The sequence below is a fragment of the Clostridium amazonense genome (assembly GCF_056431285.1).
In genome coordinates this window covers 76,144-133,814 of record NZ_JBWKMH010000023.1, presented here as the reverse complement: position 1 = coordinate 133,814, position 57,671 = coordinate 76,144, and the positions used below count along the sequence as shown (strand labels likewise).

At 24.6% G+C, this 57,671-nt stretch carries 47 protein-coding genes (1 of these 47 running past the window's edge); 18 read left to right on the top strand and 29 right to left on the bottom strand.

Annotated features, from left to right (window positions below; all coding sequences use genetic code 11):
* Positions 1–794: the 5' portion of an MATE family efflux transporter gene (locus AC07E4_RS08820; RefSeq protein ID WP_040327266.1), read on the bottom strand. It extends 565 nt beyond the left edge of the window; the window shows 794 of its 1,359 coding nt (coding positions 1–794); its start codon is at positions 792–794; its stop codon lies off the left edge, out of view.
* A 306-nt stretch (positions 795–1,100) separates the two neighbouring features.
* Here AC07E4_RS08820 and AC07E4_RS08815 point away from each other — a divergent pair, with 306 nt between their 5' ends.
* Positions 1,101–2,171, top strand: coding sequence for a DnaD domain protein (locus AC07E4_RS08815; RefSeq protein ID WP_040327265.1), 1,071 nt, complete (start codon positions 1,101–1,103; stop codon positions 2,169–2,171).
* Positions 2,172–2,217: 46 nt separating this feature from the next.
* On the opposite strand, the gene AC07E4_RS08810 is transcribed toward AC07E4_RS08815, so the two are convergent.
* The 3 genes from AC07E4_RS08810 to AC07E4_RS08800 all read right to left on the bottom strand — a co-directional run bounded on the left by AC07E4_RS08810 (position 2,218) and on the right by AC07E4_RS08800 (position 7,675).
* Positions 2,218–4,260 carry a methyl-accepting chemotaxis protein gene (locus AC07E4_RS08810; RefSeq protein ID WP_478216153.1) on the bottom strand — a complete coding sequence of 681 codons (2,043 nt, stop codon included), beginning with the start codon at positions 4,258–4,260 and terminating at the stop codon, positions 2,218–2,220.
* A 433-nt stretch (positions 4,261–4,693) separates the two neighbouring features.
* Positions 4,694–5,569, bottom strand: coding sequence for a DUF2268 domain-containing putative Zn-dependent protease (locus AC07E4_RS08805; protein ID WP_478216152.1), 876 nt, complete (start codon positions 5,567–5,569; stop codon positions 4,694–4,696).
* Positions 5,570–5,764: 195 nt separating this feature from the next.
* Positions 5,765–7,675, bottom strand: coding sequence for an FUSC family protein (locus tag AC07E4_RS08800; protein ID WP_478216151.1), 1,911 nt, complete (start codon positions 7,673–7,675; stop codon positions 5,765–5,767).
* A gap of 683 nt (positions 7,676–8,358) precedes the next feature.
* Here AC07E4_RS08800 and AC07E4_RS08795 point away from each other — a divergent pair.
* On the top strand, positions 8,359–8,931 hold the full coding sequence (locus AC07E4_RS08795; RefSeq protein ID WP_430828731.1) for a sigma-70 family RNA polymerase sigma factor: 573 nt from the start codon (positions 8,359–8,361) through the stop codon (positions 8,929–8,931).
* Positions 8,924–9,886 (top strand): DUF4179 domain-containing protein, encoded by a 963-nt coding sequence (locus AC07E4_RS08790; protein ID WP_478216150.1) that lies wholly within the window; start codon positions 8,924–8,926, stop codon positions 9,884–9,886. Before AC07E4_RS08795 ends, AC07E4_RS08790 begins: the two co-directional genes overlap by 8 nt.
* A gap of 66 nt (positions 9,887–9,952) precedes the next feature.
* Here the strand turns inward: AC07E4_RS08790 and AC07E4_RS08785 are convergent, their stop codons facing one another.
* The 5 genes from AC07E4_RS08785 to AC07E4_RS08765 all read right to left on the bottom strand — a co-directional run bounded on the left by AC07E4_RS08785 (position 9,953) and on the right by AC07E4_RS08765 (position 16,733).
* Complete coding sequence (locus AC07E4_RS08785) at positions 9,953–10,738, bottom strand: ABC transporter ATP-binding protein (protein WP_478216149.1); 786 nt, start codon at positions 10,736–10,738, stop codon at positions 9,953–9,955.
* Positions 10,738–11,778 carry a FecCD family ABC transporter permease gene (locus AC07E4_RS08780; RefSeq protein WP_478216148.1) on the bottom strand — a complete coding sequence of 347 codons (1,041 nt, stop codon included), beginning with the start codon at positions 11,776–11,778 and terminating at the stop codon, positions 10,738–10,740. Before AC07E4_RS08780 ends, AC07E4_RS08785 begins: the two co-directional genes overlap by 1 nt.
* Before the next feature lie 87 nt (positions 11,779–11,865).
* Entirely contained in the window at positions 11,866–12,864 is a 999-nt protein-coding gene (locus AC07E4_RS08775) for an ABC transporter substrate-binding protein (RefSeq protein WP_478216147.1), read from the bottom strand.
* Positions 12,865–13,729: 865 nt separating this feature from the next.
* The gene (locus tag AC07E4_RS08770; RefSeq protein ID WP_478216146.1) at positions 13,730–15,223 is read right to left on the bottom strand and encodes a Na+/H+ antiporter NhaC family protein; all 1,494 of its coding nucleotides are present in this window, start codon (positions 15,221–15,223) and stop codon (positions 13,730–13,732) included.
* A gap of 904 nt (positions 15,224–16,127) precedes the next feature.
* Positions 16,128–16,733 carry a peptidylprolyl isomerase gene (locus AC07E4_RS08765; RefSeq protein ID WP_478216145.1) on the bottom strand — a complete coding sequence of 202 codons (606 nt, stop codon included), beginning with the start codon at positions 16,731–16,733 and terminating at the stop codon, positions 16,128–16,130.
* Positions 16,734–16,886: 153 nt separating this feature from the next.
* Here AC07E4_RS08765 and AC07E4_RS08760 point away from each other — a divergent pair, with 153 nt between their 5' ends.
* Entirely contained in the window at positions 16,887–17,225 is a 339-nt protein-coding gene (locus tag AC07E4_RS08760) for a DUF1622 domain-containing protein (protein WP_040327258.1), read from the top strand.
* A gap of 6 nt (positions 17,226–17,231) precedes the next feature.
* On the opposite strand, the gene AC07E4_RS08755 is transcribed toward AC07E4_RS08760, so the two are convergent.
* The gene (locus tag AC07E4_RS08755) at positions 17,232–18,458 is read right to left on the bottom strand and encodes an MFS transporter (RefSeq protein ID WP_478216144.1); all 1,227 of its coding nucleotides are present in this window, start codon (positions 18,456–18,458) and stop codon (positions 17,232–17,234) included.
* An 800-nt stretch (positions 18,459–19,258) separates the two neighbouring features.
* On the opposite strand from AC07E4_RS08755, the gene abc-f reads away from it, so the two are divergent.
* Complete coding sequence (abc-f, locus tag AC07E4_RS08750) at positions 19,259–21,142, top strand: ribosomal protection-like ABC-F family protein (RefSeq protein ID WP_478216143.1); 1,884 nt, start codon at positions 19,259–19,261, stop codon at positions 21,140–21,142.
* Positions 21,143–21,193: 51 nt separating this feature from the next.
* On the opposite strand, the gene AC07E4_RS08745 is transcribed toward abc-f, so the two are convergent.
* Positions 21,194–21,331: a clostri-philic family protein gene (locus AC07E4_RS08745; protein ID WP_187372127.1), complete on the bottom strand. Its 138-nt coding sequence runs from the start codon at positions 21,329–21,331 to the stop codon at positions 21,194–21,196.
* Between the two features lie 270 nt (positions 21,332–21,601).
* Positions 21,602–24,136: a bifunctional lysylphosphatidylglycerol flippase/synthetase MprF gene (gene mprF, locus AC07E4_RS08740; protein WP_478216142.1), complete on the bottom strand. Its 2,535-nt coding sequence runs from the start codon at positions 24,134–24,136 to the stop codon at positions 21,602–21,604.
* A gap of 738 nt (positions 24,137–24,874) precedes the next feature.
* Between mprF and AC07E4_RS08735 the strand changes: the two genes are divergently transcribed.
* Entirely contained in the window at positions 24,875–25,387 is a 513-nt protein-coding gene (locus tag AC07E4_RS08735) for a hypothetical protein (RefSeq protein WP_478216141.1), read from the top strand.
* Between the two features lie 173 nt (positions 25,388–25,560).
* Positions 25,561–26,514, top strand: a complete 954-nt coding sequence (locus AC07E4_RS08730) for a transposase (RefSeq protein WP_478216140.1) — start codon at positions 25,561–25,563, stop codon at positions 26,512–26,514.
* A gap of 215 nt (positions 26,515–26,729) precedes the next feature.
* On the opposite strand, the gene AC07E4_RS08725 is transcribed toward AC07E4_RS08730, so the two are convergent.
* Entirely contained in the window at positions 26,730–27,461 is a 732-nt protein-coding gene (locus AC07E4_RS08725) for a class I SAM-dependent methyltransferase (RefSeq protein ID WP_478216139.1), read from the bottom strand.
* 109 nt (positions 27,462–27,570) lie between these two features.
* Between AC07E4_RS08725 and AC07E4_RS08720 the strand changes: the two genes are divergently transcribed.
* The 3 genes from AC07E4_RS08720 (at position 27,571) to AC07E4_RS08710 (ending at position 29,623) form a co-directional block, all read left to right on the top strand.
* Positions 27,571–28,017, top strand: a complete 447-nt coding sequence (locus AC07E4_RS08720; protein ID WP_478216138.1) for a hypothetical protein — start codon at positions 27,571–27,573, stop codon at positions 28,015–28,017.
* Positions 28,018–28,044: 27 nt separating this feature from the next.
* Complete coding sequence (locus AC07E4_RS08715) at positions 28,045–28,533, top strand: GNAT family N-acetyltransferase (RefSeq protein WP_478216137.1); 489 nt, start codon at positions 28,045–28,047, stop codon at positions 28,531–28,533.
* A gap of 583 nt (positions 28,534–29,116) precedes the next feature.
* Complete coding sequence (locus AC07E4_RS08710) at positions 29,117–29,623, top strand: NUDIX domain-containing protein (protein WP_051540083.1); 507 nt, start codon at positions 29,117–29,119, stop codon at positions 29,621–29,623.
* Positions 29,624–29,663: 40 nt separating this feature from the next.
* On the opposite strand, the gene AC07E4_RS08705 is transcribed toward AC07E4_RS08710, so the two are convergent.
* Both AC07E4_RS08705 and AC07E4_RS08700 read right to left on the bottom strand, forming a co-directional pair.
* Positions 29,664–30,005: an SdpI family protein gene (locus AC07E4_RS08705; protein WP_478216136.1), complete on the bottom strand. Its 342-nt coding sequence runs from the start codon at positions 30,003–30,005 to the stop codon at positions 29,664–29,666.
* A 66-nt stretch (positions 30,006–30,071) separates the two neighbouring features.
* On the bottom strand, positions 30,072–30,434 hold the full coding sequence (locus AC07E4_RS08700) for an SdpI family protein (RefSeq protein ID WP_034440495.1): 363 nt from the start codon (positions 30,432–30,434) through the stop codon (positions 30,072–30,074).
* A gap of 384 nt (positions 30,435–30,818) precedes the next feature.
* Here AC07E4_RS08700 and AC07E4_RS08695 point away from each other — a divergent pair, with 384 nt between their 5' ends.
* Genes AC07E4_RS08695 through AC07E4_RS08685 form a run of 3 tightly spaced genes read left to right on the top strand, consistent with a single transcriptional unit; the run spans position 30,819 to position 32,493 of the window.
* Positions 30,819–31,358, top strand: coding sequence for a GNAT family N-acetyltransferase (locus tag AC07E4_RS08695; protein ID WP_034440494.1), 540 nt, complete (start codon positions 30,819–30,821; stop codon positions 31,356–31,358).
* Between the two features lie 17 nt (positions 31,359–31,375).
* On the top strand, positions 31,376–32,002 hold the full coding sequence (locus AC07E4_RS08690) for a class I SAM-dependent methyltransferase (protein WP_034440492.1): 627 nt from the start codon (positions 31,376–31,378) through the stop codon (positions 32,000–32,002).
* Between the two features lie 23 nt (positions 32,003–32,025).
* Entirely contained in the window at positions 32,026–32,493 is a 468-nt protein-coding gene (locus AC07E4_RS08685; protein WP_034440490.1) for a GNAT family N-acetyltransferase, read from the top strand.
* Positions 32,494–32,571: 78 nt separating this feature from the next.
* Here the strand turns inward: AC07E4_RS08685 and AC07E4_RS08680 are convergent, their stop codons facing one another.
* Positions 32,572–32,898: a hypothetical protein gene (locus AC07E4_RS08680; protein ID WP_034440489.1), complete on the bottom strand. Its 327-nt coding sequence runs from the start codon at positions 32,896–32,898 to the stop codon at positions 32,572–32,574.
* Positions 32,899–32,993: 95 nt separating this feature from the next.
* On the opposite strand from AC07E4_RS08680, the gene AC07E4_RS08675 reads away from it, so the two are divergent.
* The 3 genes from AC07E4_RS08675 to AC07E4_RS08665 all read left to right on the top strand — a co-directional run bounded on the left by AC07E4_RS08675 (position 32,994) and on the right by AC07E4_RS08665 (position 34,257).
* Positions 32,994–33,269: a hypothetical protein gene (locus tag AC07E4_RS08675; RefSeq protein ID WP_034440488.1), complete on the top strand. Its 276-nt coding sequence runs from the start codon at positions 32,994–32,996 to the stop codon at positions 33,267–33,269.
* Positions 33,270–33,426: 157 nt separating this feature from the next.
* Positions 33,427–33,789 carry a VOC family protein gene (locus tag AC07E4_RS08670; RefSeq protein ID WP_034440486.1) on the top strand — a complete coding sequence of 121 codons (363 nt, stop codon included), beginning with the start codon at positions 33,427–33,429 and terminating at the stop codon, positions 33,787–33,789.
* A gap of 99 nt (positions 33,790–33,888) precedes the next feature.
* Complete coding sequence (locus AC07E4_RS08665; RefSeq protein ID WP_478216135.1) at positions 33,889–34,257, top strand: VOC family protein; 369 nt, start codon at positions 33,889–33,891, stop codon at positions 34,255–34,257.
* Positions 34,258–34,341: 84 nt separating this feature from the next.
* Here the strand turns inward: AC07E4_RS08665 and AC07E4_RS08660 are convergent, their stop codons facing one another.
* The 4 genes from AC07E4_RS08660 to AC07E4_RS08645 all read right to left on the bottom strand — a co-directional run bounded on the left by AC07E4_RS08660 (position 34,342) and on the right by AC07E4_RS08645 (position 40,710).
* A complete protein-coding gene (locus tag AC07E4_RS08660; RefSeq protein ID WP_478216134.1) occupies positions 34,342–36,531 on the bottom strand; it encodes a DNA topoisomerase III in 2,190 nt (729 codons plus the stop codon).
* A gap of 303 nt (positions 36,532–36,834) precedes the next feature.
* Complete coding sequence (locus AC07E4_RS08655) at positions 36,835–38,271, bottom strand: DEAD/DEAH box helicase (protein ID WP_478216215.1); 1,437 nt, start codon at positions 38,269–38,271, stop codon at positions 36,835–36,837.
* 131 nt (positions 38,272–38,402) lie between these two features.
* Entirely contained in the window at positions 38,403–40,001 is a 1,599-nt protein-coding gene (locus AC07E4_RS08650; RefSeq protein ID WP_478216133.1) for a putative ABC transporter permease subunit, read from the bottom strand.
* Complete coding sequence (locus AC07E4_RS08645) at positions 39,994–40,710, bottom strand: ABC transporter ATP-binding protein (protein ID WP_034440475.1); 717 nt, start codon at positions 40,708–40,710, stop codon at positions 39,994–39,996. The genes AC07E4_RS08650 and AC07E4_RS08645 overlap by 8 nt, the downstream gene beginning before the upstream one ends.
* A 198-nt stretch (positions 40,711–40,908) precedes the next feature.
* On the opposite strand from AC07E4_RS08645, the gene AC07E4_RS08640 reads away from it, so the two are divergent.
* On the top strand, positions 40,909–41,283 hold the full coding sequence (locus AC07E4_RS08640; protein ID WP_034440473.1) for a hypothetical protein: 375 nt from the start codon (positions 40,909–40,911) through the stop codon (positions 41,281–41,283).
* A gap of 81 nt (positions 41,284–41,364) precedes the next feature.
* Here AC07E4_RS08640 and AC07E4_RS08635 read toward each other — a convergent pair whose 3' ends face one another.
* The 9 genes from AC07E4_RS08635 to AC07E4_RS08595 all read right to left on the bottom strand — a co-directional run bounded on the left by AC07E4_RS08635 (position 41,365) and on the right by AC07E4_RS08595 (position 56,313).
* Positions 41,365–43,134 carry an ABC transporter ATP-binding protein gene (locus AC07E4_RS08635; RefSeq protein WP_034440472.1) on the bottom strand — a complete coding sequence of 590 codons (1,770 nt, stop codon included), beginning with the start codon at positions 43,132–43,134 and terminating at the stop codon, positions 41,365–41,367.
* Entirely contained in the window at positions 43,127–44,941 is a 1,815-nt protein-coding gene (locus tag AC07E4_RS08630) for an ATP-binding cassette domain-containing protein (protein WP_478216132.1), read from the bottom strand. Before AC07E4_RS08630 ends, AC07E4_RS08635 begins: the two co-directional genes overlap by 8 nt.
* A gap of 5 nt (positions 44,942–44,946) precedes the next feature.
* Positions 44,947–46,545 (bottom strand): sigma-70 family RNA polymerase sigma factor, encoded by a 1,599-nt coding sequence (locus tag AC07E4_RS08625; RefSeq protein WP_478216131.1) that lies wholly within the window; start codon positions 46,543–46,545, stop codon positions 44,947–44,949.
* 572 nt (positions 46,546–47,117) lie between these two features.
* On the bottom strand, positions 47,118–48,239 hold the full coding sequence (locus AC07E4_RS08620) for a DegT/DnrJ/EryC1/StrS family aminotransferase (RefSeq protein ID WP_034440358.1): 1,122 nt from the start codon (positions 48,237–48,239) through the stop codon (positions 47,118–47,120).
* Positions 48,240–48,252: 13 nt separating this feature from the next.
* A complete protein-coding gene (locus AC07E4_RS08615) occupies positions 48,253–49,434 on the bottom strand; it encodes a DegT/DnrJ/EryC1/StrS family aminotransferase (protein WP_034440361.1) in 1,182 nt (393 codons plus the stop codon).
* 71 nt (positions 49,435–49,505) lie between these two features.
* The gene (locus tag AC07E4_RS08610; protein ID WP_478216130.1) at positions 49,506–50,705 is read right to left on the bottom strand and encodes a MerR family transcriptional regulator; all 1,200 of its coding nucleotides are present in this window, start codon (positions 50,703–50,705) and stop codon (positions 49,506–49,508) included.
* Positions 50,706–51,187: 482 nt separating this feature from the next.
* Entirely contained in the window at positions 51,188–52,924 is a 1,737-nt protein-coding gene (locus AC07E4_RS08605) for a GGDEF domain-containing protein (protein ID WP_034440364.1), read from the bottom strand.
* A gap of 453 nt (positions 52,925–53,377) precedes the next feature.
* On the bottom strand, positions 53,378–55,300 hold the full coding sequence (locus AC07E4_RS08600) for a GGDEF domain-containing protein (RefSeq protein ID WP_034440366.1): 1,923 nt from the start codon (positions 55,298–55,300) through the stop codon (positions 53,378–53,380).
* Positions 55,301–55,602: 302 nt separating this feature from the next.
* On the bottom strand, positions 55,603–56,313 hold the full coding sequence (locus AC07E4_RS08595) for a class I SAM-dependent methyltransferase (RefSeq protein WP_430828704.1): 711 nt from the start codon (positions 56,311–56,313) through the stop codon (positions 55,603–55,605).
* Positions 56,314–56,579: 266 nt separating this feature from the next.
* Between AC07E4_RS08595 and AC07E4_RS08590 the strand changes: the two genes are divergently transcribed.
* Entirely contained in the window at positions 56,580–57,284 is a 705-nt protein-coding gene (locus tag AC07E4_RS08590) for a VanZ family protein (RefSeq protein WP_430828703.1), read from the top strand.
* Positions 57,285–57,671: the final 387 nt, after the last annotated feature.

Here is a 57,671-nt window from a genome sequence, read left to right as displayed (position 1 = left end):
TTAAATGCCATTCTATAAAGTAAGGTTTGTTGCACAAGTGATAGAACTTGCATCATCATTGCTGATATACCTACAGCAAATACCTCCTTTTGAATATTACTATCTAATTTAATTTTTTTGATTTTTACCTTTTTGCTTTTTTTCTTAAAATAATGCATTGTAATTGCAGCTTGTATTATCTGAGAAATTACTGTAGCAGCTGCGGCTCCTTCTATGGCTCTTTCTTTAAATAAAATTATTAATATAGGATCCAAAATAATATTAAGAATTGCTCCAAATGCCATTATCAGCATAGCTTTTTTCATAAGTCCTTCTCCACGCATTACCATATTAGCACTTTGAGCAAAATTAACAAAAATTGACCCTAAAAATATAATTCTTAAATATCTAGTACCTAGATTTAAAATCTCTCCTGATGCTCCACTTATTTGTAAAAGTTGTTTTGTGAAAACAATTCCAACAATCATTATTATAGTAGATAAGATTAAAATCCAACCTATTAAATTTCCCATAATTGAATTTATAACCTTTTGATTTTTATTGCCTATAGCTCTAGATAAAACTGATGCAGATCCAACACCTATTAATGTAGCTATTCCAGTATTTAAAAATGTTATTGGATATGAAATAGAAATTGCAGCCATTGCATTTTTTCCAATAAGCTGACCTGCATATACCCCATCCATAAATGAGTATAGACCTATTACTACCATTCCAATTATAGCTGGTGTACACAGCTTAAACATTAATTCTACAGGTGACTTTGTTAAAATTTGTTTTCTATTATCCTCCATTTATACCCCTCCTACCTTTAAATTATAAATTTAATTTTTTTCATGCTTCTAATAAGATAATTTTTGAATTTTCTTGATATTTTTCTCTACATTTCCAATTATATACCAAATGATAAGGATTATCAATATCATTTAATTGTGAATTTTATTAATTAATTTATGACTTCACTTTAACAATTTCATGTGGTTTGTAAACTTTTTGAAAACTTCACATTTTCTTTTGTTGTTTTTTTCATTTTTCACCTATATAGAGATTGAGGATCTTATAGTACATAAAATTAAATTTATATTTTAGGGGGTTTTATTATGTTTTCAATTTCAAATGTTAATCAAATTTATTGCAATGAATTAGGATTATCTTTAGATGATTTGCTTATTTTAGACTATTTAAGAAAAGGTATAGATAACAAGAAGTTTATGTGTAAGATTATTGATGATGAACGATATTACTGGATTAATTATAGTGATGTTATAACTTTCTATCCTATTCTTAATATAAAAAAAGATACTCTTTATAGAAAATTAAAGAAGCTTTGCAAATGTGATATTTTAAAACATAAGACTTTAAAATGTGGTGGCACCTACTCCTTTTACACTTTTGGAAATAAGTTTAATACTATATTTAAAAATAGCAATGAGGAAAACACTAATACTTGTAGCAGAAAAACTGCTACTTCTAATTGTGATTCTATAAATCATAAGAAAGCTAACTTTAAAGCTCTTCTTAACAATATGATTTTTTCTCAAGATAAAGATAATTTTTCTATATTGGATTTGTTTTCATGTGATACTGAAGATAATTCCTATGACATAGATTTTTTATCCAACATTAAGGATTTTTTTACATCTATCCTAGGATTTAAATCCTTAGCTAAATATATATTTAATATATTAAATAAAATAACTTCGTTATTTTATAATTTATCTAAATCTAAAGATTTAGATATTAACTCTATAAATAGAGTTAATAATAATAACAACTTAAATACTAATAATCATAGTTTAGATATGGATTTAAATTACAATACCTCTAAGGATTTAAATACTGATGACTTTGAAAATGAACTTTATAGTTATTACAATGATTGTGGTTTTGGTTCTTTAACTAAAGTTACTAAAAACATTCTTGATTCATTATGTAAAAACTATGGTGATGAAACTTTAAAAAATGCTATGACTGAAGCTGTTAAAAATAATGTTTTAAATCTTAACTACGTAGAAGGTATCCTTAAAAACTGGAAAAATAAAACTCAAAAACCTACCATAGATAATTTGGAAACTAAACTATATAAAAAAGAAAAAGATAGTTTTAATAACTTTGAGCAAAGAAAATATGACTTTGATCAACTTGAAAAAGACCTTTTAGGATGGTCATAATAAAGAAATACTCCTACCTAATTAAAAGTAAGAGTATTTTTCATAATTATATTTTAAATATATCTATTTCATTAGTTAACTTCTCTGACATTGTACTTAATTCTTCTGAACTTTCATTAATAGTTGTAAATACTTCTGCTTGTTCATTTATAGAAGCATTAACTTCTTCTGTTATGGCTGCTATTTTTTCTGCTGAACTTGCTACTTCTAAAATAGAATTAGTTACATTTTCATTTTGTGAGTATACTAAATTAATATTATCTTGTACTTTTTTTGAACTTTGTAAAACCGTTTGTAGTATTTTAATCATACTTTCAAAAGATTTTTCCATTTCTTTGAAAGAATTTTTTTCCTTCATATTAATTTCATCAGTACTTACAAGGTTATTATTAGTAACTTTAGCCATATCATTAATATTGTTTATAATTGAAGAAATGTTTTTTGTTGCTTCTTGAGTTTGTGTTGATAAATTTCTAATTTCATCTGCAACTACAGCAAATCCCTTACCCATATCACCTGCTCTTGCAGCTTCAATAGCAGCATTTAATGATAATAAATTTGTTTGATCTGCAATAGAACTAATACTTACTAGGAATTCAGATATATTACTAAGACCATTAAGTAATTCTCTAATAGTGCTTTTTAAACTTTCAAAGCTTTCTAGAGATTCTTCTTTTGAATCTATTAATGATTCTATTTTTTTACGATTATCTTCTACAACAACTACTATTTCTTTATTTTGCTCTTCCATGGAATTATTATGAACTTTTAAATTTTCTACAGTTTTATCAAGTTCATATACAATTTCTTTACAATCCACAGAGCTTTCAGCCACATTACATATCTTAGTTGATATTTCATTAATAGCCTCTACAATTTCCTCATTAGATGCTGCTGTTTCTTCATTAATTGCAGCAAGATTACATGATTGCTCATTTACACTACTAGTGGCTATTTTGACTATATTTAAAATACTAGATAAATTCTCACATGTATAATTTAAAGAATTTGCAAGTTCTTCAAATTCATCACCAGTGTTTACATCACTTATTCTTACTGTTAAATCTCCACTTGCTATTTCTTTTAATTTATCTGTAATTACTCTTATTGGCTTAATCATTTTTTTCATTATATACTTTACTATTATAACAGTTATAATAAGTATTAATAAAGTTAATCCATTTACAACTAAAGAAGTTGTTTTTATAGGTGCTTTTATAGCTTTTACAGTTGCTGCTGAAAAAATTGTCCATCCTGTATTTTCTACTTTTCCACATAGCGCAACTTTTCTTTCATTTTTATAACTATAATGAACTTCTTTTACATCACTAAAACTCTCCTTAGCTAGTGAATCAAGTTCATTTACACCGGTTAAGCCACCTATTAATTCTAATGAGCTATGATATATAATGTTTCCTTTAGTATCCATTAATGCTACGTTGAAGTTATCATAATTGTACTTTTCAAATATAGGAACAAACAATGTAGAGATTATATCTTTACATACAACTCCAATAGTTTTTCCATTTGAATCTTTTATGCTTCTTGCAATTACATTTATGTAATTTCCAGTTTCATTAGACTTTATTATATCTGAAATATATAAGTCTTTTCCATCTTTAATAGATTTAAAATAATCACGATCAGAAACATCAGTTAAAAATGCTTGATTATCTGACGCTGTAACAATAGTTCCATTCATATTTACTATGTATACAGTTTCAATATTTTTATTATTGCCTTCTTCCTTTAATATGTCATCTAAATATACCTTTTTATTTAATAATTCTTTGTCATTATTCTTTAAATTATCTGTTTTCAAATTTAAAAAATTTATAACATCATCATCATATATGTACTTATTTAATTCAACAGCTTCTTTATTTATCATATTTTCTATAGTTGCTGACAACCCTTTGACATCCGCTTCAAAATTTTTAAGTTTTCCTTTAAATATTACATCTTCAAAAATTACAAAACTTACTTGTGACAAAGTAATTGTACTAACAACTAAAATAGCAGCTACCATAGCTACCATCTTCCATTCTAAGCTTTTAACAATTTTCTTTTTTTTAATACATTTGCTCAATTTTAACTCCCCCAGTCATCTTTTTATTTTTTATATTTTATTAAAATTATTTATACTACTTAAATTTTAAAATTTCTATTTTATTCTCATATTTTACTATTAACTCATTCTAAAATAGCAACCATAATATATTAAATATTTAACATTTTTTATATTTAGTATAATTATTTTAAAATAATACCACAAATTTACTAAATTATTTCTTATTTGTTAATGTTTTTATTGGTATAATTTAATTATTTTATAAATTTATACTAATATTACATTATAAAACAATAGAAATACCTACTAAATATTTCGTATATTTTCTAATTTTATTAACATTTTTTTAAAATAAAAAATAATTTTTAATTTTTTGTTAATATTTTTAAAATAAAAATCATAGATAAATTTATATCTATGATTTTTATTTTTATTTAATCTTTTCTATGTTCTATTTCAAAGTTATTATACATTTTTTTACTTCACATATTACTTTTTCTTTATTCCATCTTAAAAGTTCTTGAAAGCTATTTGTTTTAAGTAATTTTTTCACAATATTATATCCATATGCATAACCAGCTCTTTTAGGTAACTTTTCATTACCAGTATCTCCTGCAAAATATTTTGATGTATACTCATCACTTTTATTATCTAAGTTATCTATTATATCTAATTTTACATTACTCCATTGCAATTCGCATTTTTCAACAATTTCATTAGCATTTTCTGTATTGTGATATATACAAAATCCTTTATCTTTTATATTACATAATTCTTCTGATGCTGCCACTGCAATTCCTTCAATAAATAATCGTTCTGCCAATGTAATTTTACCAAATTCTATTAAATTATTGTGTATATTATGTGTAATTTCATGAGCTAAAAATATTTTTATTGCATCCTCATTTTTCATATACTCAATTGCAAAAAATGCCGTAGTTTTATTGTTAAATTCAGTTACCCATCCATCAACCATGTATAATCCCACAAGCAATACAAAATTTAACTCTAATTTTTCATTTTTAAAATTAAATAACTCATTGCATTTATCACAGGTTTCTATTATATACTTATCTATATTTTCACTAAACTTTTTAATGTTTTCATAATCATTATTGTATCTATTAAAAGCATGCTCATATCTATTTTCTAGTCGATACTCTTTATCAAATATTCTCATTAATTTTAAATAAGCATCAAAAATATCTTTATTTTTCTTTTCATAAAGCAAATTCCATAATTTTGACTTTTCATCAAAGTTTTTTTCTTTAGATTGCTCATAATAATTTACAAAATCATTTGATATATTTTTTATATTTATCTTCATAAAATTTTATTTATTCACTAAACTCTTTTCAATCACGCTAATATAATTTTAGTGAATAAATTTCCCCTTTTTTATTTTAATATTACAATGTATAACGTATGTTAAAAGTTAACTTAATTTATTTTACTACATATATATTAAATTATATTAAATAAAAGAACTTCAAACAGAATTAATCCATTTGAAGTTTCTCTTTTATATTTCATTTAATATATTATTATAAATTCTACTAGCTTTCATCATGCTGTATTTTATTTCTACTACATTAATTAATATTAATTTATCATCATTATTTTGTAAATTATTAAAACACTCTGTAACATCTTGTTCTGTAATATCTTTATTTAAAATTAATTCAATGTCATAAATTAACTTTAAACTGTACATATTATTCTTTACATATGTTTTAAAGTTGTTTATAAGTGATCTTATCTCATACATAAATATACGCTGACTATATAAGAATTCATCTATACTACTTAACGATAATGTATTACTATTATTACTTATTTTGTTATTCAAAAATTCGTTTATAGTTAAAACTTCTTTGAAATCATCATTTATTTTTAACTTTTTAACACCTATATCATATAACTTATCTACTATACTTTTATTTAACTCTAAGGATGATTTAATTTCCCTTTTTATAACATCACTAATTCTATATGGGAGTATTATTTTACTTGCATATAATGCAATCAATGTTCCAACAATTACAAATATCATTCTATTAAAAAACACATAATTAACAGTATCTATCATTGCTGCTGCCCCTAATGCAGACACTGTTGTGCAAATCATTTGATATCTATACTCAGTTAAATAATTACTAATATATCCAACTAAAAGTATAATAAATGTTCTACCAGCCATAGATGGCACTAATGAAAATAAAATTTCAAATATTAAAAGACCTATTACAGTTCCTATAATTCTATCTTTTCCTTTTGTTTTGCTTGCTTCAAAATATGGTTGAACTATAGAAATCAAACTAAAAACTAACCATTTTCCATATTGAAGATTGAATAAACTTACTATAAACACTCCAAGACTTGTTATCAATGCCCCTCTAAATGCAAATGTGAATTTAAGCGAGTCTCTATTAATATTATTTTTTAAATTATTCAAACCATATATAACTTTAGATGAAATATAATTTTCATCCATTTTTTGAACATAATCTTCTTTATATCCTAAGTCATCCCTTAATGTTTCTATACATTGATATAATTCAAAGTTTAAATAATGCATTTTTTTAAATTGTTCAATATCTTTTAATGCATTTTCTAAACCAACTATCAACTCTTTTAAGCATAAGTTTCCTTCAATAAACAAATTTAATCTGACTAATATTTTTTGAACTTCAATTATCACTGTATTATATTCATCTTCTTTGCCATACATTTTCACTCTATTCAAAACTAAATTTATACGTTCTAAATATTGACTTATAAATAAGTACTGCATTATATTAGTAGGTAATTTTATTTTTGAATCTATTCTTTTATAAATAGATTCCAGTATGTTTTTTAAATTATTGTAGGTTACATTATTTATTTTTTCTATAGATTTATCACATGATAAAATCAAATCTATTTCTTCAGATATATATTTTATAGATGACTTTATTCCATGTTGAGCTTCTTTTTTCAATTTATTTCTATTTACAATCATTTGCATTATCATAATTAACAAACCACAACTAGCAAGTCCTATAAGTCTTCTAGGTAATAAATCAAAAGTTACAGGTGTATATAACATAAAGAAATATCCCAATGTAAATGCTACATAAGTAGGTTTTTTTGTATTATATGTGAATGAATATAATATATAGAATATAGATATAAATGTTATTATAAATCCTAAAAAAGCATTAACTGATGCTATATATGTTAAAACTCCTATTCCCACCTCTAAACTCACAAAGTATATTGTATTTTTTATTGGATTAATTGTATAATCCGTTCCTAATAATGATAACGCTGCAGTTATACCAGCTACTGCAACTAATGTATTTTCATTCCCAAATACAGTTTTAAATCCTACTATTGTTCCAACTATAACTATAAACAACATAGTTGTAGATGCAATTTTATTTTTGTCCATAATAAAATCCTTTGCTGCTTATAAAAAGCTATTCACTTTAAGCAACTTATCCTTTCAACAAATTTATTTTTCTTAATTATATCTTTATACAATAAATTATTTAGCCATGAAATTAATTGTGACAACACCATTTTAATATTATTGAAATTGAACTAATACACTCCTTTCACTATGTACTTTGCTTTTTCTATATGTAAACTATGTGGCTACAATCTAGTATTTTATAAACTTATTAATTCGTAATCTTAATTTTCAATTCTATCTTTGATAATGATTTCTTCATTTTAAATTAATATTATTTAATTTCTCATTTGAAATCCTCAATAAGCAATATTATTGAAATTTAATTAATTTGTCAACTATGGTTTATAAAAAAATAAACCATAGTTGTTTTATTTAAACGATAAATTATAATATTTTATTTTTAGTGCAACTTTTATGCTATGTTTACCGTCTAATATATAGTAATGCAAGTTTAAACTTTAGATTATACATATTTCAATTGATAATTTTAATCTATATTTTAAAATTTTAAATTTATTACAAATATAGTAATAACTATAATTTTACAAGTGTTCTTTAATAAATATAATATTTTAAATTTGAGCTTAGAATTTTATAGATATAATTAATTTTATTTACTTTTATATTTCCATATTTAATAATTATTAGGAGGTGATTTTTTGGAAAATTTAAATTCTTTAACTAATGAAGCTTTTAACACTAGTTCAGATTACTTGAGTTTAATAGAAAATTCTATTTTAGGATCAAAAGATTCTTTTGCTGAATTAATTTTTTTAAATAAAGAATATCTTTATAAAACAGCATTTCTATATGTAAAAAATGAAGTTGATGCATTAGAAATTTATAGCGAAACTGTTTATAAAGCTTATATATCTATTCATAAACTTAAAAATCCAAATTTCTTCAAAACTTGGATAACTAAAATACTTATAAATAATGCCTATAGTAAACTAAATAATAAAAATAAATTTATAGATTTAGATTGTATAAAAAATAAATTTACTAAAGAAAACACTATATCTATTGAGGATAAATTAGACTTGTATAATGCTATTGATAATTTAAAACCTAAGTATAAAACAGCAATTATCTTAAAATACTTTCAAAATTTATCAATAAAAGAAATTTCACTTGTAATGAATTGCAAAGAAAACACAGTAAAATCTTATATTTACAGAGCAAAAGATATGTTACTTAAATATTTAAAGGAAGGATATGATTTTAATGAATGATTTAAAAAATATTGATATACCTAAAAATATTGATAATATAACTATTGATTCCATAAATAGAGCAGAACATGATAATTTGAAAAAGAAAAAATCACACATAAATTGTGCAATAGCACTTTCTTTGAGTATATTAATATTGGGAGTTTCTTTTAATAATATAACAAATGCATTAGAAACATTTAAAAATTCTATAGCTACTTTTTTCCATGACAATATAAATGAGTCTATAGTTAATTCTTATACAACTCCAATAGGACAAAGCATTGAAAAAAGCAATATAAAAATTACAATAAAAGACGTATTATTAGCTGATAATCAAATATATATTTCCGTAAATGTAAATAAATCTAACGTTAATTTTGAAGATATAAGTTTAAAATTAGGAAATTCACCAAAAGAATATAATTGTATATCAGGTAATTATAAATACAATGATGATAGTTCTCAGGATATTTTATATACTTTCAATATTGATAACTTAAATTTAGATGAAGATTTAGATATAAATTTAACTTTTAATAATGCTGCAATTAAAAATATAAATTCTGACTTATTAAAAAATGATTTAAAATTTAATGCTAAATGGAATTTCAAATTTAAAATAAATAATAGAAATCTTAAAAATAATATTGAAATAGTAGAAGTAAATAAAAATAATGTTATAGAAGACACTTTAGGATTTAATATTGAAGAAGTTAAAATATATCCATTTAAAATAAAAATTAAATTCACATCAGCTTTGCTTACTTGTCCTAGTAGTTCTTTAGTTTTAAAAACACCTAGTGGCAATGTATTTCATCCTTCAGATAGTACTTACAATTATAATGACAATATTGGATATTATAATTTTATTCTAGATACTACTAATTTAACTGAAATAAGCTTAATAAAAGTTGATCTTGAAAATAACAATCACATATTAAATGATTGTTATCTAAAACTACGTTTAGATTAACTCTTTAAAATTAAAAGGTTGTACAAGTTCTAAGAATTTGTACAACCTTTTATTTATATACTTTTACTAAGTTATATCATCTTTTATACAAAAATCTAAATTATTTGTCACTGGATTTTTATAAACACTAACATCTATATCATATGCCATTTTTATATTTTCTTCAGTTATAACTTCATTGCATTTTCCATTAGCAATTACATATCCATTTTTAATTAAAATAAGTTTTGTGCAGTATTTAATGGCAACTCTTAAATCATGTATTGTAGTTACTATTAATTTTTGTTCTTCAGTAAGTTTTTTCATATACTTAAATATTTCTTCTTGATATTTTATATCTAAATTTGATGTTGGTTCATCTAATAGTATTATATCTGTTTCTTGTGTTAGCACTTTTGAAAATAATACTCTCTGCCTTTCTCCACCGGATAATTCTGTTATTTTCTTTTCTCTTAAATCAATTATATTCATGTATTCCATATATTTTTTAGCAATTATTTTATCACTTTCTTTTAAATCATATCCACTTTTCATATAAGGATATCTCCCCATTAAAATAATATCTTCACAACTAAAAGGAAAATTTATATTTGTATTTTGATTCATGAAAGATATATTTTGTGCTAATATTTTATCTTCATATTTTTTAATATCTTTACCTTTTATACAAATTGTACCTTCATATGTATTTATACCATTAAAACACTTTAAAAGAGTGCTTTTTCCAGCTCCATTAGGTCCAATTATCCCAACTAACTCACCCTTATAAAATTCTAAATTAATATTTTTTAATATATGTTTGTTTTGCACCTTAAAATTCAAATTTTCTATAGTCATTATAGCTTCATTCATTATAATATAACACCATCTTTTCTGTTTTTATTTAATAAATATAAAAAGTAAGGTGCACCAATTATGGACGTAATTATTCCTACACTTAATTCTATTGGTGATAATAAAATTCTAGCTATTAAATCGCATCCAATTAGAAATATGGCACCAAGTAATGCACTAGAAGATAATAACAATTTGTTATCAGGACCTACAATTAATCTCATTATATGTGGAATAATTAACCCTATAAAACTTATTCCACCACTTACACTAACAGCTAAAGCTGTTGTTATAGATGCCCATAACAATATCTTTTTTCTAGTTTTATTTGGATTTAACCCTAAGGAATGGGCTTCTTCATCACCTAATAATAATATATTAAGATCATGAGAATACTTTCTAAGCATAAATATACATATTATACTTGGAATTAATATTAGCTTTACATGTTCCCATCTTCTATCTGCTAAGCTTCCAATTGACCAAAACATATATGATTTCATTTGTTCTTCATTTAAGCTTGTCAAAATAAATGAAATTATGCCTCTTATAAATGTACTAATAGCTATACCTGATAAAATAAGACTTAACATTGATGCATGCTCATTTTTTCTATTAGCTAAACGATAAATTAAAAGTGCAATAAGCAATGCACCTAAAATAGCAAAAACAGGCACAAAATATATACTCATTCCACTTAATCCTAAAAATATTGCAACTATTGCACCTAAACTAGCTCCACTTGATATTCCTATAACTCCTGGATCAGCCATGGGATTTCTAAAAATACTTTGTACTACTGTCCCAGCTATAGCAAGACTTGCCCCTACTATTGCTGTTACAATTACTCTTGGTAGTCTAACATTAAAAATTATACTTTCAAAACTTCTGTCTAAAATAAATATATTTTTATTAAATAAATTGTTTATAATGATTTTTATAGTTTCATCAATAGGTACATTAACAGCTCCAATTGAAGTTCCTACAATTATAGAAACTATTAATGATACCATTAAAATTATATATAACTTTTTCTTTTTGTTTCTAATAATAATCACGCTCCATAAAAATAAGAGATTACTTAGAAAATTAATACTAAACTATTATATAAAGTATTAATTTAAAATAATCTCTTAATTATTTAACTATTTTTTATATACATCCTTATATATGGATTCAGCCATAAATTCAACACCTTCTATTATGTGTTGTGAAACTGATGTCATATATCTATTTGATGCAATATACACTCTTCCATTTTTTATTGCATCTACATTTTCTAAACTCTTATCGTTTTTTAAGTCTTCTGCAAAGGCTTCAAATTCTTTCAAATCATCTTTTTCCCATGCCATTAATACTAATACTTCTGGATTTAATTCTATTATTTTTTCTTTTGATATTTTTGCAACACCTTCAAGCCCTGCTTCTGAAGATACATTAACTGCACCTATATTCTTCACAATATCATCAAATATTGTATTTTTTCCGTTACTACTTCCATGCATATTATATGCCATAACTTTTACATCTTTAAATTTTGAATCTTTAATAGTCTTTTGAACTTTTTCTAATCTAGTATCAATGTCCTTAACTATTTCTTTTCCTTTTTCTTCATTTCCAACTATTTTAGATAAATCTATTATAATCTCTTTTTGCTCTTCTATTGTTTCTGGAGTTTTATATCCATAATAAGTTATATTGTTTTCTTTTAATTGCTCTAAAAACTCTTTTTTAATCCAACTTGAGCCTATAACTAAATCTGGCTTTTGAGCTAAAAGCACTTCAATATTATTTTCTATTTTAGGAAATTTTGTTGCTTTATCTGCAACATTTGATACTGCTTTATCATCTGCATTTTTTCCTGATAATCCTACAACCTTATCATCTTCTACAATTTCTAATAGCATTTCATCCATACCTAATGTTAAAGATGCAATTTTACTTGGCTCTTCCTTTACAACTAAATCATTTCCATCATAATTTTTTACTGTTACTGGATAAGTAGCTTTACTAACTTCCTTTGACTCAGCCACTGTTTTATTGCTATTTGCATTAACATCATTATTCTTTGCTCCACAACCATATAAAACTGTAGATGTAGCAATTAAAGTTACTACTAAAATCTTGTATAAATTTTTTCTCATTTGTTTCCCCCTAATGTACACTAAATTTAAAAATATATTAAAAACACTGTATTTTTTAATATATCCTGCATAATTTTAGCATCACCTGTAATCATTTACAAATAACATTTTGTTATCACTATAGGGTTCCAAGTTCAAATTTAAAGTAATGTCTTTCTCAAATAATAGTACTAATCTTACAGTTTATTCCATTATCATGTTTGGAACCAGTTTACAATTGAAAATTGACAATTGACAGTTATGGTTAATATTACTCATTTCATTCCTAATATTTAAAATAGAAATACATAAAAACTACATTTTTATATTGTTTTCCACTAATTTGCTCTGCAAATTTAATAAAAAATCATTATTTAAAATTGGAAATCCAATTTTTACATTCACTTTCAACTTTCAATTTTACATTTTCAATTAAATTAATTAAAATTCTCAATTGAAATAATAGCTTTATAAAATGATAATTTTAGAGTTGTAGTTTATTCCTATTATTATATTTGGAACTAAGTAAGAAGTAAGAGTGAAAAGTGAATAGTGATAGTGAATATCCCGTGGATTGAAATCCCCACTACAATGTTTTATTTGTACTTCAAATAAAATCAGTATAATATTTATCCATAAAAAGTTCATTTTGGAGAATAAATTCCCCCATTATAATATTCTTACTGATCATAGTTTCAATAGTAACTATCACTATTACTTTGGATATTTTATAAAACTATGTTTTTATATTGTTTTCAATTAATTTGCTGTGCAAATTTAATAAAAAATCATTTTTTAAAATTGGAAATCCAATTATCACTTGTAAGTTTATTCAAAATAGAAAGAGCCATATCAAAATTTTATTTCGCTATGGCTCTTTGATTAATTACATTATTTCTACAGATCCCTCATAATATTCTTCTCTATTTTTCTTTTTAAGTTTAACTTGTGGTTCTTTAGGTATTCCAAATAACGGTATAAACCTATCTAATCCTGTTATTGTAAGTAATAACAATGAACCAACTGCAACTATGGCCATTACATTGTATCTAATAAATGAAATTGCTGTAAATTTATATAGTGGATATACTGCATTAGCTATGGATACATAAAATCCTAAGTAAACATGCCAAGGAATTAATTGAGAACCAAATACTCCAAGTGCACTTGAAAATGTGGCATTTCTAAGATAAAGTTTGTACATATCTTCTTCACTACCTTCAACATTTTCATCTACTAATTCCTTTATAATTGGTCCTATAGTAACTATTTGAGCCATTTCATCTGCTAATAATGCATTTCCTAGTATTGATAAACAACCATTAAAAAACATTAACTGTCTTACATTTCTAGATACAAGTATAACAAGTTTTGATATAGGCTCAAAAGCTTTCATTTTTGCCATTATACCCCCAAAGGCTCCAACCCACATCATCATTACAATTACAGTTTTTCCTGCATCACTAAATCCTACCTGAACTAACTTTAAAAACTGAGGAATAGTCGTAGTTCCTGCAAGTAATCCTAATAATAAAGAGGATACTATACCCATAGATAAGCATGCTATTGTAGATATTCCTTTTATTGCAGCTACTATAACAATTATTAGTGGAATAATCATATATAAAGGAACTCCCACTTTAACTTGATTTAAAAGATCTACTGCTTCTGGTCTTTTCTTTCCAAGAACTGCCCAAACATCTTTAGGAATTGAATCAATTGCTGATGCCGCATTAACTGATGCTACATTTGAAAGCTTCATTGATATGCTTAATACATAAAATATTATTGCAGTTATAACAAGACAAATTCCAGACCAAACTCCTTGATTTTTAATTCTATCTATAACTTCAACTTTTTGAATTCCCGAACTGACTACCGTTGTATCTGATATTAACCCTATATTATCACCGAAACAAGATCCACCAGCAATTGCTGCTACTGTTAATAATACATTTCCTTCAACTATATGTGAAAGCCATAAAAATATTGGTGCACATGCAGCAAAAGTTCCCCATGAAGTACCTGTTGCCACAGATAATATTGCTGTTACTAAAAATCCTATTACAGCTACTGACCTTGCTGTAAGTCCAAGTTCCAATGCAACATTTACTATTGCTGCACCAACGCCTGTAGCCATGAATGCTGATGCCATTGCATATGCAAACATAAGTATAAAAAATACTAATTGCATTGATTTAACATTTTCGACTGAACAATCTACCAGTTCATTAAATTTTATTTTTTCTGTTACATATGCTACAATTGCAGCCCAGCAAGTAGCAATTGGTGCTGCTATTAAAATTTCCATACCACTTAACATAAGCCCAACTAAAATAGCAACTGGTGAAAGTTTTAAGATTCCATTTAAAATTTTCAATTTTATTTCCCCCTTTTTTATATAAGGCTTCAAACTCATTTTCAATTTTTTATAAGTTTCTCACCTTATATCAACCCCATAGATATAATTTATTATGTATTAATTTACAATATTTTAATAATTTTTGAATAAAAATTCATTTGCTTAGTATAATTTTAAGCCTTAAAATTTGTATAGGTAAATTATATTTGCATATGCCAACGAATTCAACAGTTTTTGAAATTTCTAATAATTTGTTAATATTTTGTATATATTTTATGGAATTTATTCAACTTATTCTAATTTATGTAATTTTTTTATGTAATATATTAAACTAAAATCCCTTTAAAATATACTATTACTTAAATATATTTATATTTCTAAAATCCACATTATAGTTATCTATAGGATTAAAGGTTCAAAATGAAAATAATATATTTATTAAATGATACTACTAAACTTACAATTTATTTCTATTTTTGTATTTGAAACCAAGTAATAAGTATGAGTGAAAAATAAAAAATTATACTAAATATTACTCACTTCTTCCTAAGATTTAAATATAGAAACACATAAAAACTATTTTTAGATAGTATTTAAATACTCTTATTTATTTTAAATTTTGTTCATTTTATATAAAAATTTATATTTAAACCTATTTTTTCTTATTTTTAATATAAATTCATTTTTTATTCATACAAAATTAATATTTGACGCTAATAAATAATCTTTCTATACATTATTACTTTATAATTATACTAATATATTTTTGTATTCAACTATTATTATACATATCCTTATACACAAGATTCATAATATTCATATCATGAATTTTCCTGTTATCTCTAATTTAAATTTTACTTTTAACGCTAAAAAAGCCACGAATAAAATTAAATTATTCATGGCTTTATATAAAATATAAATGTTATATAACTTTATGACCAGATTTTTTTCTTTCTTCAATTATATCGTTATTCTTTTTTACCATTTCTTCTTTTGTAAACCCTGGTAATTTTTCTGGCTCACCATACTCCACACCAAAAGTATCAACAGTCATTTTTTCAATAGCAACTTCTTCTGCAGCTTTATGAAAAAATCCTATTTCTATTGTTTTTATTTTACTTATTCTATCTACCTCATCCATTCCCTCTACAACTCGTCCAAAAGATGTAAATTTTCCATCTAATTGTGGTGTATCTACTGTTACAATGAAAAACTCACTATTTTCAGTATTAAATTCAAATCTTCCAAGACCTATAGTTCCTCTTGTAAATTTTAAATTATTATCTACACCATTTTCCTTACATTCACTTTTTATACTATATCCAAGAGTTCCTGTTCCATCATTATCAGGACATCCACCTTGAATAAGTTTATCATTTTCAACTCTCCAAAATAATAAACCATCAAAGAAACCTTTTTTTATTAACGCAATAAAGTTTTTAACTGACTCTGGTGCTTCACTAGGATACAACTCTATTTTTATTTCTTTACCATCTCTTATTTTCATGTTAACTATTGGATTTTTCATTTTAATCTGTCCTTTCTAATAAAGTTATATAATTTTCTAATTACATTATATACTAATATTGTTTTAATTCATAATTTTAAAATTATTTCTTTAATATATAAATTATTTTCTACACATAATAGCATTAATCAAAATTAAAGTTAGGTGAAATTTATGATTGAAAATATAATTGAACATTATCTCCCATTTATTATAAGTGCTTTAGAATTTATGGGTATAACAGTAATAACTATTGGTGGTTTTAAAGCATTTTATCATTACTTGAAGGGATTAATTTTAAAAGAAGAATATCCAGTAAAACATCAATTTGCAAATGCTATGGCTACGGGACTAGAATTTAAGCTGGGAGCTGAAATTTTAAAAACTGTTTTAATTAGAAGTTTAGACGAAATAGTGATCTTAGGTTCTATAATTCTTTTAAGAGCCCTTATGACAATTATAATTCAATGGGAAATGAAAAATGATGAAAAAACTAGGAGAGAAGAAAGATAATCTCCCTTAGTTTTTTCTTAGTAACTTATTAAATCTTAATAAATACATAAATACTGAACCTACAAGTACAACTATTGAAATCACCATCCAGGATGTTGTTACTCCATAACTTTCAAGCATATTCCCCATTATAAATGGTCCAATAGCATTTCCTGTTCCATAAATAAGTGGAATCACAGCATTTACTCTTCCTCTATGAGAAGCTGGTGTAAGATTAGTTATAAAAGTTCCACTATTAGTAGAAATAGCAACTTCTCCTAATGTCATTATAGCTATGGCCATAAAAAACATTGGAAGTATTTCTATAAATCCACATAACCCAAATGCAATAGCATACAAAAGCCCACCAAAAGATATTATCTTTAATATATCTATTTTTCTTGTGCATGCAGTTAATACTGGTGTCAATATTATAACTAATATTCCATTACATCCACTTAAAAGTCCAAAATATTTAGCACCCTTACTTCCAAAAATACTTCCAAGTTGTATAGGTATAGCAAATCCCCACTGAGAATATGCAAACTGGAAAGTAAGCATAATAAGTGCAAAGTATATAAGTATTGGTCTTTTTAAAAACACCTTAATAACCGATCCACTTTCTTCACTTTCAAATTCATCACTACTATTTTTTTCATCTTCATTTTTAACATGAGTTTCTTTAATAAAGATAGTTATAAGACTTAAAGATATTAGTGTTGTAATTGCATCTCCAATAAAAACTAGCGGAAGATAATTTTCATATAATAACCCACCTATTATAGGTCCCACAGAAAATCCTAAGTTAAGCCCCATATATATAAGTGAAAATGAAGCTTTTCTATTTTCCTTAGTTGTAATATCTCCAACCATTGAATCATATGCTGGATTTGCAAAAGAAGAAAAACAGGCTACTACAATTATCATATACGCAAGTTTTTTAGACGGATTTATAAAACCACACACTATAAATAAAATTGAAGCTATTCCTTGAAAAATAACTATAACTTTCTTTCTTCCAACACTATCAACAAGCTTTCCTCCAAGTATTATACAAGGAGCTTGAAGTATGGCTGCAAAGGTTACTAATGATCCTGCTTCCTTTACTGTTAATCCTATTTTTTGAGTTAATATTAAAGAAAGTAAAGGAAAAACAAATGCCCCAATGCAATTAATCATTTTACCAAAAAATAATATATAAACCTCTTTTGGTAGTCCCCTATATGTTTGTAATAAGTTTGTCTTTCTTTTCATGACATTCCCCCTGTGTCATTAATATTTTCTGAATTTTCTTTATTATACTTTTTCATTTTATTACTTTAAGTTTAGAAAATCAACATTATCCTATTTCTAATGTATACTATACTAAAAATATGTATCTTAATTACTGTGTAATTTTGAAATAATTATGAATTTTCTTTGTTTTTGTTGATATTATTTGTATTTAGTTTTATACTGATTAATATAAATATATTATTTGTTAAAAGGAGGTGTAAAAATGAATACTCGCTTTATATATAAGATGTCAAAAATTAGAGCTATATCTGTTAGGATCTCTGCATTTTTATGCTACTAACGGTATTGTTATGCCTAATTTTAGATGTGTTATGAATAAAGCAAGTAGTTCATCTTTCACCGGTTAACCTTTTTAAATTTTTAAATGAAAATTTATCCGGGTAAGTATGACCTTGCCCGGATTTTTATATGGAACTCTAAGTTGATTTAAACTATAAATTTCAGATAAATAATAAAATCTTAGTATTATATAGTAAAACAATTTAAATTTATCTTTTTTACTGTAAAAGTCTTATTTTTAAGTTGCTGTTAAATATTTCTATTTTAAAATTAACAGTTTTAAAATAGACAATGTATTGTTTTTAATATTAAGATTAAAGTAATTAATTTTTGTTATCTTTTATTAGTTTTAATAATTTATAGTGATAAATGTACTCTATCTTTAATTCTTTCAACTTACTAAAAAATCCGGGCAATGAAATATAGTTCTATCTATATTTATACTTGCTCGGTTTTTATTATGTTAGGAGGAATTTATAATGAGTGAATTATCATTAAACAATGTATCAAAATATTTTGGAGCTACCTTAGTTCTAAAAAATATTAACTTTGAAGTTTTTAAAGGAGAAAAAGTAGGCTTAGTTGGAAGAAATGGATGTGGCAAAAGCACTATTTTGAAATTAATTACAAAAGAAGAATCTATAGATAAAGGTGATATCATCATAAGAAAAGATGCTACTATTGGATATTTAAGACAAATACCACAGTATGATAAAAATCATACTGTTAGAGATATTTTGAATATAGCATTTAATGACATCTATGCTTTAGAAAAACAAATAAAATCTATAGAAAAAAGCATGAAAGATGCAAAAGGTATAGAACTTGAAAAACTATTATCAAAATATAGTAATTTACAAGAAAAATATGTTATATTGGGTGGCTATGATAAAGACGAAAAGTTTAGTAAAGTTTGTGGTGGCTTAAAAATCACAAATACGTTTTTAGAGAAAGATTTTGACACCTTAAGTGGTGGTGAAAAGACAACAGTAATGCTTGGTCAAATACTTTTAGAATGTCCAGATATGCTTTTATTAGATGAACCTACAAACCATTTAGATGTTGAATCCCTGGAATGGTTAGAAGGCTATTTAAAATCCTATAGTGGATCTGTAATTATAGTGTCTCATGATAGATATTTCTTAGATAATGTTGTGAATAAAATAGTAGAAATTGAGAACTTTGAAAGCACTGTTTATAAAGGCAACTATTCTAAATATATAAGTGAAAAACATGAGAATAAATCAATTCAATTAAAACATTATAAAGATCAACAAAAAGAACTTAAAGATATGGAAGATTCATATAAAAGATTCCGTAAATGGGCTCAAGAAGGTGGCGGAGAAAAGTTTTATAAAAAAGCTGAAAATATGAGAAAAAGAATAGAAAGAATGGATAAAATAGATAAGCCAAATTTAAAAGAAAAGAATATGAATCTTTCATTTTTAGACACTGAACGTTCTGGAAATGAAGTAATAAAGGCTATAAATATAAGTAAATCCTTTGATGATAAATTACTATTTAAAGATGGTAATTTTCTTATAAGATATGAAGAAAGAGTTTCTCTTATAGGTTCAAATGGATGTGGCAAATCTACACTTTTAAAGATTTTATTAAATGATGAAACTTTAGATAATGGAGTACTTTCTTTAGGTGCTAATGTTAAAGTTGGCTATCTTCCTCAAATAGTTGAATTTGAAGATGAAAATCTAAATGTTTTAGATTGTTTTAGAGGCAATTTATATCTAAGAGATGGAGAAGTACGTGAATATCTATCGAAATATATGTTTTTTGGTGAAAGTGTATATAAAAAAGTTAAATCTCTATCTGGTGGTGAGAAAACTCGCTTGAAACTTGCTAAGTTGCTTTTTAATGAAGTTAATTTATTAATATTAGATGAACCTACAAATCATTTAGATATTGAATCTATTGAAAATCTTGAAAAGTCACTGCAAAATTTTAAAGGTACAATTTTCTTTGTATCTCATGATAGATACTTTATAAATAAAATTTCTACAAAAATAATATCTATAGAAAATAAGGCCTTTAATATTTATGAAGGAAACTATGATAATTATAAAACTATAAAAGCAAACCTAGTTGAAGAAACTCAAAAAAATTCTATAAAGAAAGAGAAGAAAACTAGACCTGTTAGGACAAATGTAAAAAAGAAATTGGAGAATGATACCTTAAAACTAGAAGATAAAATTTCTGTATTAGAATCTAAAATTCAAGAGTTAGAAAATTATATGCTTACATTAGGCCCTAATTATGAAGAAATAAATAAATGCTTTAGCGAAAAAGAAATTCTTCAAAATGAATTAGATGAAGTCTTAAATAAATGGGTAGAACTTTCTAGCTAATTAAAATAAATTTAAGGTGACTTTTTGGTCACCTTAAATTTATTTACTAACTTATTCTATAGGTTCACCTTCAAAGTTTTCATATTCTGGAGGATTTTTAGAATTACCTACGTTATTTTGATTTTTATGTAGCTTTTGTCTTCTTTCACCTTTTTGTAGTGAATTGTTAGGTTTATGCTGTTTGCTCATAAAGTCTCTCCTTCCTTTAGGTTTAAATAAGCTTTTAGGTATTATATACTTTAACATTTATTCATTTATTTAACTGGAGGGCGTTATTATGGTAGTAGTTATTAGTGTAGCTTTAAGTTAAACTATTTTATGATTTATGTATTTTAATTTCTAATACCTAAAAGCTTAAAATTAGTTTTACCTTTTTAAAATTTTTGATACATGGATTTTTATTATAAAAATAGCTTTAACTTGAGAATTCATTTCAAGTTAAAGCTATTTAAAATTTCTTTATTTATCTGAATTTGGACTTTCTGCTACTAATTTAGCAAGATCTACAAGTGTTGATGGTAATTTAGAGCTTGCTGGATACGCTAAATATCTACCATGCCATGTTGGATCAAATTTTTCTTTATATCTTCTAAGTCCTTTAAAGCTATATATTTTATTTCCATAATTAAATACATATCTTCCCATTCTTTCTTTTACTTTTGAAAATTTATTCACTCCAACATTTGAAAGTGGTGCCATTCCTAAATTAAACTCCTTATATCCTTGTTCTTTTGCCCAATTAATAAATGAGTAAAAAACAGCATCCATTGTGCCATTAGGTGGATTTGGAATTAATCTCATAAGATCTATTCCTACAGTTTTATTGTCATAATTTGGCATAATAGTACCAAATGCTATTATTTCCCCTTCACATTTTACAATTCCAAGTGGTGCTAAATTTATATATTCTTCATTGAACCATCCTAATGAATATCCCTTTTCTTTTCTATCTCCTAACCATTTATCTGAAATTTCTTTTGTTTTTTCTAAAATTTCCTTATCAAATGGTGGATATAACATTTCGAATTCAAAAAGTCCTCTTTCAATTCTATTCTTTATATATCTAAGGTCTGCTTTTTTCTTTCCATTCAAATTAAAACCTTCTAATTGTACAAAAGCTTCTTCTCCTAACTTAAAGAAGTTAAACCCATTTTCATGATATATAGGAAGATTTTCCTCATTTATTTCATAAAATACTGGTGTCATGTGATATTTATCTGCAAATTTTCTAAACTCACTAATACCTTCTTTAAATAAACTTTTATCGCCTATTGGATCACCTAATGCTATCATCTTATCATCATATGTTTTAAATGCAATTAATACCTTTTTATCCATAGCATAAAAGAAATTCTTATCCTTTAAAAATAATAGATGTGTTTTACTGTTTCCTTCATACTTCTCTAGAAACTTCTTCAGTTCTTCTAAATCTTCATTATCTGGCATTTTTAACTCTAATTTTTTTAAACTTAAAAATTGAATCATAAAAACTATTATAAATAATATAAATAAGTACGTAAAAATGGCTTTTGGACTGTACATAAAATCTTCTATTAATGAATTATATCCTAATAAAGGCTGTCCATTATTTATAACTTTATATATAGCTAAATAAAACAAACTTATAAATAATATTGTTACAAAAGATAAAATAGCTGTCTTTATTTTCATTGAAGATTTTTCTCTATAAAAACTATCCTTTGCTAAATATAAAAGAAATGCTATTAAACTTAAAAATATTGCTTCTTCTATGTTGAAGCCTTTAAGTAATGTTAATACTGCACCTACTATTAAAAGAATTTGTGTTGCTCTATATGCACTTTTTACTTTATCCATTATACCTTTTGAAAGTATTATTAATATAAATCCTATACCTGTTATTGTAACTTGTGAAAATTGCAATATAGGCGTAGACAAAAACTGATGCACTATTTTAAACCTATCAAGTAACATTGGTACTGTTGAAGTTACTAAAAGTAATGCTCCACAAAATAATGTTAATGCACCTAATGCCTTTATTCCAAATTCATTTAAGAATGCTAAATTCTTCTTATTTTTCTTTAAAGTTTTAGAATGTAAAAATTCTACTACCAATGCTGCCATAGATAAAAGCCATGGAACTATATAGTAAAATATTCTAAAAAATAGTATTCCACTTAAAATACCTGGAGAACTTATTCCTAAAAGCTTAAATCCATATATACAAGTTAAATCAAATGAGCCTATGCCCGCTGGTATAAAACTACATATACTTACAGTTATACCTAAACAGAATACACCTATACCTTCACTAAGTGTTACTTCCGGTACAAAATACTTTATTATCATTGCAAAAAATAGTCCTGCAACAAGCCATTCAGTTATTGCAACTGCTATCATTTTCATTTTTATCTTGATTGATACACTTGGAATAATTTTTCCTTCACATTTATTTTTAATATAAGGAATCTTATCTATAAATAAATAAAATGGTATATATAATCCAATTATTAATGATAAGATAAAAAATAATTTATTATTAAGTGTATATGCAAATTTAGAATTTATTAAAATTAGTCCTGAAAGCCCTGTAAGTGTAGTTAACCAAATCACAAAAGTCATCTTAAAAGAATCTTCACTTGAAACATCTTCCTTTTTATAGAAAGCAGTTCTAAGTCCACCAGCTGCAACTCCTCCAGCACCTATAAAGTTATTAGTAGTATTAGCAATCCAAGATACCTTAAATGTTTTGATTTTCCCTATATCTATACCTAGTTCTTTGCAAAGCACTAAATCATATAGTGTTGTTACTGCAAGTGCTGCTAACCCTAATACAGTAAACCCCATAACCACTGAAACCTTCTGATTTTTTATAATGTCACCTAACTCTATAAAATTAATCTCATTAACATCATTTCTAAGTAGCATTAAAATAAATATTACTATGCTAAGTCCCATCAAACTTTTTAGCATAAGTATCTTATTTCTCCTACTAAAAATCTTTTCTTTTTTCAAAAATAACCACTCCTAAATATAATCTATTTTATCCCTTTTTAATCTAAAATCTATTTTACACTACTTTAACATTTCATATAATTGATTTACATTACAAATTCTTTACATTAAAATTACAAAATTGTAATCTCAAATTTACCAAACATTAATTAATAGACATATTATAATAGCTTGTTATAACTTTTTCTACATTTTAAATTATTTTTAAGATTCTATTAAACTTTCTCAATTCTTCAATAATAATTATAACTTTAAATTCTACATTATTTCATAACAAATTCTTAATATTTTCTTAAGATTAGACATTAAAGTTTTAAATCGAAAAGCAACTTTTATTTTTAAATATTTATGATAGATCTTGTATGCTAACATAGAGTACCATTTAATTTTCTAACATACTTTGCTATTTTATTGTAAAACAGTGAATTTATTAGGCCTTTAATTTTAATATTTGCATATAATTCATAATCATCACACTTTGAAAAATATCCGAAATTCAACATTTAGTTTAACTTTTTCATTAAATAAATAATTTTATTTATTATAAATATTTAACTTTTATTACGTTATTTTATTACAAACTTCCTATTTATATATTTTCGACATAATTTTAATATAATATGTAACATATTAAATACTAATTCATATATTATACTATAAATACAATTACTTCTAAAGTAAAAATAATTGTTATACCCTTATTTTTACTTTAAATTATATAAAGCGAGGTAGGAATTAATGATAAATCATAAAGATTGTTATAGTTGGACATGTGATTGCTGCAATAAAGGTGATCATAATAACTCTAAAAAGTGTGAGTCAGACTACTGCGATAAATATGATCACGATTCTTGTAAAGAATATGATTATGACTGTTATGATAAATGCGACCATGATTATTGTGATAATAAAAAACATGGTTGTTACTACAAGTGTGATTATTGTTGTTATTACAAATGTGATTATGACTATTATGATAATTCTAAACATCATAATTCAAATAAATGTGAACACCACAATTCAGATAAATTCAAAAAAGATTATTGCGATAGATGCCATCGTAAATCTTGTGACAGATGCTCTGATGATTATTGTGATAGAAAATGTTGTAAAAAACATTATGATGATGATTGCTATGATGATTATGATGACAGATGTAATCACAAATGTTGTAAAAAGCATTACGATGATGATTATGACAATGACTGCTGTCATTGCTGTTGCCATAAAAGAAAACCATGCTGTTACTAAAAGTATAATTAATTCTAGATTTATTGATTTAAAGGCTTTGGATAATATCCAAGCCTTTTACTTATGACTATCATTTATTTAACCTATTTATTTAATCCTAATATTTTGATTAAATATTTTATAATAGTTAATAATCTCTCCATAATAATTATAATTATTATGGAGAGATTATTTTGTCACATCATGCAAGAATAATTAATATAAATGTCATATATCATATAGTTATAGAACAATCTGATTCTAAACCACTATTTCCTAACGATACATATAAAGATGCACTTCTTGAAAAAATAACTGAAAGCAAAATAAAATATCAATTTGTAGTTTATGCTTATTGCCTAATGGATACCCATGCTCATTTTATAATTGACTCAAACGGAGAAAAAATTTCAGATATAATGAAAAATATTAATCTCAGATATGCAAAACACTACAATAAAAATAAGAAAACAAACGGACCATTATTAAAAGAAAGATTTTTTAGTGAGCTAATAACATCTGATGAATACTTACTTAAAGCCTCATTGTATATTCATGCTAATCCTAAAGATACCATAAGATTTAGTTCACAACCTCAAGCTTATAAATATTCAAGTATGCGTTTTTACTTAGGTGAAAAAGATGAACTTGAAATAATTGATAAAAGTTTCATACTTAGCATTCTATCAAAAAAAATATACTATGCTATTGAATCATATGCTCAACTTTTTGAGTATACATTAGAACAAAATGCTAAACACTTTAAAGAATTAGACCTTTCTATAAAAATAAAACTTAAAAACAAAGAATTTAAAATAGACATTAATAATATAGAATTTGAAGTAACTCGAAACATCCTAAAAAGAGATTTTGAAACAGAACAAATAATTAAATTCATTGAAGAAGAAACAGGTATACTAAAAAGCTCATTTTTAAGCAAAAATACCCATGGTGTAAAACTTCCAAAGGCCCTTTTTGCATTATTATCTGGAATATATACAAGAAGAAGTACTTATGAAATTGCCTCTCTTCTTGGTGGAATCTCTATTGAACAAGTTAGTATGCTCTGTAATGATGCAATTCAATTAATATTACATAACCCAGACTCCAAAAATATAATTCAAAAATTTTATAAGGAAAATAAATAGAAATTTTTTATACCCTAAATGTAACTACATAAATTTTTTTGAATTAAATTTTTCTACTTTAATACTTTGTTGTTGTACAAGCCCTATTTTTATAAATCTAAAATATACTTTTGTATAAAACTATATGTATTATTACTTGTCCAAATTTATTTTGCACAAAATATTTTTTAAATATAGGTGACAGTCACCAACAAATGATGACTGTCACCTATAAATCATATTTTTGTTGCAATAATTTTATATATAGGAACCTCCATTCCATTTGTTCTTGTTGCATATTCCTCTAATTTTTCCATTTCTTTTTTTATTCCATTTACAATGTCTTTATCTTCAAGTTTGTTTAGCTTTTTATTTAATCTATTATTCGAAAATTCTAAGCAATTATCTCCTAAAAATTTAGATGAGTCCTTTTCCCATTCTATATCTTTAAATCCTTGAAGTTCTAATATTTTTGCTAATATATAAGGATTAATTTCATTAAAATGACTGTCCCCTAATAACATTGAAGTTGCTCTACGCAATTGCCATTTTCTTTTCCATACATATTCCATATCATTTGTTTCTATATCTATTGGATATTCTTCTTCTATGTATAATGCTCCATTTTCTTTTAAAACTTCATTAAATTTATTTATAGCTAAAATTTCACTTCCACATTTAGAGTTTATTGAACATAAAGTATAATTACAGACTAAAAAATCTATTGAATTATTTTCAATACCTTCAAGTATACAACCATCTGTTTTAATAAACTCTACTTGTACATCGTAATTTCTTATTTCCTCTTCTATTTTTTCAAAGTTATCATCATTTAAATCTGTAGTTATAAGTTTGCATCCATTAAATTTGCTCAAAAATTTAGCAAGCTCTATTGTGGTTCCTCCCCTACCAGTTCCAACCTCCAACACAACTTTATTAGAAAAATCTTGACCATAAAAATTAATCATAAACATACCTCATTTCTATTTTAAATAAGAAAATATTGTATAAATTTTCAAAATATACTACAATAGATATTGTACCATATTTTTCCGTATACTTTTGGGAGGTATTAATATGTTTTTTGATGAATCTTTAGTAAAAGATTATTTAATAAAATGGCAAGATATTTTAAGATTAAAAGATTGGGATATTAAATATGAACTTGTAGATGTGGAATGGCGAAAAAGTGGTGATATAAAAATTGATATGACTGACCGAAAAGCTATTCTTCTTATAAACACATTTAATCCTAAACAAACAAATTTAGAAGCACTCGTTATCCACGAACTTTTACATTTAAAATTATGGGGAATGGATCAAATGCTTGAGGGATTATTATATTCAGTGTTTGGAGAAGATGACTCCGATCCTAAGTTTAACTTTGCTTATACTGAATTCATGCATATATTAGAACCTACTGTTGAAGATTTAGCAAAAAGCTTTTTAACTTTAGGTGGAGAAAATAAAGAAATTTCTTTTGGTCGTGTTCAAAAACTTGTAGATGAAGAATTAAATAGATAAATAAAAAATTTATTTCTGAGGTATAAAATGAATAATATAAAACTAAAGAAAATAGTTACAAATAATAATGATGACTGTCACCAAATGAATTATGACTGTCACCTTACAAATCTTTTGAATAATGATAAAAAGCTGCAATTAGCTTTAGGATCTAAAAATATTAATATATCTATAGACGAATTTATTCATACTAATTATGAATGGTGCAAAAGTACAAATTCTGAATTATTTGCGATAGTTCTTAATGATGCTGCCATAGGCACAATTTCATTGAGTAAACAAGATATGGTTAATAAGAAATCACAAATTGGTTATTGGATAGGAAGCTCTTATTGGAATAATGGCTATACTACTGCTGCATTTAAAGAACTTTTAAATTATGCTAAATCTAAAAACATGAAATATGTCACAGCTAAAATCCAAGAAAACAATATTGCTTCTATTAAAATGTGGCAAAATGTTGGCGCTGATATAAAGTTTAAAGAAAACTATTTTTATGTTGCATTAAATTTATAGAATATATAAAGGAGCTTTAAATGAAAAAGAAATATACTGCTTTAATATTTATTGTTATTTTATTAATAATTTGTATTACATTTTTCAAAGAATTTAATAGATATTCAAACATTATAAATTCAAACTAGGATATAGATATTCCAATATGTTCAAAAGAAATATATGAAATTGATAGTGGTCCAAGTTTCCATGGTGATGGTGAAAGATATCATATACTTAAATATAGAGACACTAAAAAAGTTCATACTACATTAAATTGGCAAGATAGTAATAACCTTATTTTAGAAGATGATGTGAAATCAATTCTTAATAATTTAAATGTTCCAATTGAATATCATCCTAATTTTAATCATGACTACAAATTCTATTATATCTCTAAAGAAAATAATGGTTCAAAGATATATATGATTTTAGATGATAAAACTAATAACCTTTATTAGGATAGAACATTTTCAATAAATTCATATTAATTAGGATGCTTAATTTTATATTTCGTAATTAAATTAACTATTTCTACCTGAATTTGAGCATATTCTATGTAAATCATTAAGAAAAGTTTTAACAGAGACTGAAAGGAGTTTTTATGGAATATTTTGATATTTTAAATAAAGATGGAATACCTACTGGTAGAGTAGCCCCTAAAGGAACTGATGTTTTTAATGATGATTATTATTTAGGTGTGCATGCTTATTTGTATAACTCAAAAGGTGAATTTTTGCTTCAACAAAGGGCAAAAACGAAAGAATTTTTACCTGGTGGTTGGGATATACATATGGGTCATGTAATTGCTGGCGAAACTGGAAAAGAAGCTATTCTAAGAGAAATTCGTGAAGAACTTGGTTTAAATCTTAATGATATAACTTTTATTAAACGAGTATGCTGGGAAAAATACAATCACCTTATTGATATCTTTATCGCATGTATCGATGTTAATGTGCAAGATTTAGTTCTACAAAAATCTGAAGTTGATGATGTTAAATATGTTTCTAAAGAAGAAATGCTTTCCCTTATTAAAGAAATGGATTATAGACCAAAAGAATATCGAATTGCAATTAAAAATTATATAGAAAATGAAATTAAGATTTCTTAATATAAAAAATGGCGAGATTTCTCGTCATTTTATTAGATAATTATTTTCTACTACCATCTTTATTAAATATTCTTCTTAACTTAATTTCATCATAAACTATCATAAGTATAGATCCTACAACTAAAAATATCATTTGTATATTTAAATTAACTACATCATCAAGCCCTAATGTGAAATTTAAAATTCCTCCTATACTCATACTTACTATTCCAAATACACTCATGCTTTTGCCACCTTGTTTTTGAGCTTCATCCCAAGTATCTTGGTTTTTGTATGCCATATCCGTTCTATACCCTATAAAACTATTTATTTTTTTAGGTGGAAATTTATATAATATTAATCCACAAATAAAAAATACTATTCCTGTTAATAAAGATATCATACTTTAACACATCCTTACTTTTTTTAATATGTAATATTTCAAATACTACATGTTTCTAAGATTTTCTTAAACATTTTTATCAATATTTATTTTCCTACTACCATCCTTATTAAATATTTTTCTTAAGTGTATTTCATCACAAATTATCATAGTTACAATTCCTCCACTACAAATTAACATTTGTATGTGCATACTAAAAGTAATATTTTCCTTCATTGCAAACCATAAAATTGAACCTAAAACTATACTTACTAAGCCTAATATAATCATGCTTTTTCCACTTTGCTTTTGAGCCTCATCCCAAGTTTCTTGATTTTTTGATGACATAGGTGTTTTATATCCCAGTGTACCATTTATATCGTTAGCTGGAAATTTACTTAGTACTACTCCAAAAATTAAAAATATTGCACCTACTAATACACATATCATTATTAACTACCTCAACTTTCAACTCTAATAAAAAGCAGTATGCTATACATAAAAATTATATATACCTTTAATATGTATATAATGTTAATTATACACTTATTATGTTATAAATTTACTATATACTATGAATATAGTATTAACATTGTGTTGTTAAATAATCCTTTTATTGAAATATATGGTTTAATTGTATTATACTATTTATTGTTAGCTTTTTTTCTTCTTTTTTTATAAAGTTTCAAACTAATAGTTGAAATTAATTTATCTGAGACTTTTCACATCAAACTATTGGATTCCAAGTTAATCTTCAAAATTTAGATGCCATTAAGTGTAAGATTATCTTTGAAATCCTTTAAAAATTACGTAATTAAGGAGTACTTTAAATAAATGAATACTTTAGAAACTGACAGATTAATTATAAGAAAGTTCTCACCTAGCGATTGGAAAGACCTATATGAATGTCTTTCTAATGAAGAAGTTGTGAAATATGAACCTTATAATGTACAAAGTGAAGATGAATGTATAGAAGAAGCCTACCTTCGTTCAAACGAAGATGCTTTTTGGGCTGTTTGTCTTAAAGATAGTAATAAATTAATAGGAACTATATATTTTCAAAGACAAGAACCACTAGAATTTTTTACGTGGGAACTTGGTTATGTCTTTAATATTTTATATCATAAAAATGGTTATGCTACAGAAAGTTGCACTAAAATTTTAGAATATGGCTTTAATAATTTAAATGCACGTAGAATAGTTGCAATGTGCAACCCACTTAATGTTCCTTCTTGGAAATTATTAGAACGATTAAATTTAAGACGTGAAGGTCATTTAAAACAAAATATATTTTTTAAATATGATGATGAAGGAAATCCTATCTGGAATGATACTTATGAATACGGCATATTAAAACATGAATGGACAAGCTAGTAGGAGGTTTATAATGCATGACAAATACTAAAGCTATAAAATTTAATAAGATGATTTATGATAAAACTAATGATGAATTAGGTCTATTTGAAAAATATGATGATGTTTTGTATGAGATACAACAAAGAATATTTAACTATAATGCTAGTTCCATAGTTGATATAGGCTGCGGAACTTGTAATTTATGTGGTGAATTAAGTGATAGTTTAGATGTTATAGGTATTGATAATAACTTGGACATGCTTTGTTATTCATCTAATAAATTTAAAAATATGAAATTAAAATTAGGAAATTTCTTAGATGAACCTTTTAAAAGAAATTTTGCTGATATAGTTGTGTCTACTTATGCTTTTCACATTTTAAATACTGATGAAAAGAAAAAGGCACTTAACAATATGTTAGGATACTTAAAAAGCAATGGAAGAATTATAATTGCAGATTTTATGTTTTATAATAATTTAGAAAAAGAAAAGTGTAAAAGTTTATTTTATGAAAGAAATAGAAAAGATCTTGTAGATTTTATAGAATCAAAACATTATACAAATTTAGATGAGTTTACTAATTATATAAAATCATTGGATCTAACCTTTTCTATTGATCATATTATAAATTTTACATGGATATTAGAAATAACTTTTAAATAGCAAAAATTAAGGAGTTTAAAAATATGTGTACTATAAAAAATTATGAATTTAAAAAAGTTTCAAATAGAGATGTTGAAGATATGCTTACATGGAAATATGGTGGCATATATGAATTTTTTGACAATGATTTTTCTGAAGGTAAAATAAGTTATATAAAAAGCTTTCCTACTATTGAAAATGTTTATTCTATTTACTCTAGTAATGAATTAATTGGAAATTGTTCATTTTACTTTAATAATGACCTTCCTACCTTTGCTATTCAATTAAGACCAGACTTAACAAGTAAAGGTATGGGCAAAGAATTTTTAAATAATATTTTATTATTTGCAAAAGAAAAATATAATTTAAATAAAATAGGTCTTTCTGTACTTAAATTTAATGAAAGAGCTATAAGGCTTTATAATAGTTTGGATTTTAAAGTTACTAATGAATTTATTGGTAAGACAGTTAAAGGTGAAATGGAATTTCTAAGCATGGAAAAAGCTTTATAAAACTTAAAATAAAACTACTAAATGATATTAGTATTATATATTAACATCATTTAGTAGTAAATTTATAATATTTTAAGTTTAATTATGAAAATTAATTGCTAATTCTCCATCACCTATAACTACAATAGTAGAGTTCTTAGAAACATTGCCTATATTAATCTTTTCATGATAATCACCAAACTGCTTAAATATTTGTGTAGCTCCATTATCATTAACAATAAGTATACATGCGAAACTATTTTCACTTATAAGCTCAGCTGTAGTACCATCATTCAATTCATCCTTAATGTGATAAATACCCTCTTTGTAAACATTTGACGTAGGAATAGTATCTGCTGCTTTAACATTAACAACTAAACAATTACATAATAGTAAGACTGTCACTATAAATTTTTTTAAATTCATTTCATCACCTCTTATTAAATTGTCTTATACTCGTAGTATTTCATTAAATCAAAAAAATATTAAAATAAATTATTAATTTTAGGAGGTTTTCCATTTTGGGAAAATATAAATCACTGAAAATAGTAATATTTTTGCTTGTAATTGCCTTAATACTTTTAAATTTATTTCATATAATTAGTCGTAAAATTTTAACACCAATTTTGATAGTTATATTAGTTATTATAAATGTTATAAATATTAATGACCCTTGTAATAATAATGAATCACCTAAAACAAAAAAAGAAATTATTCTTTCTATTTGGTCTATAATTACTATAATTTTAATATGCTTCTATGCTGTAATACTTTTCCTTTCTTTTTTAAATACTTAACAAATATGACATACTGATGTCTTATTTAAAAGTTTATACTTTAATTATAAATTTAATAAATATTTATAGAGTTAAAAGTTCATCTTTAAAATCAATACATTTAAACTAAAATAGATAATTTAAAATTAGACTTTACTTCTCTATTGGAGGTTTTTTTATGAAGTTAAGTATAAACATAAATTCCTTGTATATATGTGTTAAAGACATGAAAAGAGCTATATCATTTTATGAAGCCTTATTTGATCATTCTGTAGATACAGAAGATGAGGTGTTCAGTATTTTTAAATTAAATGACTTTAATTTTTGCTTATTCAATAATGAAAAAGTAAATGAACACGTACTGTATGGTTATAACTGTTTACCTAGTTTTGAAGTTAATAATATAAACTTATTAATAGAAAAATTAGAACTTCTTAAAGTTAAAATAGTATTTCCATTAAGTAAAATTAACCATAACTTAGTTTTGGAATTTGAAGATAGTGAAGGTAATCATATAGAAGCATATTATAAGATAAAATAAGCATATTATTTTAAAATTGAATTTATTTCCATAAACATCCATAAATACAAATGTGTTATAATAATGTAGTTTAATAAATTTACTTTTGGAGGATTTGACATGAATTTTAATATAACATTGAATTCTTTAACTATTGCTGTTAAAGATATGGATAGAGCAATAAATTTCTACGAAAACTTTTTTAATGAAAACTTAAATGTAAAAAATGAAATTTTTAATGTTTTTAATTTAAATGGATTTGAATTTTGTTTATTTGATAATGAAAAAGCATTTGAGTCTGTTTCATATGGTACAAACTGTTTACCAAGCTTTGAAGTTAACGACATAAATTTAATAGAATCAAAACTTAATAAATTAAATGCTCAAATAACATTTCCATTAACTCAAATAAATAATAAATTAGTTTTAAATTTTGAAGATAGTGAAGGCAATCTTATAGAAGTTTATTCTAAATTAAATTTAAAATAGAGATAGGTTAAACCTATCTCTATTTCTTATTACAACATTATCTTATTTTATAACATATTTCTTAAAACTTATAATTATACTTATTTACTTTTTAAATAAATCTCCTAATGCTGCAAATGGATTGTCCTCTGCTGCTTGTTTCTCTGCTTCTTTTTGCATCTTCTTCATGTAGTTTTTAACATCTTTTTTATCTATCTTACCGCCTTTTTCAAAACGTTTCTTAAATACAGATGCTTTTTCTCTAAAGTTACAATTAGCTCCAGAGCATACATAAATTTGACCTTCTCCATGTCCTTTTATCACAAGTTTTTTCTTACATTCTGGACATCTAGCATTAGTAACTCTACTTACAGCTTCTCTATGTCCACATTCTCTATCTTGACATACATTCATAACACCATTTTTAGTTTTTACTTCTAGCATGTATTTACCGCATTTAGGACATTTACTACCTGTTACATTATCATGTACAAATTTATCACTACTACCTTTAACATCATCAACAAGTTTTGTTGCATAATCTCTCATTGAACTTGTAAAGTTTTTATCATTTGCTTTTCCTTTACTTATACGCTCAAGTTCCCCTTCCCACTTAGCTGTTAAAAGTGGTGATTTTAAATCTTCTGGAACCAAATCTATAAGTTGTTTTCCCTTAGATGTTGGAATTAAATCTTTACCTTGTTTTTCTACATAGAACATATTATATAATTTCTCTATTATATCTGCTCTTGTAGCAACTGTTCCTATTCCACCTGTTTCCCCTAAAGTTTTTGCAGATTCTTTATCCATTTGTACATATTTTTGTGGGTTTTCCATAGCTGAAAGTAATGTAGCTTCATTAAATCTAGCTGGTGGTTTAGTTTCACCCTTTTTCATATCTACAGATAAAATTTCTACTTTATCTCCTTTTGACATCTTAGGAAGTGTTTGTTCCTTTAAGTCATCACTATCATCATCTTCTACATCTCTATCATAAAGAGCTTTCCATCCTTTAGATTTTACAACTTTACCTTTAGCTACAAAGTTTTCCCCTTTTACATCTACTTTTATAGTAGTTTGTGTATATTCAAATGGATCTAACATAACAGATAAAAATCTTTTTATAACTAAATCATATACATTTTTTTCTTCACTACTTAAATGTGATAACATAACTCTTTCTTCTGTTGGAATAATAGCATGGTGATCACTTACTTTATTGTTATCTACAAAAGATTTATTTGCTTTAATTCCTTTTCTTAATACATCATCACAGAATTTTTTATAGTTTCCAAGAGAAATAGATTTTATTCTATCTTTTAATGTTGGAACTATATCTGTTGTTATGTGTCTTGAATCTGTTCTTGGATAAGTTAATATTTTATGATTTTCATATAATCTTTGCATTATTGATAATGTTTGCTTTGGAGAATAACCAAAAATTTTGTTACAATCTCTTTGAAGCTCTGTTAAATCATAAAGCATTGGTGCAAAATTCTTTTTGTCACTTTCATTGACTTCAAGTATAGTACCTTCTTCTCTATTAACTTTTTTAACTATATTTTCAGCACGATTTAAATCAAATAATCTAGAGTTATTGTTTTTATCTAAATAAGTTAAATTAAATCCTTTGCACTTTGCATTTATAGTATAGTAGGCTTTGGGTTTAAAATTCTTAATTTCATTTTCTCTATTAACTATCATTGCAAGAGTTGGTGTTTGAACTCTACCTGCTGAAAGACTTGCATTATATCTACAAGTTAATGCTCTTGTAACATTTAATCCAACAATCCAGTCAGCTTCTGCTCTTGATATAGCTGCTTTATAAAGATTTTCATAATCCTTACCTGGCTTTAAATTTTTAAACCCATCTAAAATAGCCTTATCTGTTTGTGAACTAATCCATAATCTTGAAAGTTTTCCTCTGTAGTGACACTTATCAAGTATCCATCTTGCAACGAGTTCCCCTTCTCTACCAGCATCTGTAGCAATAACAACTTCATCTATATCTTTTCTTCCTAAAATGTTTTTAATTTCATAAAATTGTTTTGCACTTTTCTTTATAACTTCTAATTTCATTTTGTTTGGAAGCATAGGAAGGTTTTCCATATTCCAACTCTTATATCTATCATCATAACTTTCTGGTGATGCTAAAGTAACTAAATGACCTAATGCCCAAGTTACTATATATTTATTTCCCTCTATATATGATCTTTTATTTTGATTGCATTTTAAAACTCTAGCAAGATCTCTACCAACACTAGGTTTTTCTGCTAAAACTAATATTTTTCCCATAATTTCCTCTTTTCCTAAAGAATATCTTTAAATTCATTTAAAGATTCATTATATATTTTATATAATAAGTTAAAAAATAATTTCATTTCAAAGCCTTATTTTATATCCATATGAAAGGCCGCCAAGACTGAAGTCTCATCTACGAAAGAAGAAGTAAAAATTAAATAGATAAACTATTTCATTCATCATTTTCAATCTTCAATCTTCAACTTTCAATTAACAAATTAGATAAGAATTCATTCTTGCATAAGACTATTATTTATATTTTACCTTGTTTTAACTGTTTTCTCAAATAAGTCCTAATTACTTTTTAGCTTTTTGAATTTTTAATTTTTTCCCTTTTATAGTTATTTCTTTGTTATTTTTAAGGAACATTTGTCCTTTATTATTTAATATATCTACAAAAGAAAATCCATCTTGAACGTCTATAATTCCTATATCTTCTCCAGTTAGTCCCTGTACATTGCTTAAAGCTCCAACTATGTCTATATTTCTTAATTTCTTTTTCTTCCCGCCACTTATATGAATTTTTGTAATTTCACTGTGAACTTGTTTCTTTTTATTATTTTTATTCTTTATAAATTCCTTTTGACTTTCTTTAAATTTTATTTTTCCATCTCTAATTTTTTCACCTTCTGGAAAAGCTCCTCTTTCAATGTTATATCCAATATACTCTTGAATTTCATCTAAGAACTTTTTCTCATAATTTGATACAAATGTAATTGCCTTTCCTTCTTTTCCAGCTCTTCCAGTTCTACCAATTCTATGTACATAGCTTTCTTTTTCCATTGGCACTTCAAAATTGAAAACATGAGTTATATCTTCTATATGAATTCCTCTAGCAGCTACATCTGTTGCAACTAAAACCTTAAATTCATCATTTTTAAATTTTTCCATAACACTAAGTCTTTCTCTTTGTTCCATTTCACCATGAAGTTCTTCTGCTAAAAAGCCTTCTTTTCTCATAAGCTCATAAACTGACTTAACTTTATTTCTTGTATTACAAAATACTATGCATTTATTAGGCACTTCACTATATATACTTTGCCATAATAATTTAAACTTAGCATTATCCTCAACATTTACAAAGCTTTCTTTAATTCTATCTCTGTTAAACACTTTAGATTTTACATTTAAAACTTTAGCATTTTTCATGTAAGATTTACTTAAAATTTCTATTTCATCTGGAAGCGTTGCAGAAAATAATGTTGTAACTCTATTTTTAGGAAGTTTATTTAATATGTCTTTTATTTGATCTATAAATCCCATATTTAGCATTTTGTCTGCTTCATCTACAACAACATATTTTAACTTGTTAACTTTTAAAGTTCCTCTTTCTATGTGGTCAGCAATTCTTCCTGGAGTTCCTATTACAATATGTACTCTTTGTTTAAGTTCTCTTATTTGATCATTAAATGGTTGTTTTCCAAAAACTGCAGCACATCTAATCTTTTTTAATCTTCCTATATCAGAAATATCATCTTTTACTTGCATTGCAAGCTCTCTTGTTGGAACTAAAACTAAACATTGAACCTCAGAACTTTCTACTTCTACCTTTTCACAAAGTGGAATACCAAAACTTGCTGTTTTTCCACTACCTGTTTGTGATTTAACTATAATATCAGTATCTTTTAATATGTATGGTATAGCCTCTTTTTGAACTTCTGATGGCTCATCAAATCCTAGGTTTTTTAGAGCCTTTAATATATCTTCACTTAAATTTAAATCCTTAAATAATATGTTTCCCATTGTATCTCCTTTTTCATTAAATATAATAATAGGAAACTAAGCTTATATAAATTGCACATAAACTCAGTTTCCTATATATATTATTATCTATAAATTTTTCATTAATGTACTATATTATAATATTATAATTTGTTAAATAGTTCAACTCCCTTTGTTTTTAGCATGTTCCAAATTACAAATATTACTGATAAAAGTATAACTGCTAACACACCTATAAACACTGCAAAATTTTCTATTCTAAAGTATATATATATTAGTGTTGGAATAGCAATGATTACCATACCAAAAAGCATTGAAATCATTGTACTTGCACTTTGCTTTACCACTTGAGTTTCTGATGTCCACATAAGCTTTGGAAAATATAAATTTATTAGAAGTCCTCCCATTGAAATTATAAATGCATATAATGTTGGTATTAAGAACACTCCTATTAAATAAACTCCACTTATTCTAAACTTAAAACTTAGAACTAACATATTAATATATAGAAGTGGTAATATAACTAATAAATTTAATGCTATTTTGCTTTTAAATATCTCAGTTTCTTTTATTGGCATACTTTTTAATATCCATAGATTAGGACTTTCAAGAGATATTGATGGTGCTGTAGTGCATGTCAATGCTACAAGTCCTGATCCAATTAAAATTATATAGCTTGGTAATATTTCTGCCATCATTGGCATTTCTAATATTACACTAATTTTTTCTACACCTACAAATATTAATGCTACTGAAAATATTGTAAATAATATCATTCCTACAGATGTATTTAAAACATAAATATTACTTGAAAAATATCTTCTTACTTCTTTTCTTAATAATGCTTTAACTGGACTTTCTACCTTTAACTCTTTAAATTTATAATTAGATTTTTTGTAGCTCTCTTTAAGTTTTGAATTTATAGTTTTAAAACTCCTACTAAATACTAATATAAATACTATAAAAGGTACTATTGATATTAAAATAAATTTAATTCCATTTATTATACTAAAATTTTTAAGTGCCTCTGTAAAATAGTATGATGGTAAATACATCTTTTGCATTACTATACTTATTGCATTACTATTCTCCATTACATACTCAATTATTTTATCACTTCTCATAGATAAAACCATAATTAAAACCAAGCTTAGAACACTTAATAAAATTGCTACTATATTTTTATGTTTAGATCTTGATGAAAAGAAACTTATGATAAAAGCTATTATTGAAGCTAAAACTATTGGTATTAATGGTACAAACACTGATAATACAATTACATATATAAAAAATATAAAACTTACATTACTATTTATAAAATATGATATTGCAAATGGTAAAAGCATTATTAATGATATACAGTAATTTATAATTATAAGGCTTAAAATTTTGCTTAAAAGTATTGTTGAAGATTTTATTGGCATTGCTGCTAAAATATCATAATCTTTATTAGAAAATAAATAACCTTGTGCTTTATATATTGAAGTAAAAAATACAAATACTGTGCTCATAGTAATAGCAAAAGTAAGTAGTACATCTAACTTACTTATTTCTTTTAATACTTTACCTAAAGACATAGCATATACTGTAAACATGCAGAATAACATAGCAAAACTCATAAATATCAACAAAGATGTTCCTAATATTTTATTTTTTTCTGACTTAGACTTTTCTTTTAGTATTTTATTAATACCAATAGAGTTAATAAAATTTACTTTTAATAATGTAATTAAATTACTCATTTTCTATCATCTCCATAAATACTTCTTCAAGTGAACTATCCCCCTTAACTGTAGCCACATCTCCAAGTGCTACAATTTGTCCATCTTTAATTATAGCTATTCTATCACAAAGCTTTTCAACTACTTCTAAAACATGACTTGAGAAAAATATAGAACCACCACTTATGCAAATTTCTTTCATTATTCCTTTTAATGTATGTGCTGCTTTAGGGTCAAGTCCTACAAATGGTTCATCAAGTATAAGCAATTTAGGTTCATGAATTAGTGCTGAAATTACAGCTAATTTTTGTTTCATACCATGTGAATATGATGAAATTAAATCACCTAAACTATTTGTTATTTCAAATTCATCACTATATTTTTTTATACGATTTTCTCTATCAATTTTTGATATACCGTATATATCAGCTACAAAATTAAGATATTGTATACCTGTTAATGCATCATATAAATCTGGATTATCTGGAATATATGCCATAATTTTTTTACATTCAATAGGTTTATCTTTTATAGACATATTATCTATTAAAATTTCACCTTCTTCAAAATCCAATATGCCTACTATTGATTTTATAGTAGTTGTCTTTCCTGCACCATTATGCCCAATAAACCCAAATATTTCTCCATCTTTAACCTCTATATTAATATTACTTGCAGCCTTCTTTTTTCCGCCACTATAAATTTTAGAAAATTCTTTTATACTTAACATAATATCCATCCTCCCAAATAAAATTGCCTTTTTAGATATTTAGATAATTATCTAAATATCTATATACATATATTATTCTCACCTTATAAGTTTGTCAACATTTTTATAATTTATATTTTGAAAATTTAAATTTTGCTAATATATACATTAAATATGCAATATAATATAAATATATAATATATTTTATAGGAGTTTATAATGAATAAATTTATTGATATTATTATAGGACTAGGTATTAATATTTTCATACTAATATTATTTGTATTTAAAATGATTGTAACTTCAGATGTACCTGTATCTATGTCACTTAAAGAATGTACATTTATATGTATACTCTTAATTTCTATTTTACTTATATACAATTTTTACATAAATAAAACAGAATTTTTGATAATAAACATTATATTTATATTGTTTCCACTATTTTTATGGTTTACTTCTATGAAGCAAGCATTAATTTATAATTATCATAAATATGATACCTTAACTTGTATTATTGGTTTTTCTATTATATTAATTCTTTTATTAAAAATAATTTATATAAAAATAAAAAGAATTAAAATTGTTAAATAGACCTTAGTACTAAATTTCTATACAATAAAAAGAGTTCATTGAATGCTTATTTTTCAATGAACTCTAAAAACATTAATTTTATTAAGCCACATACCATGATTCTTGATTTTTATACATCTCTTTATATATTCCATCTATATTTAATAGTTCTTTATGTGTTCCTTCTTCTTCAATTTTTCCATCATTAAAAACTACTATTCTATCAGCACGTTTTGCAAAACCTAACCTATGTGATATAAATAAAACTGTCTTATCTTTTGCTAAATCATATATCATATTATAAATTTCAATTTCCGATATTGGGTCTAAATATGCTGTTGGCTCATCTAATATCCATATAGTAGAATCACCTTTTGCTAAAAGCCTAGCTATTGCAAGCCTTTGCCACTGACCTTTTGATAGTTCTATTCCATCTTTAAGTTGACCAAGTTCTGTATCTATACCCTTAGGCAAATTGAAAACTATTTCTTTTAAACCCACTTTATCTAGTAAGTCCCAAATTTCAATTTCAGAAAACTTATAACTTTCATTTCCTACTTCAATATTTTCTCTTATAGTCATTTCATATTGAGCAAAATCTTGTAATATACATGAAATACTACTTTTTAATATACATTGAGCTTTCAATCCACTACTTCCATCTACCATAATTTCACCACTTGTAGGATTTGTAAGTGCCATTAAAATATTGGTACTTGTGGTTTTTCCACTTCCATTATGACCAACTATAGCAATTTTTTCTCCACTATTTATATGAAAATTAAGATTTTTAAGTGCATATCTTGTGCCTTGAGGGTAATTATAAGTTACATTTTTCAAAACTATATTCTTAACCTTTTCATTTATAGCTATTTTATCATCATTTTCATAATTCATTATCTCATAATAACTTTTAATGAATTTACTATCAATTTCATTTTGTGCAAGTGTACTCTGTACACCTTCAAAAGTATCTATTACACCATTGAGAAGTTCATTACATAGCATTAAAAAACCAATTTCAAGTCTGCCTTTAACTATTTCATATGCAACATAAATAAGCATAGATATATATGGAATGTTAAAAACTATTCTTGCCAATTGTAATGTAATTTCAAACTTCTTAAATATTTTCATTCTACAAGTATACTCTTTTTCATAAAGTTCATCCCATTTACTACTAACGAAATTAAATAATCTATTAAATTTAAACTCTTGATGAGTAATCTTATCTCCACTAAGACTAAAAAAATAATTTTGCTTTTGGCTATATGGTTGTATTTCATCCCAAATATTCATTATACTATTGTACATGTTTCCTGCTAACTTATTAAATACAAAAACTAAAACTAAATATATTGCTACAACTAGAATATTTATCTGTATAAGAAAATATCCATAAATAATTGTTTTAAAGACTGCTTGTATATAAAACATAGTACTTTCTATAAATTTTTTCATAGTTTCTAAACTCTTGGTTCTTACTTCATGAATTTTTACGTAAGTTTCATTGTTTTCATAATAATCTATTTTAATATTTGAAAGTTTAGTGTTAAGACTATTTTCAAATGTATATGAAAGTTTTAAATTGACTTTATTTGTAAGTAATATATTTATAACATTGCTAAATTTTAATATTAATTTTGCTAAAGAAAATATAGTTATTCCTATAACTACAGATTTAAAATCATGAGTTTTATTAAAAATCCCATATGCTGAGTTTATAGTGTATTGGGTAGCATTTAATAATACATATACAAAACATGCTGAAAATATATTTATAAGTATTAAAAAGACATATGAGGCTGGACTACTTTTATAAGCTATATTGTTTACTTTTTTTAAAGCTTGTATCTTATAACTTCTACACACACACTTCACCTTCTTTATAAATTTCTTGTTGTGAATTAAACAATTCATAATATTTGCCTTTTAACTTTAAAAGTTCTTCATGTGTTCCACTTTCAACTATTTTCCCATTATCCATTATGCAAATACGACTAGACATCCTTGCAAATCCAATACGATGTGAAATTAAAAGTGCAGTTTTATTTTTAACTATATCTTTGAATTGATTTAACATTCTCATCTCTTCAATTGGATCTATTGATGCTGTTGGTTCATCTAATATTAGTACTTCTTTGCTCCCCATATAAGCCCTTGATAAAATTACTCTTTGCCACTGTCCAAGACTTAAATCCTGTCCTCTACTATCATATTCTTTACCAAGTATTGTATTTATTCCACTTGGCAATTTATTTATTACTTCTTTTAAATTTCCCTTTTCTATTGCACTATTAAAACTATTTTCATCATTAAGTTTTTCAATCATTCCAACTTGTACATTTTCCTTTAATGATATACTGTACTTTGTAAAATCTTGAAATCCTATACCAAAATATCTATATAAACTTTCTTTATCATAATTTCTTATATCTTTTCCATTTAGTTTTATAATTCCCTTGTAATCTTCTAAAAGTCCACACATTAACTTTGAAAAAGTGCTTTTCCCACTTCCATTGTATCCAAGCACACTAACAACCTCTCCCTTATTTAATGAGAAATTCAACTTTTCAACTGCATCCTTATTTCCATTAGGATATTTGTAACTTACATTTTCAAATGTCAAACTTTCAAATTTACCTTCAATATCATCAGTTTTTAAATTATGATCTGAAGATATATTTTTTAATGCATCTAAGCTTATTTTTCCTGTGAAATTTTCATATTTTTCTACATATTGATAATTATCCATTAAATCCTTTGAAAGTATATCTACTATGCTTTTTATATTATAAGTAAGCGACCACATTATTGAATTCAAAAACACAAATTCTCCTACATCTATAGTTCCATCATATACAAGATATAAAAAGTATACTGTTAGCCCATATGTCATAAACGCCTCAATAAAATTTGTAATATTAGTTAATATAGTTGCCTTCACTTCAAATTTATATTTTGAAACTGTATAATTTTTATATGAATCATCCCATTTATTAAGGAATTTATTTTGAAGATTAAATATTCTAATCTCTTTTGCGTATTTTCTTGATGAAAGTAACTCTCTATAATAGTTAGCAGTACGTTCTTCATTAACATATTCTTTATTTAAATTCATACGTTTTTTTACAACATATTTATTTATAAATACTAAAATTAAAGATAAAATAAATACACATATAAGTACAAGTGAGTCAAAACAAGAAATAGCTAAAACCGATAACATAAGTCTAAACACAGCTATTGTAAACTTATTAAATACTGTAACTGTAATTTTTGTAGTATTATCCATATTATTTCTTACAAACTCATAATTATCATAAAAACTTGTTTTATAAAAATTGTCTTGTTTTGTGTTATAACTTTTATACATAAAAAACTTTGAAAATAGTTTTTTAGATTTTTTAGTATATGCATTTATCATCATATCTTCAAAATTTATTGTATTTCCACCTATGCATATCATTAAAAAGAAAAATAATATAGGAATTGCTACTTTAAAGCTAGTTTCTTGAATACTTTTGTAATGTAGTATTGTATCAGTAGCCATCTTAAATGAATAACTCATTCCAATTTTTGCTAATGCTATAATAAATAATGTAGTTAAATTTAAAACAAAAAATATAGGAGCTGAAACAACACTAATCTTGCAAAAATTTAATATTTTCTTTAACACATACATCACTCCCCAAGGAAAAGAATTGTTGATATGCTTTTTTCCTTATCAAAATTTACTTCTTTTAATAATCCTCTATCTACTAAGTTTTTTAATACATAAGTTTTCAACTTTGCTATATTATTTTGACATATGTACTTTATAGTTTTATACATATGAATAGGCTGATCTATTTTTTCAATTTCATATACTTCCTTATCAAATTTTTGTCCTATTTTTATAAAATCATCTGAAGGTACTGGTATTATTTCATTTAAAATGTTTTTGCTTTTTAAATAAACTACATTCACTTTATATCCACTTTCATTTTTAAATAAATATCCTTTATCTATTAGCCTTCTATAAATATCTATATTTACATCATTTTCTTCTAATTTTCCATTTATAAAATGATATAGTCCTATATAATCTGACATAATATTATCTCGCCAATCAAAATCTCTTTTACTCCATACAGTATTAATCTGCCAACCTAAAATAGGTAATTCACTGTTACTTCTATACATGTCACCACAACAATTATAATTAAATTTATCAATCTTATTTATTTTCTTATCTAAAGTTGCAGTTGAGATGTAATTTCCTCCATCTTTACGTATTACACTAACTTCATCAAAAGTTATCTTTTGTAACTCAGCAAATATGAATTTCTGCATTGAATATGGGATTATACTCCACATTAAAAAGTTAAAATCATTATCTGGTGAATAAATATTAACTTTTTTAAATATTTCTCTATTCTCAAAAAATTGAAGAAAATATTTTTCTACTAATATATTTGCATATTTTTTATATAAACTGTTTAATTCTTCATATTTTTCTTCTGATGGTTCTTCAATTAAAATATTAGTTTCATATTTTTCGCATTTTACTTTATTCATAAACCCATATTCTTCAAGTTCATTAACTTCATCTTCTACAAATATAGGTGATATTCCCAGCTCCTCTGCAATTTCATTTATTGTAAGTGATTTATGATAAGCTGAATAAGATATATTTTGAGTTATTCTCTTTTTTAAAAAATCTTTAGTATCACCTCTACTACCTGGATTTCCTAAATGCCCTATATTAGAAAAGTTAATAGGATTAATTCCTAAATTACCAATAGTTCTTAATACTTCCATACTATTTTTCATCTCCTTTTTAATCTCATAAAGATGCCACTTTACAGTTCCCTCTGACAAATCTAGTTCTTTTGCAATTTCCCTTATTTTTAATCCTTTATAATAATGTAACAAAACTATTTTTCTTTGCTGCCTTGATAAAAATGCAATTTCTAATCTAAGTTTTCCTATGATTTCTTTTTTCACAATATCATTTTCAATATTTTCATTTTCAATAATATTTACATCATCTATAAAAACATTGTTAATAACCCTTGTTTTCTCACTTAAATACTTTGTCCAAACATTATGAGCAATTCTAAAAACATAACTATTTAAATCTATAAAGTTATCTTTTTTTATAAGTACATCATAAATTTGAATTATAATCATACTTGCTAATTCTTCTGCATCATTAATATTCCTAGTTTTATTCATTGCAAAACCATACATAGGTTTTATGTATTCTTTTATCACTCTATCTGCATCCTGTTTTTTCAATATCAATTCTCCTTTCAAATCTCTGTATATTTATATACTGTCTACATTTGTAAAAAAGTTGGCAAATATATATAAATTCTTCAAAAAAATAAATAACTCCTTCTCTTGAGTTCCATCTAATATTTTATAGGGTTCCAAGTTCGAATTCAAAATAACAAATTTATCAATTGAAAAGCTTTTTTCTTTCATCAAGGAACAGGAATTATTTAAATTAGTATTTCTTTAAAAATTGATTTAGAAACTCTTATTAATTTGTGTTTTATTTTCAAGACCTGAACCCAAGGACGGGTTCAGCGACTGCCTAGACAGGATATCGTGTGAACTAAATTTAGAAATATGTAATTCAAAATTCAATGTATATTTTTTATAAATCAAGGAAGTAATTCGCATTAATAATGGCATTTTATTAATGTGAATTGCTGACGAAGAGTTATGAAAAATAGACTAGAATTTAATTACATAGCTCTGAATTCAGTTCACTTATAGCCGTTTAGTTTTGGAAATAAAAAAAGCCACCATAAACTTAACTTTTACTAACTAAGTTTATAGCAGCTATTTCTATTTATATATAATTATTTTCTGTAGAATTCTCTTATTTTTTCACAAACATAATCTACTTCATCCATTGTTAATTCTGGATATATTGGAAGTGCTAGTATTCTTTCTGATACTCTTTCAGCTACAGGGAAATCTCCTTTTTTATATCCTAAATAACTAAAGCAGTTTTGCATGTGTAATGGAATTGGATAGTATATACTAGTTCCTACACCATTTTCTTTTAGATATTCATTTAACTCATCTCTTTTTTCACAAGTTATATTAAATACATAGTAAACTGGTATTTGATCACCTTTTATTTTTGGTAATGTTATTTCTGGAATATCTTTTAATCTTTCAACATATGCATCATGAATCATATTTCTCTTTTCTATTGATTCATTTATATATTTTAATTTTACTCTTAATACTGCAGCTTGAATGTTATCAAGTCTTGAGTTATATCCTATATATTCATAGTGATATTTTTTCTTAGCTCCATGAACTCTTAACATTTTAGTAGTTTCTGCTAATTCATCACTATTTGTAACTATCATACCACCATCGCCATAAGCTCCTAGTGTTTTAGTTGGGAAAAATGAATACATACCCATATCACCTATAGTTCCAGCGTGTCTATAAGTATCTCCTTTTCCTTTCCATTGCATTCCAAAACCTTCTGCAGCATCTTCAAGAACAGATAAATTGTGTCTTTTAGCTATATCCATTACATCATCCATGTTAGCCATTTGGCAGAAAAGATGTATTGGAAGTATTCCTACTGTATCTTTTGTTATTCTTTCTTCAATTTTTGTAGTATCTATATTGAAAGTATCTTCATCTATATCTACAAACACTGGTTTTCCTTTATGCTTTGCAAGACATGAAGTTGATGCTAAGAATGTAAATGGAGAAGTTATTATTTCCTTTCCATCTTTGTATCCTAATATATCAGATGCCATAACTAATGCGTCTGTTCCTGATGCAACACCAATAGCATGGTTTACATTTGCAAAATCTTGTATTTCTTTTTCAAAAGCTTTTACTTCTTCACCTAAAGTTTGAACTCCATTTTTTATTGAACCAAGTATTGCTTCATTAAATTCAGCCATTTTTTCTTCATATTCTCTTTTTGAAGTATAAAATCCTACTTTCATTTTCTTATCTCCTTTATTTTTCACTTATTATTTTTTCTACTATAGCTATTAACTCATTTACTAGATATTCTGCATCATCTAAAGATAATGTAGAATACACTGGAAGAGATATTTCATTCTTATATTGATTATATGCATTTTCATAATCTTCTATTTTATATCCTAAGTTTTTATATAATGTAAACATAGGAAGTGGTGTAAAGTGAACATTTGTAGCTATATCTTTTTTAGCTAATGCTTCAATAACTTTATCTCTATCTACTTCTTCAAAGCCCTTTATTCTTAATGGATATAAGTGATATGATGTTTCCATTTCTTCATTTTTTGAAAATGGTATAATAGCCCATTCTTTATCTTTTAATGCACTACTATAAGTACTAAATATTGCTCTTCTCTTTTCAAGCATATTTTCATATCTTTCAAGTTGTCCAAGTCCTATTGCAGCATGTAAATCAGACATATTACATTTAAATCCATCTGTTAATATATCATATTTCCATGCTCCTGCTTTCATTTTTGATAATGCATCTTTAGATTGTCCGTGTAATGATGTGTATTTTAATTCACGATATAAATCTTCTTTTCCGTGGAAGTTATTATCATTAAATGTTATTCCTCCACCTTCTGCTGTAGTTAAATTTTTAACTGCATGGAATGAAAATACATGGAAATCATATTGAGCTCCAACTTTATTTCCTTTATATGATGCTCCAAATGAGTGAGCTGAGTCACCTATTAATATTATGTCTTCTCTATTTAATTTTTTAAGTATACTTCTTACTTTATCATAATCTAATGGTACACCTGCAAAATCTACAGTTATTATAGCCTTTGTTTTATCTGTAATTGCATTTTCTAATTTGTTTAAGTCCATTAGGAATGTATCTTTTTCTACATCTACAAATACTAATTTTGCATTTCTATGTAAAACTACACTTGCACTTGCTGTATAAGTATAAGGAGTTGTTATAACTTCATCGCCTTCTTTTATATCAAAAACTTTTAGTATAAGCTCCATACCTGAAGTTGCACTGCTTACTGCTACACCATGATTGGCATTACAGTACTTACTCATTTCCTCTTCAAATTTAGCAACTTTTGGTCCTGAAGTAATCCAACCTGATCTTAAGACCTCAACTACTTTTTCTATTTCATTTTCTTCTATATCTGGTGGTGAAAAAGGTATTTTTCTCATTTTGAAATCTCTCCTTTTTATTATTATTTTTATCTATTTTTCAAAATTTTAATACTTTTTAAGTATTTTAATTATTTTTTGCCTCTAAAATATCCTGTATCTTTTGATATATAAATATATTTATTATGCTCTTTTTCTTCCTTTAATATTTTCTTTAAAGTTTCTAATTTAGTATCATTAAGTTTTTTTACTATATCACTTTCCATAGAAACTATATAATCTATTAATGCTTTTTCTTCTGTTATCTTAAGATTATCTATATACCTTTTACTTTCTACTTCTCTAAAAAATTTTGACAAAATTTCAAATCCATTTTCAAGTCTGAACTTATCAGTTAAATTAAAACTTTCTGCCTCTAAAATGCTTTTATCTATCTCTCTTAAAAACTCTCTCATCTCCATCATATGCTTTTTTCCCACAGTTGACGCATACATATAACCATCTTTTTTTAATACTCTTTTGATTTCCAATAAAGCCTTTTCTATGTCTTTTACATGATATAACATATGGTTAGCTATAACTATATCAAAAGTTTCATCATTAAAAGAAATATCTTCAGCATTCATATTTTTAAATTTAAATCTTTTCACTTTTTCATCTAAATTTAATTGTGCATCTAAAATCATTCCCTCTGAAAAGTCAGTTAAATAAATTTCCCAATTATCAGGTATTTTGTCGTAATTTTTTTCCCATAAACTTGCATCGCCACAGCCTAACTCTAAAATCTTACATGGTTTATCTAATGGTAATTCTTCAAAGAACCATTCCATCCAGCCTTTTTTATTATGACTAAATTTATCATGTATATTTATTCTAGCCTTCAAATTTGATGCATTTTTATATTGTTCTATCCATTTATTATCTTTATTTATAAGACTTATTATGTTAATAAACTTATTCCAATTTAAATTTTTATCTTCTTCTATCATATTTAAAGTTTCATCTATAGCATGAATTACATTAAATTCATGATCTATTTTTTCTTTAATTATCTTTTTTTGTATTTGTAATGATCTTTTAAAATCATTATCATTTAAATCTTCTTTAAGAATATCTTTTATTTCGTCTAAAGATAATCCAATAAATTTTAATGTTAATATTTGTTGAAGTTTAGGAAAGTCTTCTTTTGTATAAAGTCTATACCCTGCTTCATTATATGATGATGGCTTTAAAAGTCCAATTTTATCATAATACCTTAAAGTTCTCATTGTTATTCCAGATTTCTTGGCAAACTCACCAACAGTTAAAGTATCCTTCACTTCTTCTTTCATACTAACAAAATTCACCTCATTTTAAACCTAATTTATGGATATATTTTATTATTTATTTAAATTTACTATACTTAAATATTAAACCTTGACGTTACGTTAATGTCAATACTTTTCTTTAAATTAATTTTTTTCCTATGATATCTAATAACTTTAATTTTTTATCTTATAACCATTTCATAGTTTTAAATACATATCTATTTAAAACTAAAATTAATTAAAAGTAATACTCCTAATTAGTCATATTTTCTATTTTAAAAGTATACTATTAAATATAGGCAAACTTAATATGCCTATATAATATTTCATATCTTTATAGATAGATACATTGGAATTTTAATATTCTTTCCACCAAACACTATTCATACAAGTGTTTATCCAATGTATCTATTTTTCTATTTTACACTGTAATTTATAAAATTTAAAATTATTAAAGAGAGAAGAAAAATACTTCTTCTCTCTTTAAATTTATTATAATATTAAATTTAATATACTACTCTATTTTTACCATTATTCTTAGCTAAATATAAATTTTCATCTGCTAGTTTAAGTACATCCTTATTTTTACTTTTAACACCTATTCCTAAACTCAGTGTAATTTTTAGATTATCTTTTAATCTAACCATCTCCATAAGACTTCGTATATTTTCTGCTAAATCTATAACATATTCTATATGTTTATTTTTCACTAAAATACAAAATTCTTCTCCACCATATCTAAATAAAAGTTCTCCATTATCTAATAAATTATCAATAATTTTTGCAGTATTTTTTAATACTAAATCTCCTGTATCATGTCCATACATATCATTTACTTTTTTAAAGTCATCTATATCTATCATTATAACTGATATATTTTCATTTCTAGCTATTGCTTTGTAATACTGATAATCAAAACATCTTCTGTTATAAATTCTAGTAAGTCCATCTATAATAGTTTGTTTTTTTAAACTTTTTAATTTTTTTATTAAAAAACTTATCACAAAAGATACAGTAATAATACAAATCATCAAACTTTTATAGAAAATTATTTTTCTATCATTACTTTTGATTAATTCATCTTCTTTTTGCAAATTATCCACTATATATCTTCTATTATCTTCATTTCTCTTAAATTCATCTTCTTTGTATGCTTCTATTAACAATTTTTGATAATTTGCTCTTGACTTATCATCACCTATTTTATGGTAAGTACTGATAAGCTTTTCATATACTTTAATTTTTCTCCTGTCAAATTCATGTGAAAGTTTTAAACATTCTTTATAGTATTCTATAGCTTTTTCATAATTGCATTTTGCTAAATTTAAATCACCCAAACTTAATATATAGTAATAATTAGTATATATTTCTGTAATAATATTTTTATTTTTTAATTTTACATCACTTAATAATTTTTCAGCTAAATCAAAATGTTCTTTTTTTATATTAACATTAGCTTCAATTATTTTTCGCATATTTATAAAATCATCTGTAGCATTGGCCTTATTTTCTTTTTGCAAATAATCCATATAACAAACTGTTTTTAACGCCTTTTCATGCTGCTCTGTATCTTCATATAACTTAACTAATTTCATTAAAATATAATGTTTTAAATAAACATTTTTATCATTACTCTTATCAAGCATTTCAAATGCCTCTACTATTGATTTTTCTCCACTTCTATAATCATTAATCTCACAGTAATTACTTCCTAACTCTCCTGTTAATTGTGCTAAAGAATACCTATCTCCTAATTTTTCAGCAAGTTTAATTGCCTTTAATATGTACTTTACAACCATTGAGTAATTTTTATCTATACTGTAGCACTCATAATAATTTTTATATAATTCTAATTTAATTTCACTTGATAAATTATGTATATTGCTCTTTATATATTCTAATTTACCTATTCCTATATAACCTTTTCCTGATGCAACTGCAAGATATTTTGCCATATTCATAATGGGTTTATACACATAACTATATTGATTTTTAGGTATATATTTAAAAGTTTTATTATAAACTTCATTTGCTTTTTCATAGTTCCTTTCAAATGCCCAACATTTAACTAAAAATTCTCCATTATATGAAATTGCAAGTAAATTCTTCTCACTTTCTATATACTTCATAGCCTCTTCAAAATACTTTTTAGCATTATCAAAATCATTTTTATAATAACTAAAATACCCTAGTATGAAATATTTTTCAAAAGTATCTTTTTCATTTATTATTTTAATTCTCACATCTTCAATATATTTATTATTTATTATCTTATTATCATTAGCAGAATCTACTATTCTATCTATTATTTCATATTTATTATTATTTTTATTAAATCCAACTAACCCAAAACTACATATTAATATGATTACTACAAATATTTTTTCTCTCGATTTTGATATGCTTGCTATGATTACTCACCCCTGACACTAAAAATACCTTTTATATACCAATTTTTATCTTATATCCTAATAATATATATTTTTTCATATATTAACATAAATCATATTATATCATTTTTTTATTGTAATTTGAAATTGCTTACTACTATATTATTTATATAATAAAGCCCTATATTAACACTAGTTTTTCTATAAATATAAAATATTTATTAAATTTTATTGATTCCATTCTTAATAATATCTATAAACAAAAAATATATAAAAAAGAACACTATCAAAGTAGATAATGTTCTTTTAATATACAACTTTATTTTTCCCATTTTTTTTAGCTATATATAATTTTTCATCTGCATTTTTGACTATATCAAAACCATTTCCTTTAAATCCTATTCCTAAACTAATAGTGACTTTCAAATTCTCTTTTAGTTTAACTGAATCAGTAAAACTTCTTATATTTTCAGCTAAATCAATAACTTCATTTTTTGTTTTTCTTGTTAAAATACAAAATTCTTCTCCACCATATCTAAATGCTAAATCATCCTCTTCCAAAAAATTCGTTATAATCCCAGCTATAGTTTTTATCACAAAATCTCCTGCATCATGTCCATAATTATCATTTATTTTTTTAAAATCATCTATATCTATCATAATTACAGAAATACTATTATCCTTTAAAATAATCTCATTAAAATAGAAGTCAAAATATTTTCTATTATAAATACCAGTAAGTTCATCTGTTATGTTTTGCTTTTCTAAAAATTTTAATTTTCTCATTAAGAATTTAATTATCATCAACGATAATATAATAATTATCAATAAAATCTTATACACTACTAATTTATTATCATTATTTTTTATTAGTTCATACTCTTTTTCAACATTATTGATTATATTATCTATATTTTCTTGATTTCTAATAATTTCATCATCTTGATATTTATTTATTAATATATTTTGATACTTAGCTTCAAGTTCCTTATTTCCTAAGTTTCTATATGTATTTATAATTCTATTTATTAAATTCACTTCTAAAATATCAAACTCTTTAGATAAATTCAAAGAATTCTCATAACATTTTGCAGCACCTTCTAAATGACCTTGTTTTTCATGTAGTTTCCCTAAAGTCACATAATAAAAATAATATGTATAAAAACTATCTGTTTCTTTATTATCTATCATTTTAGATATATTAGATAGTAAATTGCTTGCAACTTCAAATTCTTCTCTATTTATATGCTTATTTATCTCTAATAAATCAATCATTTCTTTAAAATCTTTTGAGATTTCAGCACCCAATTCACCATGAAAATTTTCTATTTCATATGCTATCTCTAATGCTTCTTCGTATTCTTCTAAATCTAATTTCAAATTCAATAAACTCATTAGAACATAATTTTGTAAATATGTATTTTGCATATTATTTTCCTTTATTATTTCTAAGGCATATAAAATATGTTTTTCACTTTCTTTATAATTTCTAAGTTCACAGTACATTGTCCCTAAATCACTCATTAAATGAGCCAAATTGTAATTATCCCCTATTTTTTCTGATAATTTTATTGCTTTTAATAGATATTTTACTGACATTGAATAATTTTCATCAAAAAGATAACATTGATAATATGTTTTATATATTTGAATTTTAATCTCATCAGATGCATATGATAAATATTCAGTTATATTGTCCAATTCTTTTATTCCAACTTCACTTTCACCAGATGCAAAAGTTAATCCATTAGCCATATTAAGAATAGGTTTATAAACAAGATTATATTGTCTAGTAGGTATATATCTACACGTAAGTTCATAAACCTCCCTAGCTTTTTCATAATCTCCACTTATTGATAAGCATTCAATTAAAAATTGTCCATTATATGCAATACATAATAAATCTTTTTCATCTTCTATATAATCAATAGCTTTTTCAAATTTTATTTTAGCTTCAGAAATTCTGTCGTTATAATAATCACAATATCCTAATATAAGATATTTTTCAAAACTTTCCTCATTATTAATAACCTTTTCTTCAATACTATCAACATAACTTTTATCTAAAATTTTCTTGTCATCATTATTTTTTATTATTTTATCTATAATAATATAATCATCAAAATATATTTCATTTTGTTTAAACTTAATTACAACAATACAAAGTAATATCATAGTTCCAATATAAATAAATAAATTAAACTTTTTATTGTTAAATATAATTTTCACCCCTACCTTAATAACTTCAGATGCACTTCTATATTCGTATATTTTTATATTTATATTATAGTATAATTAAAATTTTACATATACATTTAAATTATTATATATCTATTCAAAATATTATATATATGATTATATATGTAATAAAAAAGCATATTTTCATAGTCATTCTTCTATAAACTAAATTCTAGATCGAATTTTTATTTAATTTTTTAACTGATGTTTATTTTTGATATTATTTATATAATTTCTGCAAAATAAAAAAAGCTTTCATTTTGTTGAAAACTTTCTTTAAAAATATATTAGTTTTATTTTCTTGCAATTATTATTACTGTATTTTCTTCTTTAAAATTTTCTAATAGCTCTACTTTTTCAAATCCTGCTTTTTTCATAGCATTAATTTCATGTTCTAAAGTTAAAGGTGTATCAAAATGAACAAAAACATCCTTGCCAACATTATCTCTTTCTTTTCTTCTTTCACACTCTAAAAATAGTAAATTTTCTATTTCTTCTGTTTTTGCAATATAATCACATTCAATATAACATCCACCTTTTTTTAAGCACTTATAAATTTTTTCAAATATATTTACTTTCTTTTCTTGCTTAAAATGATGTAAAGTTTCAAATGATATAACTGTATCATACTTTTCTATACCAAAAGGCTCTATGAAATAATCTCCACAAATTAACTTTAAATTTTTATCACCATGTTTTTTTTCAAGTTCATCTAACATAGTTTTTGTTAAATCAATACCTGTTACATTAATGCTTGGAAACTTTTTAAATATATAATCTAGTTCAATTCCAGTTCCACAGCCAATATCTAATATATTTTGTGTATTTTTAGGAATCAAATTAGACATACATTTATAATATTCCCTCCATATATTTATCATATGTTTTTCATATCCATCTATTCGTTTTGTAAAAAAGCTTTCCATTTTTTCAACTGGCTCATCCTTAGTTTCATTAAGCCAATTTTTTAAGCCCTCTAAATATACTTTATCTTCTTTCTCCATAATCCTCATCCCCTATGAATTTTTAGTATAAACATTTATATCTTAAAGCCCCCATCTTATATAATATATACTATAGATAAAAAGCTTAAAGTTCTACCTTAAGCTTATTTCATAAAAAACTATAATCCAATTTTATAATTTTTAAAGTTATTTTTATTTAATATTTTTTATATTATTTTACTTTATTGTAATCTATTTGTATTATTTTATTAATTTCGCTTTGTTATAATTATTGTAGTTTAATAAAACATTAAAGGAGCAATAGCATGGGGGATGGTGATTTATTTAAAAGTATAATTATAACTATTCCAATAATGGTTTTAATTGTTATATTTTTGAAAAACAACATAAAAACTAAATATAAACCTTTATTCATAGTTGGATTGTTTATATTTACTCTATTTATTTTGGCTATATTTTCAATAACAGGCATTTCACCTATGAGTGGATTTCATACAGATATTAGATTAAAAGAAATATCCTTAATTCCATTTAATGAATCTATAGGAATGATTTTAGACATTCCTAATTTAATGAAAACTGAACATATATCAATTGGAATAGCAATTTTAGGTGTATGTTTAAATATAATAGGTAACATATTACTATTTTGTCCAATAGGTTTCTTTTTGCCATTATTATGGAATGATTTTAGAAAATTCTCAAAAACAGTTATATTTGGATTTTTAGTATCTTTAATAATTGAATGTTCTCAATTATTTTTAATTCGTACTACTGATATAGATGACTTAATATTTAATACTTTAGGTACAATGATTGGCTACTTATTTTTTAAAGTTTTCAAAAAAATATTTCCAAATTTTTCCGAAAAATTCACCTTACAATATAGTATCCAATCAAAAACAAATTCTAAATTATTACCTATACTTTGTTTTATAGTTCCATACTTAATTATTGTATCGCTAGGTTTTTATCAGCGTTCTATATTAATATCCAATATAGGTAAATAAAATAGCTACTCTTATTATTAATATAAACTATCAAACTATCACTTTTATAAGTATTAAAACACTTATAATGAAAAAAGATTGAAAATCACTATATTTTCAATCTTTTTTTATTATATTATAGAAATACAAGTTGAAACTTTAAAATATTCATGTTTCAATTGAGAATTTTGACTCGAATTTTTAATCTATATTTTTTACGGATTGGCCCCATAAAAGTAGACTCTAAATGCTAATTACTAGCTTATTCTTAAAATTACTATTTTTTAGATTATAGAACTCATTTGGGGTTCTATAATCAATTGAAGAATGTATTCTTTTAAAGTTATAGTTATCTACGTATTTTTCAATAGTGTTAATTGCATCTTTAAAATTTTTAAACAGCCTGCA

Coding starts and splice junctions, on each gene's coding strand:
- AC07E4_RS08815 (WP_040327265.1), top strand. CDS start 1,101: ATGTTTTCAATTTCAAATGTTAATCAAATTTATTGCAATGAATTAGGA.
- AC07E4_RS08805 (WP_478216152.1), bottom strand. CDS start 5,569: ATGAAGATAAATATAAAAAATATATCAAATGATTTTGTAAATTATTAT.
- AC07E4_RS08800 (WP_478216151.1), bottom strand. CDS start 7,675: ATGGACAAAAATAAAATTGCATCTACAACTATGTTGTTTATAGTTATA.
- AC07E4_RS08790 (WP_478216150.1), top strand. CDS start 8,924: ATGAATGATTTAAAAAATATTGATATACCTAAAAATATTGATAATATA.
- AC07E4_RS08785 (WP_478216149.1), bottom strand. CDS start 10,738: ATGAATGAAGCTATAATGACTATAGAAAATTTGAATTTTAAGGTGCAA.
- AC07E4_RS08775 (WP_478216147.1), bottom strand. CDS start 12,864: ATGAGAAAAAATTTATACAAGATTTTAGTAGTAACTTTAATTGCTACA.
- AC07E4_RS08765 (WP_478216145.1), bottom strand. CDS start 16,733: ATGAAAAATCCAATAGTTAACATGAAAATAAGAGATGGTAAAGAAATA.
- AC07E4_RS08760 (WP_040327258.1), top strand. CDS start 16,887: ATGATTGAAAATATAATTGAACATTATCTCCCATTTATTATAAGTGCT.
- AC07E4_RS08755 (WP_478216144.1), bottom strand. CDS start 18,458: ATGAAAAGAAAGACAAACTTATTACAAACATATAGGGGACTACCAAAA.
- abc-f (WP_478216143.1), top strand. CDS start 19,259: ATGAGTGAATTATCATTAAACAATGTATCAAAATATTTTGGAGCTACC.
- AC07E4_RS08745 (WP_187372127.1), bottom strand. CDS start 21,331: ATGAGCAAACAGCATAAACCTAACAATTCACTACAAAAAGGTGAAAGA.
- AC07E4_RS08735 (WP_478216141.1), top strand. CDS start 24,875: ATGATAAATCATAAAGATTGTTATAGTTGGACATGTGATTGCTGCAAT.
- AC07E4_RS08725 (WP_478216139.1), bottom strand. CDS start 27,461: ATGATTAATTTTTATGGTCAAGATTTTTCTAATAAAGTTGTGTTGGAG.
- AC07E4_RS08720 (WP_478216138.1), top strand. CDS start 27,571: ATGTTTTTTGATGAATCTTTAGTAAAAGATTATTTAATAAAATGGCAA.
- AC07E4_RS08715 (WP_478216137.1), top strand. CDS start 28,045: ATGAATAATATAAAACTAAAGAAAATAGTTACAAATAATAATGATGAC.
- AC07E4_RS08710 (WP_051540083.1), top strand. CDS start 29,117: ATGGAATATTTTGATATTTTAAATAAAGATGGAATACCTACTGGTAGA.
- AC07E4_RS08705 (WP_478216136.1), bottom strand. CDS start 30,005: ATGATATCTTTATTAACAGGAATAGTATTTTTTATTTGTGGATTAATA.
- AC07E4_RS08700 (WP_034440495.1), bottom strand. CDS start 30,434: ATGATATGTGTATTAGTAGGTGCAATATTTTTAATTTTTGGAGTAGTA.
- AC07E4_RS08695 (WP_034440494.1), top strand. CDS start 30,819: ATGAATACTTTAGAAACTGACAGATTAATTATAAGAAAGTTCTCACCT.
- AC07E4_RS08690 (WP_034440492.1), top strand. CDS start 31,376: ATGACAAATACTAAAGCTATAAAATTTAATAAGATGATTTATGATAAA.
- AC07E4_RS08685 (WP_034440490.1), top strand. CDS start 32,026: ATGTGTACTATAAAAAATTATGAATTTAAAAAAGTTTCAAATAGAGAT.
- AC07E4_RS08680 (WP_034440489.1), bottom strand. CDS start 32,898: ATGAATTTAAAAAAATTTATAGTGACAGTCTTACTATTATGTAATTGT.
- AC07E4_RS08670 (WP_034440486.1), top strand. CDS start 33,427: ATGAAGTTAAGTATAAACATAAATTCCTTGTATATATGTGTTAAAGAC.
- AC07E4_RS08665 (WP_478216135.1), top strand. CDS start 33,889: ATGAATTTTAATATAACATTGAATTCTTTAACTATTGCTGTTAAAGAT.
- AC07E4_RS08660 (WP_478216134.1), bottom strand. CDS start 36,531: ATGGGAAAAATATTAGTTTTAGCAGAAAAACCTAGTGTTGGTAGAGAT.
- AC07E4_RS08650 (WP_478216133.1), bottom strand. CDS start 40,001: ATGAGTAATTTAATTACATTATTAAAAGTAAATTTTATTAACTCTATT.
- AC07E4_RS08645 (WP_034440475.1), bottom strand. CDS start 40,710: ATGTTAAGTATAAAAGAATTTTCTAAAATTTATAGTGGCGGAAAAAAG.
- AC07E4_RS08640 (WP_034440473.1), top strand. CDS start 40,909: ATGAATAAATTTATTGATATTATTATAGGACTAGGTATTAATATTTTC.
- AC07E4_RS08620 (WP_034440358.1), bottom strand. CDS start 48,239: ATGAAAGTAGGATTTTATACTTCAAAAAGAGAATATGAAGAAAAAATG.
- AC07E4_RS08615 (WP_034440361.1), bottom strand. CDS start 49,434: ATGAGAAAAATACCTTTTTCACCACCAGATATAGAAGAAAATGAAATA.
- AC07E4_RS08610 (WP_478216130.1), bottom strand. CDS start 50,705: ATGAAAGAAGAAGTGAAGGATACTTTAACTGTTGGTGAGTTTGCCAAG.
- AC07E4_RS08595 (WP_430828704.1), bottom strand. CDS start 56,313: ATGGAGAAAGAAGATAAAGTATATTTAGAGGGCTTAAAAAATTGGCTT.
- AC07E4_RS08590 (WP_430828703.1), top strand. CDS start 56,580: ATGGGGGATGGTGATTTATTTAAAAGTATAATTATAACTATTCCAATA.